Annotated in this window: 39 protein-coding genes, 2 tRNA genes and 1 pseudogene; 19 read left to right on the plus strand and 23 right to left on the minus strand. The window is 42.7% G+C overall.

Going from position 1 to position 48345, the window contains the following annotated elements; genetic code table 11:
- Positions 1 to 241 precede the first annotated feature (241 nt).
- From RM049_RS31545 to RM049_RS31575, 7 genes are all read left to right on the plus strand, one after another.
- Positions 242 to 454, plus strand: coding sequence for a hypothetical protein (locus RM049_RS31545; RefSeq protein ID WP_322706989.1), 213 nt, complete (start codon positions 242 to 244; stop codon positions 452 to 454).
- A gap of 266 nt (positions 455 to 720) precedes the next feature.
- The gene (locus tag RM049_RS31550) at positions 721 to 2520 is read left to right on the plus strand and encodes a hypothetical protein (RefSeq protein ID WP_322706990.1); all 1800 of its coding nucleotides are present in this window, start codon (positions 721 to 723) and stop codon (positions 2518 to 2520) included.
- A 211-nt stretch (positions 2521 to 2731) separates the two neighbouring features.
- Positions 2732 to 3871 (plus strand): glutamate--cysteine ligase, encoded by a 1140-nt coding sequence (gene gshA, locus RM049_RS31555; RefSeq protein ID WP_322674338.1) that lies wholly within the window; start codon positions 2732 to 2734, stop codon positions 3869 to 3871.
- A 337-nt stretch (positions 3872 to 4208) separates the two neighbouring features.
- Positions 4209 to 4670 (plus strand): tRNA (cytidine(34)-2'-O)-methyltransferase, encoded by a 462-nt coding sequence (locus RM049_RS31560; protein ID WP_322674339.1) that lies wholly within the window; start codon positions 4209 to 4211, stop codon positions 4668 to 4670.
- 793 nt (positions 4671 to 5463) lie between these two features.
- Positions 5464 to 7797 (plus strand): peptidoglycan DD-metalloendopeptidase family protein, encoded by a 2334-nt coding sequence (locus tag RM049_RS31565; protein WP_322706991.1) that lies wholly within the window; start codon positions 5464 to 5466, stop codon positions 7795 to 7797.
- Between the two features lie 165 nt (positions 7798 to 7962).
- A tRNA-Met gene (locus RM049_RS31570) sits at positions 7963 to 8036 on the plus strand.
- A 360-nt stretch (positions 8037 to 8396) separates the two neighbouring features.
- Positions 8397 to 8469: transfer RNA gene (locus RM049_RS31575), tRNA-Ala, on the plus strand.
- 123 nt (positions 8470 to 8592) lie between these two features.
- On the opposite strand, the gene RM049_RS31580 is transcribed toward RM049_RS31575, so the two are convergent.
- Complete coding sequence (locus tag RM049_RS31580) at positions 8593 to 9357, minus strand: methyltransferase domain-containing protein (RefSeq protein ID WP_322706992.1); 765 nt, start codon at positions 9355 to 9357, stop codon at positions 8593 to 8595.
- A 162-nt stretch (positions 9358 to 9519) separates the two neighbouring features.
- Between RM049_RS31580 and hisC the strand changes: the two genes are divergently transcribed.
- Positions 9520 to 10569, plus strand: coding sequence for a histidinol-phosphate transaminase (gene hisC / locus RM049_RS31585; RefSeq protein ID WP_322706993.1), 1050 nt, complete (start codon positions 9520 to 9522; stop codon positions 10567 to 10569).
- A gap of 128 nt (positions 10570 to 10697) precedes the next feature.
- Here hisC and RM049_RS31590 read toward each other — a convergent pair whose 3' ends face one another.
- The 3 genes from RM049_RS31590 to RM049_RS31600 form a co-directional block, all read right to left on the minus strand.
- On the minus strand, positions 10698 to 12809 hold the full coding sequence (locus tag RM049_RS31590; protein WP_322706994.1) for a caspase family protein: 2112 nt from the start codon (positions 12807 to 12809) through the stop codon (positions 10698 to 10700).
- Between the two features lie 176 nt (positions 12810 to 12985).
- A complete protein-coding gene (gene sat / locus RM049_RS31595; RefSeq protein ID WP_322700951.1) occupies positions 12986 to 14164 on the minus strand; it encodes a sulfate adenylyltransferase in 1179 nt (392 codons plus the stop codon).
- A gap of 491 nt (positions 14165 to 14655) precedes the next feature.
- Positions 14656 to 15927, minus strand: a complete 1272-nt coding sequence (locus tag RM049_RS31600) for an FGGY-family carbohydrate kinase (RefSeq protein WP_322706995.1) — start codon at positions 15925 to 15927, stop codon at positions 14656 to 14658.
- A 158-nt stretch (positions 15928 to 16085) separates the two neighbouring features.
- Here RM049_RS31600 and psaM point away from each other — a divergent pair, with 158 nt between their 5' ends.
- Both psaM and RM049_RS31610 read left to right on the plus strand, forming a co-directional pair.
- Entirely contained in the window at positions 16086 to 16217 is a 132-nt protein-coding gene (psaM, locus tag RM049_RS31605) for a photosystem I reaction center subunit XII (protein WP_190912801.1), read from the plus strand.
- Between the two features lie 317 nt (positions 16218 to 16534).
- On the plus strand, positions 16535 to 16945 hold the full coding sequence (locus tag RM049_RS31610; protein ID WP_322674346.1) for a hypothetical protein: 411 nt from the start codon (positions 16535 to 16537) through the stop codon (positions 16943 to 16945).
- Between the two features lie 234 nt (positions 16946 to 17179).
- Here RM049_RS31610 and RM049_RS31615 read toward each other — a convergent pair whose 3' ends face one another.
- Positions 17180 to 17899, minus strand: a complete 720-nt coding sequence (locus tag RM049_RS31615) for a tetratricopeptide repeat protein (protein ID WP_322706996.1) — start codon at positions 17897 to 17899, stop codon at positions 17180 to 17182.
- Positions 17874 to 18008 (minus strand): hypothetical protein, encoded by a 135-nt coding sequence (locus RM049_RS31620; protein WP_322686109.1) that lies wholly within the window; start codon positions 18006 to 18008, stop codon positions 17874 to 17876. The genes RM049_RS31615 and RM049_RS31620 overlap by 26 nt, the downstream gene beginning before the upstream one ends.
- A gap of 158 nt (positions 18009 to 18166) precedes the next feature.
- On the opposite strand from RM049_RS31620, the gene RM049_RS31625 reads away from it, so the two are divergent.
- The 3 genes from RM049_RS31625 to RM049_RS31635 are packed head-to-tail and all read left to right on the plus strand — an operon-like array spanning position 18167 to position 19422.
- A complete protein-coding gene (locus RM049_RS31625) occupies positions 18167 to 18382 on the plus strand; it encodes a hypothetical protein (RefSeq protein WP_322706997.1) in 216 nt (71 codons plus the stop codon).
- Positions 18383 to 18393: 11 nt separating this feature from the next.
- Positions 18394 to 18858, plus strand: coding sequence for a hypothetical protein (locus RM049_RS31630; protein ID WP_322674349.1), 465 nt, complete (start codon positions 18394 to 18396; stop codon positions 18856 to 18858).
- A 6-nt stretch (positions 18859 to 18864) separates the two neighbouring features.
- Positions 18865 to 19422 (plus strand): glutathione S-transferase family protein, encoded by a 558-nt coding sequence (locus RM049_RS31635; RefSeq protein ID WP_322706998.1) that lies wholly within the window; start codon positions 18865 to 18867, stop codon positions 19420 to 19422.
- Between the two features lie 64 nt (positions 19423 to 19486).
- Here the strand turns inward: RM049_RS31635 and RM049_RS31640 are convergent, their stop codons facing one another.
- The 5 genes from RM049_RS31640 to RM049_RS31660 form a co-directional block, all read right to left on the minus strand.
- Positions 19487 to 19978 carry a YajQ family cyclic di-GMP-binding protein gene (locus RM049_RS31640; protein WP_322674351.1) on the minus strand — a complete coding sequence of 164 codons (492 nt, stop codon included), beginning with the start codon at positions 19976 to 19978 and terminating at the stop codon, positions 19487 to 19489.
- 99 nt (positions 19979 to 20077) lie between these two features.
- Entirely contained in the window at positions 20078 to 20476 is a 399-nt protein-coding gene (locus tag RM049_RS31645) for an MAPEG family protein (RefSeq protein WP_322674352.1), read from the minus strand.
- A 150-nt stretch (positions 20477 to 20626) separates the two neighbouring features.
- Positions 20627 to 21130 (minus strand): hypothetical protein, encoded by a 504-nt coding sequence (locus RM049_RS31650; protein WP_041565591.1) that lies wholly within the window; start codon positions 21128 to 21130, stop codon positions 20627 to 20629.
- A gap of 84 nt (positions 21131 to 21214) precedes the next feature.
- Positions 21215 to 22126: a helix-turn-helix transcriptional regulator gene (locus tag RM049_RS31655; RefSeq protein ID WP_322706999.1), complete on the minus strand. Its 912-nt coding sequence runs from the start codon at positions 22124 to 22126 to the stop codon at positions 21215 to 21217.
- A 151-nt stretch (positions 22127 to 22277) separates the two neighbouring features.
- Positions 22278 to 23372, minus strand: coding sequence for a phosphotransacetylase family protein (locus RM049_RS31660; protein ID WP_322707000.1), 1095 nt, complete (start codon positions 23370 to 23372; stop codon positions 22278 to 22280).
- Positions 23373 to 23693: 321 nt separating this feature from the next.
- Between RM049_RS31660 and RM049_RS31665 the strand changes: the two are divergent.
- Positions 23694 to 24724, plus strand: a pseudogene (locus RM049_RS31665) (IS630 family transposase); the annotation flags it as partial.
- Between the two features lie 114 nt (positions 24725 to 24838).
- Positions 24839 to 25393: a pentapeptide repeat-containing protein gene (locus RM049_RS31670; RefSeq protein WP_322707001.1), complete on the plus strand. Its 555-nt coding sequence runs from the start codon at positions 24839 to 24841 to the stop codon at positions 25391 to 25393.
- A gap of 300 nt (positions 25394 to 25693) precedes the next feature.
- On the opposite strand, the gene RM049_RS31675 is transcribed toward RM049_RS31670, so the two are convergent.
- The 5 genes from RM049_RS31675 to RM049_RS31695 all read right to left on the minus strand — a co-directional run bounded on the left by RM049_RS31675 (position 25694) and on the right by RM049_RS31695 (position 33381).
- Positions 25694 to 26071, minus strand: coding sequence for a response regulator (locus RM049_RS31675; protein ID WP_322707002.1), 378 nt, complete (start codon positions 26069 to 26071; stop codon positions 25694 to 25696).
- Between the two features lie 122 nt (positions 26072 to 26193).
- Complete coding sequence (locus RM049_RS31680) at positions 26194 to 30321, minus strand: PAS domain S-box protein (RefSeq protein ID WP_322707003.1); 4128 nt, start codon at positions 30319 to 30321, stop codon at positions 26194 to 26196.
- A 13-nt stretch (positions 30322 to 30334) separates the two neighbouring features.
- Positions 30335 to 32314, minus strand: coding sequence for an ATP-binding protein (locus tag RM049_RS31685; RefSeq protein ID WP_322707004.1), 1980 nt, complete (start codon positions 32312 to 32314; stop codon positions 30335 to 30337).
- The gene (locus RM049_RS31690) at positions 32301 to 32495 is read right to left on the minus strand and encodes a hypothetical protein (RefSeq protein WP_322707005.1); all 195 of its coding nucleotides are present in this window, start codon (positions 32493 to 32495) and stop codon (positions 32301 to 32303) included. The genes RM049_RS31685 and RM049_RS31690 overlap by 14 nt, the downstream gene beginning before the upstream one ends.
- 385 nt (positions 32496 to 32880) lie before the next feature.
- On the minus strand, positions 32881 to 33381 hold the full coding sequence (locus RM049_RS31695) for a fatty acid hydroxylase (protein WP_322674359.1): 501 nt from the start codon (positions 33379 to 33381) through the stop codon (positions 32881 to 32883).
- A gap of 1024 nt (positions 33382 to 34405) precedes the next feature.
- On the opposite strand from RM049_RS31695, the gene RM049_RS31700 reads away from it, so the two are divergent.
- Positions 34406 to 34552 carry a ribbon-helix-helix protein, CopG family gene (locus RM049_RS31700; RefSeq protein WP_094348756.1) on the plus strand — a complete coding sequence of 49 codons (147 nt, stop codon included), beginning with the start codon at positions 34406 to 34408 and terminating at the stop codon, positions 34550 to 34552.
- Between the two features lie 490 nt (positions 34553 to 35042).
- Here RM049_RS31700 and RM049_RS31705 read toward each other — a convergent pair whose 3' ends face one another.
- Positions 35043 to 35222: a CopG family transcriptional regulator gene (locus tag RM049_RS31705; protein ID WP_094348394.1), complete on the minus strand. Its 180-nt coding sequence runs from the start codon at positions 35220 to 35222 to the stop codon at positions 35043 to 35045.
- A gap of 438 nt (positions 35223 to 35660) precedes the next feature.
- Between RM049_RS31705 and RM049_RS31710 the strand changes: the two genes are divergently transcribed.
- Positions 35661 to 39260 carry an NB-ARC domain-containing protein gene (locus RM049_RS31710; protein WP_322707006.1) on the plus strand — a complete coding sequence of 1200 codons (3600 nt, stop codon included), beginning with the start codon at positions 35661 to 35663 and terminating at the stop codon, positions 39258 to 39260.
- 162 nt (positions 39261 to 39422) lie between these two features.
- On the opposite strand, the gene RM049_RS31715 is transcribed toward RM049_RS31710, so the two are convergent.
- The 4 genes from RM049_RS31715 to RM049_RS31730 are packed head-to-tail and all read right to left on the minus strand — an operon-like array spanning position 39423 to position 44146.
- Positions 39423 to 40178, minus strand: a complete 756-nt coding sequence (locus RM049_RS31715) for an SDR family oxidoreductase (protein ID WP_322689983.1) — start codon at positions 40176 to 40178, stop codon at positions 39423 to 39425.
- A gap of 46 nt (positions 40179 to 40224) precedes the next feature.
- Positions 40225 to 41193: an SGNH/GDSL hydrolase family protein gene (locus RM049_RS31720; RefSeq protein WP_322707007.1), complete on the minus strand. Its 969-nt coding sequence runs from the start codon at positions 41191 to 41193 to the stop codon at positions 40225 to 40227.
- A gap of 40 nt (positions 41194 to 41233) precedes the next feature.
- Positions 41234 to 42376, minus strand: a complete 1143-nt coding sequence (locus RM049_RS31725) for a 3-oxoacyl-ACP synthase III family protein (RefSeq protein ID WP_322707008.1) — start codon at positions 42374 to 42376, stop codon at positions 41234 to 41236.
- Between the two features lie 12 nt (positions 42377 to 42388).
- Positions 42389 to 44146 carry a ScyA-related TPP-binding enzyme gene (locus tag RM049_RS31730; RefSeq protein WP_322689981.1) on the minus strand — a complete coding sequence of 586 codons (1758 nt, stop codon included), beginning with the start codon at positions 44144 to 44146 and terminating at the stop codon, positions 42389 to 42391.
- A 447-nt stretch (positions 44147 to 44593) separates the two neighbouring features.
- Here RM049_RS31730 and RM049_RS31735 point away from each other — a divergent pair, with 447 nt between their 5' ends.
- Together RM049_RS31735 and RM049_RS31740 are read left to right on the plus strand one after the other, a co-directional pair.
- The gene (locus RM049_RS31735; RefSeq protein ID WP_322707009.1) at positions 44594 to 45286 is read left to right on the plus strand and encodes a haloacid dehalogenase type II; all 693 of its coding nucleotides are present in this window, start codon (positions 44594 to 44596) and stop codon (positions 45284 to 45286) included.
- 388 nt (positions 45287 to 45674) lie between these two features.
- Complete coding sequence (locus tag RM049_RS31740) at positions 45675 to 46544, plus strand: DUF5895 domain-containing protein (RefSeq protein WP_322674367.1); 870 nt, start codon at positions 45675 to 45677, stop codon at positions 46542 to 46544.
- 78 nt (positions 46545 to 46622) lie between these two features.
- Here RM049_RS31740 and RM049_RS31745 read toward each other — a convergent pair whose 3' ends face one another.
- Entirely contained in the window at positions 46623 to 47882 is a 1260-nt protein-coding gene (locus RM049_RS31745) for a murein transglycosylase A (protein ID WP_322674385.1), read from the minus strand.
- A gap of 3 nt (positions 47883 to 47885) precedes the next feature.
- Positions 47886 to 48140: a hypothetical protein gene (locus RM049_RS31750; RefSeq protein ID WP_190728057.1), complete on the minus strand. Its 255-nt coding sequence runs from the start codon at positions 48138 to 48140 to the stop codon at positions 47886 to 47888.
- Between the last annotated feature and the right edge of the window lie 205 nt (positions 48141 to 48345).

Genomic DNA, 48345 nt, shown 5'->3' on the forward strand with positions numbered 1-48345 from the left:
TTATCTCAATGGTTTACTTGCTATTTGAGTATTTCTGCCAAAACTGGATGCTCCCTATTTTTTGGAGTTCCCTAACTAAAATTTTAACGGGAATACGGTAAAATCCAGAGGTACTTTTATTGTTACCAACGCGGGTTAAGGATGGAAGTAATATGATTACGTTTTTGGCTGGGGGTGATGTTGCTCTTTCTGTGACGCTATTGTTTGTGATGTCATAGATGTGGGCTAGGCAACTCTAGTTTTGAATATAGTTGCAATAACTTTAGGTTTTGCGATCGCTACTTTAACCGGATTAGGAGAAAAACGTGTTACAGCAATTACAGTAGAAGTAGGAATTCAAAATCGGACACTCGCGATCGCAATCGCTTCTACACCTACATTACTGAACAGTCCTACAATGACCATTCCTGGGGCAATTTATGGTCTGCTAATGTTTGTAACCGACATTCCTTGATGGTACAAGCCCCTAGATTCATCTATGGAGTTAATCTAAAATCTAAAATCTAAAATTCCCAAGCCCCTAGATTTATCTATGGGGTCAATCCAAAATCCAAAACTTGTACTGAGCGAAGTCGAAGTATCTAAAATCCAAAATTGTCTGACTGATGCTGGATTTTTGGTAGGCTAGTCGTCACCAATATTTTTTGAAAGCATAAAATTAGTTTGCCTCATAGGTTACAAGTATTTGTATAAATTGAATTATTCAATCTTGTTACGTTGATGTTTCTAGCCTCTTCTGCTAAACCCATTGATGACAATCTCAAAAATTTTGTAGACGAAATTGAAGCGCAAAGTCCTAGATTATCAGTTTTAGTAGCGCGTCAATTACGTTATAGTTTGCTTCAAACTCCGGTAGAACTGAGCATTAAAGAACCCCGCCAGTTTAACGTACTCGAAGAATTTATCATCCGTGCTGCTATTGAATTTCAACCTCCGCCAACAGAAGATGAATTAGCCTCTGTACTTGGGCTGGATTCTGTATTTATTAAAACTACTACTGCAACTCTTCGTTCCTTACAAACTCTATCACCAACATCGCCACTAACAGTTACTCCTGAAGGGCGCTCATTTTATGAAAAAGGGTCTGTACCACTGCCGCCATATCCTGTACAAATTAATGCTATTACAGACCCTTTAAGCGACAAAATAACTTTTCAATCTGAATCCTTAAATGAGACAGTAATAAATTTGCCTGATTTGGCAGATTTTATAACTATTGATAATACAATTGCTGATATTACTTCCTTACCGCTTGAGCAAATTCAAACAAACATTCAAGCTTCAGGTTTAGCACTTCATGTACCAGAAAAAGGAAAAATTGTCACTTCCTGTAAGGTGCTAGCTTCAACTCAAAAAATTTGGAGAAAGATATCGATTTTCATTATACTTGATGCTTTTGAAGATAACTTGAGTATTCAAATAAGAAATGGAACACAAATTTTAAAGTCAGCAGCCAATTGGTTAGAAGTGTTACATAATGAAGGTAAAATCTCTTTAGAAAAATTATGTAATTTGTCAATTCAAACCATCAATTGTGAACGTGAAACCATTCTTAAGCTGAAAAATACTGAAATAGAAGCTAGACTCAAAGATATTCGTACAAAGGCTCTAGAAAACTCTAAAAAGTCAGTATTAGGTCAAGCAATTCAGTTACGAAATGGACAAATTAGCCAAGCTTTTTTAGAAGTTTTAAATTCGGCGAAAAGCCAAGTTCTGATTTATTATCCTTGGGTGAATCAAGCAGTTATTAATGAAAAATTTCTGACTCTATTACAGAAATTAGCTAATCGCGGAGTATGGATTTTAATTGGACATGGAATTACGCGGCAACTAGAAAATGAGGATAAACCAATTCCACCAGAAGTGGAAAAAAACCTTCGAGCGATAAAAACACCTGATGGTTTACCATCCGTACAGGTTTTTTGTTTGGGAGATTCCCATGTCAAAGAAGTAATAGTCGATCGAAAAATCTATCTTTGCGGCTCTCATAACTGGCTATCTTATCGCGGTAATTACCTACCACTAGACGAGTCAGTTTATCAAGTGACAATTCCCCTTCAAGTCCAGGAAGCTTATGAATTTCTCGCTAATCGCTTCCAAAATCACGCTCAGAAATTATGGCAAAATGCTCTCGAAAACCGTGATTCTCAACTGGCTGTAGAGTCTTTATGTATCTGGGGTGCGCTAAGTATGGAAGAGATTGCACTAAAAGAGATACAGAAAAACAATTGGCTTGAACTTCTGCCTGTATGGTTGAATGTAGCAATACAGGGATTAAAGTCAAAAAACTTATCAAGTGATTCAACAAGTTTTAAAACTGCACTTTCTTTGCTGAGTCAAGTTTCTATCGAAGAGACTTTTATTGATTTATTGCAACAGAGATGGCGTCAAGCGATCGGCGCGATCGCAATTAACAATCCCGAAACTGCTTTAAATTTACTTAGTGATGAAGTATGGGCGCAGTTTATACGTCTCAAGATTGTTCAAGAGAGTGATTCACCCAATGATTTTATTTTGTAGCATGATATAACCTACACTAGAAGATTTTTCCTACTCCAATAGTAATAATTTCTCAAAGACAATCCAGAAATATGCCGTCTGAAATATACCGTCTTGATTTCGCGGGGATTGTCAATTAAATGATTCTTAACCTTTGATTGACTTAAAGATAGATCCAGAGATTCGTCTTGTTCGATACAATTTATAGGTAGAGAGAGCCGAGGAGAACAAGGTGGTCTTATTAAAAGGCTTTGAGATTGAGATGTACACGGGCACGCCTCAAGGTGAAATCGTCGGTCTCTCCGACAAAATTGTTGCGGCTTTGGATGGATTTATGCGCGAACCAGATAGCCGCAACGTCGAGTACATAACTCAACCATCCCATAATTACGAAAATTTATTGTGTGCCTTGCTGCGTCCCCGGCGGGAGTTGCGAAACTACCTCAATCGTTTGGGCGATTACACCTTAATACCAGGGAGTACTTTGTCTTTGGGTGGGGGCGATCGCTTTCTCCGTTCCGATCCAGCAAACCCCTATCATGATTACATTGAGAACACCTACGGCACGAAAGTAGTCACCGCTAGCGTACACATCAATGTCGGCATCAGCGACCCAGAAGTATTGATGCGGGCGTGTCGGGTAATCCGTATGGAAGCGCCCTTATTTCTCGCCCTCAGCGCTTCATCTCCGTTCTTGGATGGCAAAGCTACTGGCTATCACTCCACCCGTTGGGGCGTTTTCCCACAAACGCCCAGCCATGTGCCCTTATTTGCCAGCCACGCCGATCATATCCAGTGGGTGGAAGATCAACTCGTTGCCGGAACCATGCAAAATGTAAGGCATTTGTGGGCATCGGTGCGACCAAATGGCGACCGCCGTCCTTATGACTTGAATCGCCTAGAACTGCGAATTTGCGATTTAGTCACAGATCCTATTGCCTTATTGGCTATTACTGCCTTATTAGAAGCGCGTTTGTTGCAAATAATCGAAAACCCCAGCATCGATCCGTTAACCCAAAGCACTTTCTCTGCTGAAGAACTCGTCACCCTGACTGCTGACAACGAAGCTGCTGCTGCTGCTGGTAGTCTTGATGCTCAGTTGAGGCATTGGCAAGATGGCAGAAGTATTGTAGCCAGAGATTGGATTGCCGAAATTTACCAAGATGTTTGGGCGATCGCCAAGCAACAAGGTTTTAGCTGTTTCCTTTCGCCTTTGCACAAAATCCTCCGCGAAGGCAATGAAGCTCAACAGTGGTTGCAATTACACGCAGTCGGTTTTGACAGCCAACGCGTCATCACTCAGGCTATTATTGCCACCCAAGAGCGCGAAATCGAACTCGAAGACAAATTATGTTCGTCTCTGCTGGGTTAACTCAAAAGACATTGGGGATTGAACATTGAGAAAACACTTTGTTTTATTCCCTTATCTCTCAACTTTCGTCTTCATACAAATGGTAGATTTTTTTGCAGGCACTACCAGCCTTAAAAAACACAAGTACTTACTTTCTCTACACAAGACTTAATATTTCCCGATTGTAGCCAAATATCCTCTCAGGCATTGATCTGGGATTGTTTGTACTTCCTTTTAAAAATCTAATCGATAGAGGATGCTTGATTATTATTAACAAAACCTATGAATAGCCTCTACCTTTTGGTAGATTTAACATTGACCATAATTTTTTTTATACAATACTTAAATTATACGGATAATGCCTCAGGTAGTTTTAGTGAACCCGCAGATACCTCCTAATACAGGTAATATTGCCCGTACTTGTGCAGCTACAGGTACAGAGCTGCATTTGGTGGGGCCTTTGGGGTTTGAAATTAGCGATCGCTACCTCAAAAGAGCCGGCTTAGATTACTGGCCTTATGTGAAACTACACTATCACGAATCACTAGAAGCCTTTAAAACCGTACATCAGAGGCGTGGTGGCAGATGGTTGGGTTATACGGTTAATGGAAATTGTAATTATGTAAGCTTTCAGTTTCAACCTGATGATTGGCTACTGTTTGGTAGTGAAACCACAGGCTTACCACCAGCAATTCTGTCAGATTGCGATGCTACCGTCTATATTCCCATGAGCCAACCAGGGGTTCGCAGCTTGAACCTGTCAGTGAGTGTAGCAATAGGCTTATTTGAAACCCGTCGTCAGTTAGGCTATTTAGAATAGTTGTTTACATGACTGTTTATAAGTGTATTTACTTATAAGCTTTCCAAAAACCTATTAGACGATTTATTTGTGACTGCAAAAATTTTCTCGCTCACAGCAAAAATATGTAAAACAATATACCAAAAAATTAAATTATTCGCGAAATGTAGTGGAAGATACTTACAAGTATAGTAAGGTTATTATAAGAAATTTGTATATGAAACTTGGAATATTGCCGAATTTGAATGATAGATTTTGATGAATTTAAAACATTCTAAACTAGGAACGAAATTGCTAAAATCCAGTCATGTATTGCATTTGAGCTATTTTTGCTCGATCGAGGACAGAAATTAGCTCAAAAGTAGCCGATAGTTAATACGGTTGTTTTTTAGGGAATAATCAACGTAAAGTCTCGTGTTGATGAAGACGGATGGGGTAGAAATATCTTGAAGATATCTACAGCAGGGGGCATAACTTTTCCAGAAGTCGCCGCAATTTAATTTTCAGCAGCGACTTGGACTTGGCAAATAGTTTGTCCAGTCCCCGCGATTGACGCAAGACAAGCGCGGATAATGGTAAAGAGTAAAATCGTCCTAAGTGGTGTTAGGAGTGGTTCGGACAAGTAAACACAGCAAAATTTAAGTTTTGCAAACAGATGTGAACTTGTCTAAATCAGAGAAGCAGGTTAATCTTGCGTAAGCATCTCTGGTGAATGTGATCTCGATCTATCATTTGTTGCGATCTAAATCATTGACTAGTATCCAACTGAAAAATCGAGGTTAGTTAAGCGCTAGTGATCGTAAGGAGGTCGTCTTTGAAACGAGCATTGAAAAAGAGAGTAAAAGCTGTGTTGAACAATACCCCTAGCAGCGATGATGCCCCGGTAGAACTGCTAAATGTGATGAATCCAAAAGTGAACAGCCGGGTGCGGACAAAAGCGGCGATGATTGGCTTGGCAATCTCTATGGGAGCAACCAGCCTTTTGGTGACTCGACAAAGCGATCAAGCCCAAGCAGCGGTGCCAGTAGGTAGCCAAAAGGCAACTTCAGCGATTCCTGCTGTTCCTGACACCAACGTGAAATTCGCCTCCACAAAGCTGGAGTCCCAAGCAGTCTCATCAGCGAGCGTGCCGGAAAATCCTGTAATCGTGGAACCAACGGCAGTATCACAAGTGCCTGGGCTTGAAGCTAAATGGCAAGTCGCGGCAAGTGGAATATCTTTGCAAGTTCCTGCATCAAACAAGTTTTCTCAAACAACAGCAGGTTATAAAAATTCCACTAACCTGAAGCCCAAAATGGCACAGGGATTGAACAATACCTTAGCCGAAACTAGTTTTCCAACAGTCAATAAGCTGTCTGACTATAGTGCTGATGGTGTTGATAGTACAAATACATCACTAACTGCCCAGCCACAAACAGTGGCAACGTCAACCGCAGCTAACAGTGAAATAAATGTACAACTCAAGGCGCAACAAGAGTTCGCACTAAATCGCTTACAAGAAAAATCGAACCGTTTAAGAAAGAGTCTGGCGCAGTTGCAGTCTGGAGAGACCAAAAATTTATCACAAGCTGATATAGAATTGGCGCAGCCGACAACTGTGGTTGAGAAGACTGCATTAGCAGTCCAGTCAGACACTTCTAACGATGCAAGCCAAGCGAATTTGGTATCGAAGTTAAAACAGAAGCCACAGACAAGTGCATCTGTACCATCGGCGCCAATAGTGATTGCCTCCTCGACGCATACAGCTTATGAAGTTAAACCTGGAGATACACTAGCAGCGATCGCCAGCAGATACAACACTTCAGTATCAGAACTAGTTAAAGCAAATAACCTCAATAATCCCAATGAACTGCGAATTAGTCAAAAACTAGTTATTCCTGCGGTTCAAACTCCTGCGGTTCAAATTCCTGCGGTTCAAATTCCTGCCGTTAAAGTTGAGGCAACTGTAGCGAGTCAGCCCACTTTTGTAGAGTCTAGCAAAACTCCTAATGTTGCTACCTCCCCTTTGAATATTGGTAGTGCTAACTCATATCTACCTAGTTCACCATCACCAACTATTGCCGACAACAGTAGCGTTGCCGTTCCTGCACCGGTAACTGTACAGATTCAGGCAAATAGTGCAACCGACTTAGAAACTGCCCCCCCCACAGCTAAGTCTTATGGCGTCGGTGGTGACATTCCAGTGCCACAAGCTTTTGCCGAAATGCAACAGCCGAAGACACCAGCAAATAGGGTAGCAAGGGTAAACAATAACAATAATGACCGTTTGCGGGGCTTACAAGCGGAAATCCAGAGGTTACAGCAGAAATATCGCGCTCAACAGTCTGGTAATTTAGTTGTGCCAGCAGCAGCGATCGAAGCAAATAATGCTGCTATACTCACTCCTATTTCTACGCCCAATAATTTAAGTGTACCTAACCCTGCATCTAGACCGAATAGTGTAGCAATACCAATTCCAGTTCCGACACCGATTCGGGCTAACTATAGCGTTCAGCCTAAGTCCCAATTCCATACTACTGTACGCCCTACCGAAGTAGTAAACCCAGAATTCTTGCCTAATCTGGGTTCTGCTAGCCAGTGGACTCCCTCTCGCACTCAATCTGCCACAAGGGTGGCAACGCCTCCTGGAAAAGTAAATGCCTCTGACTCCTTAGGAAAGATGCGAGGAACCACAGTTTCTCCACAGGTATTACCACCTTTGGCAGCAGTGGATCAATATCTTCCCAGACCCATTGACGAACTTACACCTCCTCCATCTTCCTCAACCTTAGCTTACACCTGGCCAGCAAAGGGAACCCTAACTTCTGGCTATGGCTGGCGCTGGGGTAGAATGCACAAAGGAATTGACGTTGCTAACTCCACTGGCACGCCAGTTGTAGCTTCAGCTGAGGGGACGATAGAAAAAGCTGGCTGGAACAATGGTGGCTATGGCAACCTCGTCGAAATCCGCCATCCTGATGGCAGCACGACTCGCTATGCTCATAACAGCAAGATTCTGGTGCAACCTGGTCAGGCAGTACATCAGGGAGAAACAATTGCTTTAATGGGTAGCACTGGTCACAGCACTGGGCCACACACCCACTTTGAAATCCATCCATCAGGCAAGGGTGCTGTTAACCCAATAGCTATGTTACCGCAACGCCTATAATTCTTGGCTGTCTGTAACTAAATCATTGCTTTGTTAGTTGAGGGAGTCTACCTCCCTCTTCTACTTTTATTACCTCAATAAGGATGAAAGTTCTAACAAAATTGCCAAATGGACTAGTCTTGAGCAAATTTCTATGCTATATTAGTTAATGATTTTGAAAAACATGGCTCAGTAGCTCAGTTGGTTAGAGCACGGGACTCATAAGCCTGGGGTCGTTGGTTCAACTCCGACCTGAGCCATTTTAAAAGTGCAATAACAAAATAGGGGTTTCAACTCCTAGTGTACATTCACAAATTAATGTCGCAATATTAGAGACTTATCGACTGTGTACAGTGACTTGTTAAGACAAGTTCTCTTAGTTAGTAATGCTTTTGATATTCTGCAATTTCTGGCATTGTCCGTTTATCTATAAAGCCAGAACAGGAAAGGGTTTTTCACAGACAGGGCATTTTGATAACAAGCGTAACTGATGGCGATCGCATCCACATAACTTAATATAGGTGTCTTGACTTAAATTGCATAAACTTGCATAATAATAAAGCTAATACAATTTATAAAACTAATTAGTAAGCTTTTTAAGCTTATCTACTAGTAGTTTTGGGGTTATAGCGCAGTTGGTAGCGCACCTCAATGGCATTGAGGGGGTCAGCGGTTCGAATCCGCTTAGCTCCACTATTAAAACACAGCTGTTCAAAACCTGTTTTTGTGATTTAAAGGAGAAGTTGGACAACTTCTGCAACTTTATCTTCCAAATCAAGCAAGATCATGCTTGAAATCACAACTAGTTTCAGTTTCTTAAATACGCCCCCACATTAAGATGCGCTTGTAGGGAAAAAAGAACGGACGCTCATCCTCTAATAACTCGAATAGCTTCTGCTGATAGCGTTCGACAAATCTCTCATAGGTTTGGGCATCCAGTAGGGACTCATAAGCCGTTAGCAATGTCCCGCGATACCACTCCACTACGGCTTCTCGTGAGGGCAACACATGCCCATAAATTTGAAGCTTGACTTCCTGCTGGACAAACCCCAATTTATAAAGCATTCGGGCGTATGTTTCTGGAGGAAGTACCTCTAAACGCCGCACATATCCTCTTAATTCTTGACTGAATTCCTGTGCAGTCTCAACTGCTATCTGATGCACTGGCTCACTATCCATCGTTGGTATTTGTACGGCAAGCTGTCCACCAGGTCGCAGTTTTGCCCGCAATTTCTCAAATAAAACCTCATGTCCCGTCAACCACTGCAATGCTGCATTAGAAAAAATCACATCAAACTCCCCATCTATTGGGTTTTTCTCAATCCGTCCTTGCTCAAACCGTAGTCCATGGCCTTCAAACTGACGCGCCTTTTCCAGCATTTTCTCAGAAGCATCTATCCCTAAAGTCTCCTGTGCTGCTAACGTTTCATGCAGATATTTAGTTAACTTTCCGGTTCCACACCCTAAATCAAGAACTCGTAAGTTTTCTTGCCGATGTACCATGTCTACCAAGTCGTAGAATGGACGACTTCTTTCAGCTTGAAATCGTTCGTATAGTTCTGGATTCCATTTATCTGACATATTTTTATAATTCGTAATTCGTAATTTATAAAGCCGTATTTTCTGATGTAAATGACAAAAAACGATCTCGTCAGAAATTGCGGGTTGAAATTTGCTTAAGATACGTCATAAGGTGTCGCAGCTACGCCCGTCGTAGACATCCCACTCAATTTACCATGCCCTATGACCAACTATTTTCGCTCTAATGTTGATGCAATGGCTAGCTATGTTCCTGGCGAGCAGCCTCAACGTGGTACACAGATTATTAAACTTAACAGCAATGAGAATCCCTATCCTCCTTCTCCTGCGGCATTAGCTGTGTTACGAAATATTGATGGTGAGTGGTTGCGGCGGTATCCAGAACCTTTTGGGGGGGAATTTCGGCAAGCTGCAAGTAAAGTTTTAGGAGTTCCTAGTGATTGGATAATTGTCGGAAATGGCAGTGACGAATTGTTAAGTGTGGTGATTCGAGCCTGTGCTGAACCTGGGAAAAAGGTAGTTTATCCGATCCCTACTTACGTGCTATACCGGACATTGACAGAAATGCAAGCGGCGGAAATTATTGAGATTCCCTACAGCAAAGACTACAGCTTACCAAAGGACGAATTAGTTGCTGCCAATGGGGCTGTGACCTTTATTGCGTCGCCCAATAGTCCATCGGGACATGTGGTAGCAACAAATGATTTACGAAAACTAGCCAGCCAGTTATCTGGAGTTTTAGCAATCGATGAAGCATACATAGATTTTACCGAAGAGAATGCATTGGCTTTGGTTAAGGAACACGAAAACGTCATTGTGCTTCGGACGCTATCTAAGGGGTACTCGTTGGCAGGATTGCGATTGGGCTTTGGGGTGGCGAATCCTAAACTTTTGCAGGGATTGTTTAAGATTAAAGATAGCTATAACATTGATGCGATCGCTTGTGCAATTGGCACGGCTGCCATCACTGACCAAGCTTATAAAAATGCTTGTGTAGCCAAGATTAAAGCATCACGGACTAAGTTAGCAATAGACTTGAAACAATTAGGTTTTCACATCTGGGATTCCCAAGCTAACTTTTTGCTGGCGCAGCCAAGAGAAGGAAATGCAGAATATCTCTATCAAAAATTGAAGGAACGGGGAATTTTAATCCGCTACTTCAAGCAGCCTGGATTAGATGATAAATTACGCATTACTGTTGGGACAGATGAGCAAAATCAAGCTTTAGTAGAGGCACTAAGTAGGTGGGTGTAAATATTTGTCGTTAGGATAAGGCAGAGTCAGAAGTCAGAATTCATTCTGATTGTAAAAAGCAAATAGCGCAGCGTCTCGTAGAGAATGTCTTGATTCTGAATTATGCATTCTTCTTCAATCACATTAACTTATAGCACTTGAAAACTAAAGCCAAGACTTGCCCAATTATTCACATCCAAGCTATGTGAATCGGCTGCTGTAACGTTCATCTCTGTTTTGAAGGCACTAGCGTTATGTAAGTCTTGTAGCAAGGCTTGTACAACTTCTAAGGAATTTAACAATGGGCCAATTGGCCCTTGTTCGGCTGTGGAATACTTGGCAGTGTTCAAGGCGGCCAGAGTTCCGTTAAAGGGGGCAGTACTAAAAATCAGTTGGTGTTCGCACTCAGAAGCTGGCCCTGAAATCATCCATTCGGAAGCAGTATTTGTTTGGGGTAGGGTAAGGGTTTCACCTGGAGCGATGACAACTTCTTTAAGCAGAGGTTTGGTGTCTGCGGTGTTTGGTTCTTGGAGAGTTTCCCAAGAATAGAAGGCGATCGCTGTATGATTATTGTTTAATCCTAGCAAGATTAAATATACTGGGCGATCGCTCTGGTTTTCTACCCGATATTGCATTTGACTACCGATAGGGACAATCGGAGTAGGGAGTGATTTTTGAATCGAAGTTTCTGTTTTGAAAGTTCGTACTGTTTCGCGCTGCATGATAACGCGAGGCGATATGTTGTTAATTATTTCTAAGGTTGTCTTAAGAGCCAAGCGGGAAGAACCTTGATTTTCTGTCAGTCGCCATAACTTGGCTGCTAACAAGGTTGATAATTTTGGTGCTAACTTTTGCACTGTTGATTTTACTGCTTCTCCTGCTTCCCCCGTGGCATTAGAAATTAGTTCGCCACTCAGAGAAAATAAACCATAACGACTAGGTGTTTGCTGTAGTTTGGCAAATAGATAATCAGCCGGTTTTTCCCCTGCGACTACGGTGGAGACATGGGGAAATCCAGCAAAAGCACTTGTAGCGTCTACGCGCTCAATTCTTTCTAATCCAGTATCCAGAGCAATTATTAAATTAATATTTCGGGGTAAAACGCGGACTGCTTCTTGGATAAGTTGCCCGATTTGTAAAGGATTTGCACCTTCTATTTGGGAAATTTGCGCTTTTGCTGTTAACCCAGTCCGCGATCGCAATACTAATTCTTCTCTTGTTGTTCCTAAAGTAAATCGAGAATTAACTCCGTAGTATAGCAGCACTTGTGGCGGTAATCCTGCTAACCACAGCTGGACTGTTTTGCCATCTTCTTCAATGGCTGTCACTGCGCCTTCTGCACCAATAATACTGTCTGGCGGTAGAGACGTTAAATGTTGATTTTTTTGACTACTTAATAACCCTGGTTGCTGTTTACTACCCAATTTGGATAGAGAATTTTCCATATACGAGAGGGCGACTTGAATTTTGGTATTTGGGGTGAATTCCCACAAATACTGCGTCAAGGCGTAGGTAAATAACCCAGCACTAAAACCAGAAAAGAGTTCTTCCCTCGCCGACTGCTTGGGATTTGAGGTAGCTGCTAAGACAATCGGCGTGCTGGGTAACTTCTGAGTTTTAAGTTGTTGAAGAAAGTCGAGTTCTTCTGCTGCTAGCTTTGCCTCTACTGATTCTGGAAGGGCACGACTTTTTAATCCTAATACTGGGGTTGGCGCATAATAGCTAGTATCTAATACTGCTGTGACTCGTTCTGTAGGGAGCGATCGCAATAATAGCAGTAAAGTTTCTTCTAATATATAGTTGACTATTTTCTCTTCTTGTGAAGCAAAACTGGCATTAGCTGTCACCAGAGCATTTTGCATTGTCTCTGGCGATGTTTCCAATTTGACACGGCTGCCATAACCGCTAAAGTGGAAGAAGACCGTATCATCGGGTTTAGCTTGATTGCTCAAGCGATCTAAAAAAGCCGTCTCAATGAATTCCCTACTAGCTTCTTCCTCAGTTAAGGTTAGGATATCTGAGCCTTGGAAACCAAAGCGATGAATCAAAACTTCTCTTTGTAGTTCCACATCTGTCAGACAACCACTGAGGGCTGGAATTTTTGGGTATTGGTTAATACCAATTAACAATGCCAACTTGCGCGGACTGGGTTGTGCCAAAGCTTGATAATAGCGATTTCCTAAAGACAACCACTCAGCTTCAGTTATGCCCAATACCGCGAGTATTGAGCCAATTCTCTCTAAAAACGTGCGACGTTTCATAATTAGCTATCAGCCCTCAGCCATTCAGTTAGCAGCTTACAGGGCTGAACTCTGTATTGTAAAGTTACAAAAATCTGGGGAGCGGAGGGGCAGGGGAGAAATCAATTCAAAATTCAAAATTCAAAATTCAAAATTCAATCCCCATGCCCAATGCCCAATGCCCAATGCCCAATGCCCTAAGCCGTTACTTCTATACGCATTGCCCGTGCTAACTCTGCTGCTACCTCTGGACGAGAAAATTCTGGTGGAGGTAACTCACCGCGCCGCAGCATTTCCCTAACTTTTGTCCCTGATAGGTGAATGCGTTCTTCTGGCCTGCTGGGACTGGTTTTAGATGTTGCCATCTGCTTAGTGCGCGTGCAGTAAAAGGCGTGTTCAAATTTCATTGGCACAATGCCTAATTCGCTTGGCGCAAATTCATCAAAGATATACTGAGCATCATAAGTGCCATAATAGTCACCAACACCAGCATGATCCCGTCCGACGATAAAGTGAGTACAGCCGTAGTTTTTGCGGACTAAGGCATGGAAGATCGCCTCACGAGGCCCAGCATAGCGCATTGCGGCGGGATTAATTGCCAAAGTTACCCTGTCTAAGGGGTAGTAGTGTTCCAGCAAAATTTCATAGCAGCGCATCCGCACATCAGCGGCGATATCATCTTCTTTTGTCGCCCCGACTAATGGGTGCAAAAATAGACCATCAACAGTTTCTAAGGCACACTTTTGAATATATTCATGGGCGCGGTGGATGGGGTTGCGAGTTTGAAAGCCGACGATAGTTTTCCAACCCTTGTCTTGAAATAGTTGCCGTGAGGCCGCTGGATCGATTTGGTAACTGGGAAACTGGGGATGAGGTTCGCGTTGCAACAACCAAATATCACCCGCCAGATGTACGCTACCTTGGTTATAGAGTACCTGTACGCCGGGATGATTGACATCATTAGTACGGTAGACTTTTATTGCTTCGCGGATTTTGTCGTAATGATATTTTTGCGTAAGTTGCAAAACTCCGATAAATTCGCCTTTGGAGTTATCCAGACGGATTAAGCCGCCTTCTTGCAACGGGGAAGCTACTTCTTCGCTTACCGATAGTGTAATCGGAATTGACCACACAAGACCGTTAGCTAATCGCATTTCTGTCACAGTGCGATCGTAGTCTTCTTGGTTCATAAAACCCGTCAGCGGACTAAAAGCACCGATCGCAATCATTTCTAAATCGGAAACGGCGCGATCGTCAAGTTGCACTCGTGGCAAAAAGTCAGCTTTTGAGAGAAACTCTGCTCTTTGTTCTGATGTGGCGATACGGTTAACCAACTGTCCACCGTGGGGGGCTATGGCATCTGGATTGTGACTCAACTTAATCCCCTCTCTGCTTTTACTGTTATTGTTTCAGATTATGTACTAACTTATCAAATGCTGGTACGTAGAGAAAAATAGTTTAGGCATTGGGTACAAGAGGCAGAGGAGCAGCACTTCTCTACGAGACGCTGCGCGAACGACTACGCTCAGTGACCGAGGGGTATGGGGCAAACTAAATATTAAAAGCGATCGAATCCGAGTCCTTAGCCTTACCTTTTCCCTAGATGATAATCTCGATCGCGCAGATCAAACCTTCTTCAAAAACCTTTCGATTTTCTCCTAATCCCTCATAATTTATACCAGTAATTAGTAAAGGGGATCGATGACATTCGCTTGCTGCGAAGCACCCATCCCCGAATAGCTGCCCAGATAATGAACCTGGAATCTATAGTCCGGTATCTAATCATCCCAGTATCGGCCGAGATATGTCGATTGTCACTGGGATAGATACTGATTTAGAAGATATCTACAAAAATATAGGTACACAATTACTCTTTTTCAAAGCTTCTTCCATTCCCCATCGCCAACAGTGCTGTCCCGTAAGCTGCTTCTGTGTACGCTGACGCTACTACAGGAACCTGCAAATGACGTGCCCTAATCGCAGTCCAAGTATCATTAGCCGCACCACCACCAGCGGTATAAACACGGCTCAATTTATCTGCTCCCATTTGTTGTAATAATTCATACCCTTGGCTTTCTATGCGGGCAATGCTTTCTAACAACCCATGCAAAAATTCTACTGGGTTATCTGGGCGTGGTGACAAACGTGGGGATAGATTGGGATCGTTAATCGGAAAGCGATCGCCTACCTTCAACAACGGATAATAATCTAACTTGCTGGCAATTGAAGCATCAATCTCCCGACTAAGGCTTGCTAACTCAGGGTTGGTGAAAAATTGCTTTAGTACTGCACCCCCAGTATTAGAAGCACCCCCAGTCAGCCACAAATCACCCAACCGATGGCTGTAAATTCCATATCTGGCATCTTCTTGACGGGTACGACTTAACAACTTTAGTACCAACGTTGAACCAAGGGAAGTCACGGCTTCACCAGGTAATTTTGCCCCACTGGCAAGAAAAGCGGCAATACTATCGGTTGTACCAGCACACACCAGACAATTACGACTTAAACCAAACTTGTCCGCAATTTCAGAACGCAATTCGGCAATGGGAGTCCCAGGAGTTAAAACTTTGGGTAGCTGAATCGGTATTTCTAGCTTTTGTAGCCATTCTGGGTATTTCAACTTTTCTACGTCATAACCCAGCTTTAAAGCATTATGGTAATCGCTAATACCCAACTGTCCATGCAGCAGAAACGCCAGCCAATCTGCTTGATGCAGGAAATATCTAGCTTCATTAAAAGAAGGTAATTGTCTCATCCACAAAAGTTTGGCTAGGCTAGAGGTGGCACTCAACACAGTATGATTGGGGGGTGCAATACTCCTCAAATGCTCTAGTACTAACGATCCCCGCGCATCGTTATATAGCAATGGTGCATCTACAGGGTTGCCAGCAGCATCGACCAGCAAGACGGTAGAGGAAGTACCATTAATTGCGATCGCTTTAATTTCTCGCCGCAATTGATCGGGTATTTGTTCCACCAACGCAAACAAAGCCTCCTGCCAAATTTTTGGCGTAACGGCATTTGGTGAGCCATCGAAGGGATATCGCACCTCTCTCTGAATACAAGAGGCTTCCTCGTCAATCACCACACCGCGTCCGCCAGATGTGCCGAAGTCGATACCCAGATATAAATTCATAATTTTTATAAATTTTTTTAATGGAGAATAAATAAGAACTATCGATCAATAACTGCTTTTGTTGCATCTTGTAACAAGATATTCCACAATTCTGGCAAAACAAGGAAAAGTAGTAAACGAACTGTTCAAAATCAATTCAGGTTAGGAGGTTTTCAGCCATGCCTATCTTAGATACTCTGTACATCGCTCAAGTGTCTTCCATCTCAGATACTCAAGTCTACATCGCTCTAGTTGTAGCCTTGATCCCAGGAGTTCTGGCTTGGCGATTAGCCACAGAACTTTACAAATAACGCTCCGATGTGACACAGTTAAAAAGCTAATAATCCTGGCAGTACGGGGTGCAATTTCCAGACTTTATGGCTTTATGTCACAAGTACCTAGAAACCTTGCACTTACGTAAGCCAGGTTATTTTTTCACTAGTGCGACACTTGTAGCTATTTCAAAAAAATGAAGTAATATGACAGCTAAATCAAGCATTCAGGAGTGCTGGCATCTGAGTGCTAAGTGCTGAGTGCTGAGTTGGAAATCTCACTAAGCACTCATAACTCATAACTCAGCACTCTTGATAGTACTTCCCTTCACTAAGCGAGGTTATCTTTTAGCATCATGAACGCGATTCAACCCTCCAGACCCCCGTTACAACCTATACAAAAACGCCGGGTCATTTCTCGACCAAAGCGGCATCTTCGTCAACGTTCTTACAAGGTGATGGCACTAGAAAGCACAGCCAAAATAGCGGTCAATCTTGTGATTACAGCCGTTGCAGCATCTGCATTAACACAACTCTTGCCTTATCATTGGTTGCAGCAAGAAAAATTGCGAGAAATGAGTACTGAAGTCAAGCTGATGGAAGGACACGTCAATGGTTTACAGGCGGAATTTAGCCGTAACTTTGATCCCCAAGAAGCTAAAATTATCAGACAAAGACAAGGATACCGATTCGATCCCAGCCAGCGTCAGATCGTGTTGATGAATCAAGATCGCCGAGAAGATGAGCAAACAGACTCGTCACCCTAAGACAAATGGCGAATTTGGGATTATTTAGGTTTATTGTGATTTAGGCTACGTCTAAACCGGGTGTTAATTTATATTATTGCTAATAAATAATGGTTAAAATGGTTAATAGCTAATTTTTGAATAGCTATATAGTTATCATCTATTAGTTATTAGCGATACAGCGTCACTAAACTCTAGTTCAAAATTAATCAATTATTTTGAATTTTAAATCCCCCAGAAGAACTAATCTACCAATTAGGACGCTGATTGAGATAGTAACTCGTCTAACCAATTTTCGAGTTGTAAACGCAAGCGACAACCAGTAATATCCTTATCATTGTCGAGAGAGGGTAGTTGAGTGAGGGCGCGACGATAATCAGCGATCGCACAATTCCAGTCGCCCCAAAGATGGTAAGTCCTGCCGCGTTCAGCCCAGATATGACCTTCTAGTTGACCTAAAAGCAGTGCTAGCTCAAAATTCTCAATTGCCACCTCGTATTGCCCCAAATCGCGCCAGGTAATGCCTCGATTAATCCACGCCCGAACATGGTGAGGTTTCAAATCAATCGCTCGATCGTAGTCGGCAATAGCTACTGCTAATTCTCCACAAGCTGCGTAGTAATTTGCGCGGTTATTATAAGCACTAGCCAAATAAGGATTGAGTTTAAGGGCAGTGTTATAGTCGTAAAGCGCTTTTTCCCTTTCGCCACTTTGGAAATAAATTAACCCTCGGTTGTTGTAATCAACGGCATTGTCGGGATGGCGGAAAATTAGTTGGCTTAAAAGTGCGATCGCTTCGGTATAATCTTTTTGTTGAGCCAACCTCAAAGCACAAGAGCGCAAGTCGCTATCCCCAAAAATAGATTCGCTGCGATCGCTTTTCCTTTGCTCTTGAAGTTTGCTTGTAGTATTTAGAACATACTTGTATTGGTTACTTCGCTGGTCATCGTCAGCTAAAAATGAGTAAATATTCATCTTTCCCTGCTTGAAATCCCTGCTTTTTTAAATAAAAATCTAATTTTTTAAGGCTGGTGGTTTTACCACCATCTTTATTTTCAAGGTACTTATGGTTACTTGAAGCCATCTGAAGACTGAGATTTAAACTACTCACACCAGTAGAAATCTACCCCTTAAATAAACAATTGCTCCTCAAAGCTATTCATAGATACTCGATCCCGAAGATGAATTCCAGAAATAGCAGACGTTAATCTTAAAGACTAGTCAAGTAGTGAGAGCAGCAAATTGGTAGAATGCCAACAAGCCGTTCATTTAGAGATGAGAACAGAGGAGACGGTGACTGGTGGCAAGGAAAATCAGGGAGATGAGAGAGACAAGGGAAATAATAATCCCCAATGCCCCATGCCCCATGCCCAATGCCCCATGCCCAATGCCCAATGCCCAATGCCTCATGCCCAATGCCCAATGCCCCATTCCCTAAATTCAATTTTTAAATTTTGAGAAATTTCCCGATGACAACTGCAATTTCCTATCCCAATGCCCCTGATTTAGCAACCGATGATTACATTGCAATCGGCTTGGCAACCTGCTTCGTCAAAGAAGATGGAGAAGTTTATCAAATCGAAGTTATAGAACCGATTCCCTCTGCGGCTTTGGAAGCGCTTTTAAAGGGCATTCCTACCTCTTATAAGCTGGCTCATGCCACAACTTTGGGATCTGTACTGGATGGCGATTCACCACTGTTACCAGATGGCTTTCCAGAGTCGGCTCAGTTTGGAGAAGAATTTGTACCACGGGTATTTGCAGCAGCTCGTACCTATAAGCGTCGTGAATCTGCAAAATCTCTGATTCCCTTGGGTACAAACTACACTGAATTTAAATATTCAATTGAGCGGAAACGGGTTTTAAATGCTGCCAGAGTTGTCACCAAAGAAGACAATATTAAACAGCATTCTCACACTCATAAAGTGCTTTAAGTCATTATGCTAAAACTTTACGGTGGCGCTCGTAGTCGAGCGTCAATTGTCCACTGGTATTTAGAGGAATTAGGAATTCCCTACGAATTCGTTAAGCTTGATATGCAGGCGGGTGAACACCTCCAGCCTGCATATTTAGCAATCAACCCATTTGGTAAAGTCCCAGCAATTGTTGATGGAGATTTTCAGCTTTGGGAATCTGGGGCAATTTTGCTATATCTTGCCGATAAGCACAGTAAAACTCCACTTTCTCCAGAGCAACGTGCTGTATTTTCCCAATGGGTGTTGTTTGCCAATGCTACCCTTGGCCCAGGGATTTTTGTAGAAGCAAATCGGGAGCGGGAAATGCCCCGCTTGTTGACTCCCTTAAATGAAATTTTCAGTAAGCAACCTTTTTTACTTGGCAATGATTTCACTGTCGCTGATGTAGCAGTGGGGTCTATTTTGAATTACATTCCCATGATACTAAAGCTAGACCTCAGCCCCTATCCAGCGGTGTTGAACTATATGAAGCAGTTATCTGAGCGTCCGGCATTTCAAAGAAGTATTGGCGGACGGACTTAAAATAATTCGTAATTCGTAATTCGTAATTCGTAATTGAATTAATTAACTACGAATTACGAATCTTTTAACGATAATTTGTAAATTGTAAAGCAACTGGGTAGTCTTCTTGTTTTAAACGCTGCATGACTACTTGTAAGTCATCTTTAGATTTGGCAGAAACCCGCACAGCATCCCCTTGAATTGAAGCTTGTACCTTTTTAAATTCGTCCCGAATCAATTTGGAAATTTGTTTGGCGATTTCCTGACTGATGCCTTTTTTGAGTTTGATTTCTTGACGTACGCGATTGCCACTGGCTGATTCAACCTTGCCAAAATCAAAGATTTTTTGGGAGAGGTTACGCTTGGCAGCTTTTTCTCGCAGAATGGTGTGTACAGAATCTAAGGTAAACTCGCTGTCAGTACTAACGTTAATGCTTTCTTCAACTAAATCGACAGTAGTTTCAGTGTCTTTGAGGTCGTAACGACCTTTGATGTCTCGTATAACTTGATCGACAGCGTTAACCAACTCTTGTCGGTCAAAGTCGCTCACAATGTCAAAAGAAAAAGTAGAAGCCATAAAACATTTTGGATTTTAGATTTTGGACTTCGACTTCGCTCAGTCGAACGATTTTGGATTGGGAAAACTCTTCCCCAGTCCCCAGTTTCCATGCCCCAATTAACTAGTAGCTTGGACGATACTCAAGAAAAAGAGAGTGGCACAGCCAAGTATGCCAATAGCAAACATGAGCGATCGCAAAAGGGGTATATTCAAAATATAAAAAATCGAGTATAGGAAACGAGCCACCACAAAAGCGATCGCCGCTACTTGGGCTGTAAAAGAATTTACACCAGTTACATAAGCCATCAATGCGGCTGCGGAAAATATCATAAAGGCTTCAAAGGTGTTCTGATGTGCCCAAGTAGCCCGTTGGGCATAAGGTGGCAATTTATCAAACATGGCGCGAGGAGTAGAAAACATTTCATAACCAATACGCGCACGGGCATAAGCTACTAGCAAAAATGGCACATAAATGAGAAATGCAGCAGCAGCGATCGAGTACAAAAAAATTATCATTACTTATTAGTCGTTGGTTATTAGTCATCACTGAGCCAGCGCGGTCTTGGGGGTTTCCCCCATGAGTGACTGGCGAACCCGTAAGGGTCATCAGTCATCGGTCATTAGTCAAATACAAAGGACAAATGACAACAGACGAATGACAAATGACTAATCAAAGTAGAAAAGCGTCACCACTTTTCTTTGTTCTTCTGCATCTTGACAGGTTTGCAACAGGGTGCGACTGTCATGAAACGCAAAGCAGATAAGTTGCTGGCAACGAGAAACAATTTCCTTGTTGCATAAGTAACTAGCTTCAGCAAGAGACAAATTATCATTACTGGGATTTTCGACTAGATGCATTACCTGTTCTAGTTGCTGGCGTGATTCCAAAGGCTGGCGTTCCAGACTTTGGGGTAGAATCACCGTCAACAAATTTGCATCAGCCCGTGTTGCTCCCTTGATGGCAGCTGAATTTGTACCTGTAGCACCAGAAGTAATGATTCGATTACCCGATAAAACTAGGGCATAAGTCATCATTTCAATAAGATTCTGATGCGTAATCGGGACATGACGAGAACCGAGCAAGGCAATTCTTTTAGAACCCGTTTGCTGGATTGTCGCCAGTTCTTGCGCTAATGTATCGAGGTTAATAAGGTCTGTTGATTGGCTCAAAGATGGGGATAATCAGATTAAACGACCCAGATATTTTACCAAACAGCGTGTAGATGCGAGGAAAACTTGAGTTAAACATTGCTACTAATTTTCGGTTGTTTGCTTCAGTAACTCCATTACTTGGTTACACCAGGCTAGCCAATGTGTTTCGTAACTAATGCCATTTAGGAGAGTAAAATACTGAAATTTGGCTGTTTCTGGCAGTTCTTGCGGATTCTGAAAGTAACGCTGTTCTAAATTCTTGTACGTAGACAATTTTTTTATATGGGCTTGTTGGTGATGTTCTAGCTCTGCCAAGATGGTTTGGTTAGGAACAATATGACCAGCAAAAATTTTTACCAGTAAATCATCTTTAATCGGTGTGGGTTCACAAGGTTGAGCAATCCACTCTTTGAGGTGCTGTTCTCCCAAACCTGTAACGCTGTAGAGCCTTTTATCTGGCCGCCCTGCTTGAAGAATCGACTTGGAACTGATCCAGCCTTGATCTTCTAGCTTCGCCAACTCCCGATAAATCTGCTGGTGACTTGCTGACCAGAAAAAGCCTACAGAGCCATCGAATCGTTTTGCTAAATCATACCCACTACAGGGTGCGTCAACCAGAGCCGCTAAGATTGCGTGCACTAATTTGCTACCTTGTATTTTTATCGGGCTTGTACTTTGGTTGGCTTTGTGAAGATAAGAAAAAAGTGTATTGCTTGATGGCAGTTGTTCGTTTAGCTTTGGCTTGAGTGCATAAATCAACTTGGCTTCAAGAGTTTTCAGAATGGAAGGATCTACGCATTGTAGCCAAGCTAACTTGACATTTCCCAAATCAATGAGTTCTTTAAATCTATGATGTGATATCCAACGACGTGCAAGATCAGCAGTTCTGCCTATGTAGAGAATTTCCCCAGAACCAGAAATCGCGAAATAGATGGCTGGACAGTCAGGGAGATCAGCTTTTTTCTCCAATGGAAGCGAGGGTAGTTTCAGGGGATCAATTGCCGTTAAATCCATTTTTTCCTAGTTCCAGTGACTTCTATAGCCATCACTAATAAGACTCCACTGAATTCCTTACTTCAGTAGCTTCAAATCATCCGGGATTCGATCCCGGATGATTTACTCCTTCTGTCTCCTGCCTCCTGCCTCCTTCAATACACTTATGAATCTAAGACAATGCCGCTGCGGGAGTTAAACCTAGTTTGGATAACAAGCGGTCAATGTCAAAATGCTGGGACATCAACTGGCGAATATACTGAACCTTAATCGGCTCGTGGACGCGGACTTGACCAAAAGTGCGATCGACAATTCCTACAGTAGTGAGGGTATCTAAGTCAACAGACAAAATGGGGATTTCTAGTTCTTCAGCGCGACTGAGAATGAACGGTGGGGGTGGTAGTTGCCCGGTGAGAATTAAACATTGGGTAGAAGTTTCTAAAGCCGCTTGCTGAATTTCCACCCGATCGCCTCCTGTCACCACTGCCATATTCCGGCGTTTGCGGAAATATTTTACAGCTGAATTGACATTCATCGCTCCAATTGCTAAACTTTCCACCAACAAATCCATGCGATCGTTGCGACAGAGAACGTCAGCCTTTAACTGCTTCACTAGTTCGCCAACACTCACACTGCGAAGCAAATCGCTGTTTGGCAGCATTGCTAGCACTGGAATACCCTGCTGTTCCAAAAATGGTAGTATGAGGGTTTCAACCGCTTCTAGTTGGGTGACAGGGATATCATTGATCGCAACTCCAATCAAGCGATCGCCCAGACCCTGTTTTGCAGTCAATAGCGCCTCAACCGAAAGCAAGGATTTATAGCGGCTTACTAACAGCACACCAGCATCCAATACTTCAGCCATTTGCAGCAAAGACAAGTCAAACAAATTGCCTTCGGACAAATTACCAGGCCCCTCCAGTAAAACTAAATCTCCTTGAGACTTATGTAAATATTGCTGTATTAGGGACTCTTGATAATCGGTTTTGTCTTCCCCCCGCAAGCGCTTTTGCACATTTGGTTCATCTAAAGCCAGCATTGTAGGTGCAACGCGGTTTTCCGGCAAATTGAGGCTAAGAGCGATGAACTGGACATCTTCCTCAATTACGGTTCCACTAGACGAATTGAAAGACGTACCGAGTGGTTTACCGTAGCTAATATCCAGACCTTTTTGCTGTAGCTGATGAGACAAACCCAGAACAGTTGCAGATTTACCGCTGTAATTCTCGGTCGATCCAATCAGCAAATATTTAGGGGATTTTGGCACACATGCACTCCTAATTTCAAAAGTCAGAAGAACCCAGCTAGGTGTTTCCTAATTCTAGTTCCTTCTGGCAAAAGCCTCCCGCTCTCACAAATTAAGCTTTCCCAGAATTACCTTCTGATTGAACAAGCAAGAGGCAAGGGTAAGGTTTTCTTTCCTTATGTCGGCTCTGCTAACCTGTACACCTACTCTTGAAGATTTGTCATTACCTAACAAATACCAAACTAAATATAGGACTCCGATTTGATTTCTGAAAAAGAATACGAGAAAATACGGAGGGTTACATCTGTCTAACAGCGAACAATGACTAATCAGCATCAGCAAAAAGCGATCGCCGAGCTACAGGAGTTTATAGCTCTAGGTTCAAATGTCCGTGAGGTAAGGAAAGCTCTTGCAGTCAAGCTGATTTACCAAGGCTACCGATATGAAGAAATTCAAACAATTTTAGATGTATCTTTGGGTTCGATAACAGCTTGGAAGCAAGCCTATGAGAGTAATGGAATAGAAGGATTGCTTTTAAATCACAAGGGAAGGAACAGTTACTTGAGCAAGGAACAAACAGAGGAAGTATTGACTTGGCTACAAACGAAGAATTGCTGGGAGTTTGGAGAACTAGAGTATAAACTAGCATTTGATTATGACGTAGTTTATGAGTCAAAACAAAGTTACTATGATTTGTTTGATGCAGCCGGAATTAGTTGGAAGAAAACAACAAAACTGAATCCAAAATCAGACCCAGAGGCTGTTGCAGAAAAAAAGAAATTGAAACATTGTTGGCTAGCCACAGAGAAGAAATAGAAACAGGTCTACTCAGGGTATTGTTAATTGACGAGTGTCATTTAATGTGGGGAGACTTGAATGGCTATATATGGGGAAGGACTGATGAAGAAGTTGTTGTCCCAGTTGTTAACAAGCGTCAAAAACAAACATATTACGGTGCAGTTGACTATCTCAAAGGAGAATTACTATTAAAAGCTTACGAAGCAGGCAACTCTGAAAATACCATTAATTATCTACGACATCTAATGGTTCAATCCCCCCAACAACGATTATTAATTCTTTGGGATGGCGCTACTTATCACCGTTCTAAGGAGATTAAAGCTTTTTTAGATGAGGTAAATCAAGGCTTACCAACTGAACAATGGAAAATACACTGTGTCCGCTTTGCCCCCAACTGTCCAGAACAAAATCCGATTGAAGATATCTGGCTACAAGCTAAAACTTGGGTGAGGCGTTTTTGTGCATTGGTTCCTTCATTCTCTCATTTAAAGTGGATGTTTGAATGGTTTATTGGACACACGACCTTTAATTTTGACACTCTTCAGATGTACGGAGTTTTTTCAGAAATCAAATAGGAATCCTATATCTAAGAGCTTCGTTGCTATGGAAGGGTTGGTAGGGTCAAATAAAGTGTTCCACAGATTAAGTGGGTTATCTTTATACGTGTTAGTTGATGCAAGAGGTAAGTTATGGAAGTTGAAGAATTGCTGGAAAGGTATGCTGCTGGAGAGAGAGATTTTAGGAACGTTGATTTGAGTAGCAGCGATTTGATTGGTATTAATCTTAGTGGCGCCGACTTGAGTGAGGGTGATTTTACTGGCACTGATTTCACCGATGCTAATCTCAGTGGAGTTAACTTCAGTAAGAGTATGATGATTTCCGCTACCTTTGAAGGTGCCGACTTGAGTTATGCCAACTTGAGTGGTTCCGATTTGACTGAGTGTATCTTCAACGAAGCTAACTTGGTTGGGGCTAATTTTAGTGGTTCCGAAATGTTCACCGCCGTTTTGAGTAGAGCCAACCTGAGTGGAGCCAATCTCAAGAATGTGGGTTTGAATGTTGCCGATTTGGTTGGTGCTAATCTCACCAACGCTGATTTGAGCGGAGCTTCTCTCAACAGTGCTAACATCACTGATGCTAATTTGACTGGTGTTAAAAATGCCAACATTAGCGGAGCTATTATGTACACAACTACTACTAACTCAGATGGTAGTGTTGTTCATAATCGCCAAATTTGTGAATGAAGAGTAAGTATTCTCTGTTGAAGACTCTTGATTAATCTTCGTCTCTATAGTTTTCTCACTTATCAAAGGTGCGGATAGCTTTGAAATAGCCGATCAAAAGTAGATGCGATCGCTGCTACTTTTAATAAGTTTAAAAAGTATTTAATTCTCTCTAAAAATAACTGGTGATTACAAATCAAAATAGCCTAGTTGCAGAAGCGAGCTACGCCCATTACGGATGAATTATCGCAACAAACAAAGTACTGCGATCGCTACAGGGGACTGGAAGCGATCGCTGATGAAAATCATTCATAATTTTCCTCACAAACCCAACACCTGCATTGATTTTTCAAGTACTTCTTTGGGGCGGAATGGTTTAGTTAGATACAAGTCTGCACCAACCTCAATTCCTTTTTGCTTATCAAATTCCTGTCCTTTAGCTGTCAAAATTATAATGTAGATATCAGTCATTTGCAGGTCGTGTTTTACAATATGGCAGACTTGCAGACCATTCATTTTCGGCATCATCACATCAAGAAAAACTAGATTTGGTTTTTCAGTTTTAATAGTTTCGAGAGCTTCTTCGCCATTTCTAGCAGTTAAAATTTCAACACCCTCGTCTTCTAATGCTTCTAGGGCTTGTTCCATCAAAATCAAGATATTGGGTTCATCGTCAACAATTAGAATTTTCTGGTTCATAAGAATTGGGAATTGGAAATTGGGAATTGGGAATTGGGAATTGAAAAGAGGCAGAGGGGAAAACTCTTCTCCCTTGCTCCCTGCTCCCTTGCTTCTTTCCCATTCTCTAGTTATAGTGATTACTATTCTGACAGCATAATAAAAAATACATTTTCTAACTCCTTCTCAAAGCGTAGGGTTTTCACCAAATCGGCTTCTTGAGAGAAGATAGAATCGATGATGATCATGTCAGGTTTGGCTGACAGGGCTTTATTGATGCATTCTTGCGGATTAGAGGCTTCAATTACGCTGTATCCCTGAGCTTGTAATACATCGGATAAAGTTTTTAAGGCTGATGCATTTTTATCTACAACCAATACCTTTTTACTAGAAGTGCCTTGATAAAGCAGTGAGCCAATTTCGTTGAGAAGTTTTCCTGTATCAATGGGCTTGGTGAGATAGCGATCGATGCCAATATGGTAGCCCCGTTCTTTGTTTTCAATAATCGACAGAATAATGATCGGAATGTCTGCGGTCTGAGGATCGTTTTTGAGAACAGCTGCCACATCGAAGCCGTTGATTTGGGGCATCATCACATCCAAAAGAATTAAATCGGGACGGGATATTTTGATTTGATGAATTGCATCCATGCCGTCTTTTCCTTCTCGAACGTTGTAGCCTTCGTTTTCCAATTGTTGACGCAGGAGTTCTCGAATGTTAGCGTCATCATCTACAACCAAAATGGTTTTACGGTTTTGGTTCAACACAGCGCTTTTAGTGATGACGTGTTCTTTGAGTTGTTTGACAAGCATATCCAAATTCAGATTAGCAGTGGTTTGTCGATCGCAGGCGTAGGTGGGAATGATGAATGAGAATATGCTGCCTTTACCTGGTTCACTCTCAACCCAGATTCTACCGCCGTGATGATCGACAATTTGTTTACAGATGGGCAGTCCTAACCCAGTCCCTTTGGGTTTGTCGGTGAGGGTGTCACCAACTTGGCGGAATTTCTCGAACACTTTCGGCTGGTCTTCAGGTGCAATCCCAATGCCTGTGTCGATGACGCTAATGCAAACACCGTCGTCTCCTTGCTTAACGCGGCAGGTGACACAACCAGATTCGGTAAATTTAACGGCATTAGAAATCAGATTGATTAAAACTTGCAGTAGACGATTGCGATCGCCTACTATCTGAGGCAGCCCAGGTTCAATTTCGCTGACCAATTGTAAGCCGTTGGTTTCAAACAACCCGGCAGTAGAATTGGTTGCCCAATCCAGTAATTCGCTGGGATCGATCGGCTGCATTTGCCATTCCACCTTACCTGCTTCCATCTTGGCAATGTCTAGGACATCGTTAATCAAAGACGTGAGCCGTTCTGCTTCCGACACAATAATGTTGAGATTGTCAGCCACCCGCTTAATCGTTTTTTGAAGCTTGCGGTCTTCGGTAGAAATCATTGGGAACACATCGGTTTCCAACTTTTCTTGAATGATGGACGCAAAACCAAGGACAGAAGTCAGTGGCGTTCGCAGCTCATGGGAAACTGTTGAGATGAAATCGGTCTTCATCTGGTCGATTTCCTTTTCTGCCGTCACATCCCGAATCAGCAGCGCCGAACCGAAGCAGGCAGCGGGTTCTGAATTTGCCGTCTTTTTAAAAATGGCGGTTGCTACTGCCTGACCAATGCGTTCTTTGGTCAGTGCAACTTCGGCAGAGAACACCTCACCGGGATGGGATTGAGTTCGTGCAACCAGTTCTGGTAAACCAGATATGGGTAATTCTCGGTAGTGACCGTTGACGGCGTTAGCTGTCAATTCATACATAGCTAGAAAGGCAGGATTGAAGTGGGTAATTTGTCCGGTGATATCTGTCACCAACAAACCATCTGCTAAATTATCTAAAATGGCATTTAACCCCTGCGCTTCTGATAGGGTATTTTGCAAGGCAGCCGTCCGCTCTATAACTCTGGTTTCCAGTTCTTGATTCAGTTGCCGCAGAGCGATTTCTGCTTGTTTGCGAACAGAAATATCGGTATTAATTTCTAGCATGGCGCAGGGTTGACCGGATAAATCTCGTTGCAAAGTCCAGCGGCTTTGAACAGTGATAGGTTTGCCATCGCGTGTGATGTGTTCCAGTTCTCCTTCCCAAGTACCCTGGCGGAAAAACTCCGATCGAATTTCTTCTAAAAGTTTTGGAAAGGTTGATTTCAGAAATGCGTGAATGTATTGGTCTTTCACTTCCTCACGCGTCCAACCGTAGAGCCTTTCGGCACCCTGATTCCAGTAAGAGATTTTGTCGCTCATATCGCGGACAATGATGGCATCGCTGGAATGATTCAACATATCCAATAAACGTTGATTTTCAGCTTCTGCTAGCTTGCGATCGTGAATATCGCTGCAAGCGCCAATCCATTCCCGAATGCTGCCGTCTTCTTCTAGTACGGGGGCACCACAGACAGAGAAGTAGCGGTATGTGCCATCCTTGCCACACAGCCGATATTCGGTTTGGTAGATACCTCGGTTTGCCACAGCAGCATTCCAAACTTTTGTAGAACTGGTACGGTCATCTGGGTGAATCGGATCGAGCCAGCCCCAACCTTCAACTTCAGCTTCGCTCTGCCCCGTATACTCAATCCAGGTGAGCATTTCCTTGCTGATTCCCAGTCCTTCTGGGGTAGCTCCCCAGACAATCTGTGAAGTAGCAGTTACTAAAGAGCGATATCGTTCTTGAAGACGCTGATTTTCGGCTTCTGCCTGTTTGCGATCGTGGATATCGGTGCAGGTGCCAATCCATTCTCGGACGCTGCCATCAGCTTCTAGGATGGGGGTGCCACAGACAAAGAAGTAGCGGTGTGTGCCATCCTTACCACGCAACCGATATTCGGTTTGAAAGAGACTCTGATTTGCCACAGCAGCACTCCAGGCTAGGGCGGTGCAGCTACGGTCATCGGGGTAAATCGGATCGAGCCAGCCCAAACCCTGGATTTCATCTGCACTCTGACCTGTGTACGCTAACCAAGTAGACATTTCACTGCTCACCGCCTTTCCTTCAGGGGTAGTCACCCAGACAATTTGCGAACTGGCAGTTACCAAAGAGCGAAACCGTTCTTCGCTCTGTTGCAAAGTTTGTTCTGCTAGCCTGCGATCGTGAATATCAGTACAAGTACCTACCCACTCCCGGATGCTACCGTCTTCCTCTAACAGAGGAACACCACAGACCCAAAAGTAGCGATAAGTGCCATCTTTGGCACGAACCCGATATTCAACTTCATATAGGCTGCGATTGTTCACAGCGGCACTCCAAACTTCGGCAGTGTGGAGGCGGTCATCTGGATGAACGGCATCAATCCAGCCCCAACCATCGGCTTCGGCTACACTCTGACCTGTATAGGCTCTCCAGTTCGACATATCTGCCTTTTGCATTCCTTCAGGAGTGGTAATCCAAACCATTTGGGAAGTAGCTGTCACCAGAGAGCGATAACGTTTTTCCAGATACTGATTTTCGGTTTCTGCTAGTTTGCGATCGTGAATATCGGTGCAGGTGCCAATCCACTCCCGGACGCTGCCATCTTCTTCTATAACGGGCGCACCCCAGACCCAAAAGTAGCGATAGTTGCCATCCTTGCCACGAATTCGGTATTCAATTTGATACATACTCAGGTTTGCCACGGCAGCACTCCAGACTTCTCCGGTATAGGCGCGATCGTCGGGATGAACGGCATCAATCCAGCCCCCATTTTCCGCTTCAGCTAGACTTTGGCCTGTATAGGCTATCCAGCTTGCCAGTTCAAAGCAAATTCCCTCTGGTGTGCTTATCCAGACAATTTGTGTATTAGCTGTTACCAAAGAACGGTATCGGGCTTCACTCTGTTTCAGTGTTTGTTCGGTATCTTGGCGTTCCTGCTGAATGCGTCGAAGGTCGCTAATATTTTCTACACTACACCAGATCAGTTGCTCTCCATCTTTCTCAATCATCTGCCCAGAAATCCTCACCGGAACCAGATGCCCGTTTTTGTGGATGTACTCCTTCTCATAAGGCCCATAGCAACCAGTTCGTTCCAAATCTTCTAGGCAAGATTGCTCTGTAGCAGCATATTTTTCTGGGGTAATCTGCCAGTAGGTGAGATTCAGAGTTTCTGGAACAGTACGCCCCAAAATGGCAGCATAGGCAAAATTGATGCTAATTAACGTCCCATCTTTTCGGCATAGTGCTAGCGCAACAGGACATTGTTCAAATAGCTGACTATTGTATTCATCAAGTTGGTTAAACATGATTGAGGTTTCTTTAGTGGCGTATTTGGGTAGGGTTAGAACAACAGAACCAAGACAACAAAGTGGCGTAAAGCTTTAACGAAATTGGGTGGTGTTGAAACATCTGATAAAGTTGATCGGGTGATGCACTTTCCACATCTGGACTGTGCTGTGAAAGCCGCTGGATCAGTTGAGTATGGCGGATCAGCAGATCCGTCGGTTTGAGGATTGGAGCTGTTGATGGAATGAAGCCGTCGGTATCGGGAGTAGGGGATGATTCCGTTGTGGGAGTTGGCAAGGCAGAGGTGCTATTTTGTTCTTCAATAGCGTCTGCCAATGCACAATTTATTGGAATCTGAATCCAGAATTCTGTGCCTTCACTCGGTTGAGAACGACACTTAAGCATTCCCCCATGTTTGTCTACAATAATTTGGTAGCTGATTGCCATGCCTAACCCAGTTCCCTTACCAATATCTTTCGTGGTGAAGAAGGGATCGTAAATGCGGCGAATTACCTCCTCCTTCATTCCTGGGCCGTTGTCGGCAATGCGAATTACAACCCACTGGTGGTCAATGGGTATGGTACGAATAGTAATTTGGAGATTGGGAGCTGGAGATTGAGGATTATTTTTGAGTCTCCAATTTTCCATGCTTTCTTCCAAAGCATCAATGGCATTTGCCAAGATGTTCATAAATACCTGATTCAACTGTCCGGGATAGCATTCAATCAGAGGAAGTGTTGCATAGTCTTTAACGATTTCAATTGCCGGACGATGAACATCTGCTTTCAGGCGATGGTGAAGAATCATTAAGGTTCCATCGATGCCATCGTGGATGTTCACGGCTTTCATTTCAGCTTCATCATGGCGGGAGAAGTTTTTCAGGGATTGGACAATTTCGACGATGCGACCTGTGCCCAGTTTCATCGAATCTAGCAGTTTGGGAAAATCCTGGATGATAAATTCCAGGTCTATATTGTCTAACTCTGATTCCAGTTCTGGAGGAGCAACAGGTAGAAATTTCTGATACTTTTCCAACAGGTGTAACAAGTCTTTAGTGTATTCGGCAACATACTTTAAATTGCCGCAAATAAAATTAACTGGGTTGTTGATTTCGTGGGCAACTCCAGCAATAAGTTGTCCGAGACTGGACATTTTTTCGCTTTGGATTAACTGAGTTTGAGCTAATTGCAACTCATGGAGAGCTTGCTGAAGCTTCTGTGTTTGGGCTTTTGCCTGGAGAGCTACTTGAGTGCTTTGCTCGTAAAGCACAGCTTTGTCAATAGCGATCGCTGTTTGAGAGGCAAAGATACTCACCAGTTTCAGGTGTTCAGCCTTGTATGAGTCAGTTTTGACCGTTCCGATGGCGATCGCTCCCAGTACCCGCTCTTTGGCTCGTAACGGTACACAAATCATTGCACTAACGTTTTTTTGCCCCTCTAATCGCGGATCGGCTTGCACATCATTAACGAGTTCGGCCCGGTTGGATTGCACAATGCTGCCGATAATTCCCTTACCAGGTTCTGGCTGACTGTGGTCAAAAAACACTCCAAATTCGGCAATGATTTCAAACGCAGTTGCATCTCGATTCAAAAGCAAAATCATCCCCGCAGATGATTCAATTAATTGACTCAATTCTTGAAGCACAAGTTGGGCAATCTGTCGCGTATCTAAACTTGTTGTCAGTTGAGTCGAGATATCGTCAAACAAATCAATTTCCTGATATCGCTCTAACAATTCTTTGGCGAGTACTTTCTTCTCAGCTTCCTCCTTTGCCAGAAATGAGAGCAAATTTGCAAGTATAGTTGCCTGTTCTTCTCCAACAACCCAACCGATGATTTCTCCTGAAACCTCGATTGGATAACGGTTTTCTACTGTTTGCTCTCCAATACTAATTAGTTTCGTGCCGTCTACTAGTTCAACATCAATTGCGATGTTGAACTGATAGACTAAGTTATGAATAAGAGATGGCAACTCTTTTTTGTTGAACATCTTTCTAAGGCTAAGTGCGGGCATGAAACACCTCATCTAGAGCAGGTTGCAAATTTCTCACAATCAGTGTTGGTTCGTTGGCGTAGTTTCTCATCGAGAAAAATACAGTGTATTGCAACCTCCTGCCACTTTCAACGTCGCTATCCATACTCCTTTGCATAAGCAAGCTAGAGCTACCATCTCCCAAGAAGAGAGGAATTTTCATACAAATCTAGGGATATAACAGTTTAGTAATTAAGGCTAGTTTTCCCAAAAACCTTAGCGATATAACAGCGAAGTCGAACGGTAGCAAATACCTTTAAACTCTTTACCAGAGGCATTCTTCTGTTCTTATAACTCGCTTAATATTTGATAGGTTCTAAAATAACTATAAATAAAAACTTATTAATTATATAAAACCATAGATTTTTATCTATGGTAAACTCATGTCTCTTGTTACTACTCCTGATAAATTGGGAATCAGCTTTTTTGAGTATAAAAGTTAGCGTATTTATGAGAGTAGAATAATCGCCTTTAGTGTACCAAAAGAAGCTGCGATCGCAGCTTCTTTTGGTGATTTTAAAAAGTATTTAGGTAGGTGCTAGTTTTAGTTAGATCCGAGAGTAGCGAAAACGAAGTCTGAGTAGCCGTAGCCAGCGTAACCACATTTGTGCAGGTTGTTCAAAGAAAGTAAAAATATCACCGAAACCCAAATTAGTTTTGTGATGATGTAACCAGTGTCTTTCAGGAGTAGTAATAAATAGAATTTGGCATAAAATATTTACAGGCTTTGAAGTTTGCCAACCCAGTACACTTATATGTCTCCACCATACGTGTAATTGACCAAGCAGTAATCCAGAAATCACGCCAATAGGAGAAAAAGACCACAGGACTACTGCTATAAGTACATAAGGCAAAGCTCCCAAGATACCATCTAAAAGAACCTGGGGATTAAAAGTCAAAATAGCGTAGTGGCGGAAGTCTTTTTTCCAGGAGTGGTGCGTTTTTAAATGAAGGCTACCAAAAACGTGCTCGGGTACGTGGTAAAAGAATGTAGATAGAAAATCGCCAACAAACAGTAACAACCAAGCAACAGCGATAGCCTCAAGCATTTGTACTCCTCAAGAATAATTAAGAAAACTCCACAGAAAATATGCAAATGTCATGCTGTAGGCGTAGACACCTGTTTTGCGCTATGCAAGTAGCACCTGTGTGTCTTATGAGTCTACCCTCCAGTTAATTTGGCTCAGAGTATATGTAATTGGATCAGTTGCAGTTTCATGAATCTCCGATCCTTAATGCAGTCAACAGCAACTTGTAAGAACCTCCAATTTGACTTCTAGCTCTGGGTTAATGGTATTAATACCTCTAAAACCCGATGTAAATACAGTACTTTACCATAGTTACTACACAATCTTCTTACTAAGGCATACAGCGTAAGCAAAGGTTGAGTTAAGCTTGGTAAAAATTTAGGTTAAGGATTTCTGCAATATTGTTAATTCTAAATTTATTGCAATTAAGCTTGAACAATGACTCAATTTAGAACGATATAAATAGATATTATGCCAATATCAATTGAGTTTTTGAAGTGAATCAAGTAGGTTTATAAATTAACTGAATATATGTAAAATTTGCAGCATCTAGAATTAATTATATGCCATAGATATTTTCTATAAATCGAGTAATAATATCGCTTTGAATTTACATTTTCAATGATAAACAAACATTAAAAAGATAGGGAAAATTTGATAATTTATCTTTATTTGCCAAGTGCGTTTGGATTTCCTTACTCTAGACCATTCGTTCGCTCAAGTTGTAGACACTGGCAACTTTATATGTCACCCTTGTTTTGTAGTTACTGCTGCGTATAGCTTGCTACGCACAGCGAACGGGGTATGCATTAGACTACAGCCTAAGCTAAGAGATATAAAAAATTAAATGATAGAGTACCAAAGATTGATTCTTCCTTTATCATTTATAGACAAGTTAGTAAATCAGTAAAGCACACCTGCAATATTTATTTACAATGTGTCCGATTAAAAGGGTGCCTCAATATATCCAAAATTTAGGTTACTTTCCAGTTGGAAGGTAAAATCAGGATTTGAAGTTATGATTACACGATTTATCTATTTCAGTATGAACAAAAAATGGGCGGTCAAACGAATCACTATAAACCTGGCCTCAAATGAAGCCAAAAACCTTGAAAAATATTGTGAACAGACAGGCAGACCAGCAACAGATGTCATCAGAGAACTTATTCGAGCCTTGCCACTGACAAAATAAAAGTAGATTTGCGAACTATTTCACCCTGGTTGATTTTCAAGATATAACTATTAAAATTTTGGTTGAATTGGAGGTCTTAAAGTAAGAGGTAGTAATTTTTTGTGATGATTGAGAAGAACGTAAAAATTTAATTTCTGGCACGCTGCGCTCATTACTGCGAGCGCAGCGTGCCAAAAAGAAGATAACACGAGCGCTATTATTGAGTTGCACAATGAGGAGTGAGAGAATATTTTTTTTGGTTCGGTGACTATATTGTGTCGTCATCTTCGTCAGAAAATAATCTCTAACCCATATTGTTTAAAATTTTCGCCACAAACAATAGCATTGAGGTAGCAAATATACAGCCGTGAGGATCTAATATATGATTACTGCTCCTGCAATTACTCACATCAGAGTAAAATTGGAAACCTTTGTCCAAATCTGCACTTCTACTTTAGCTATAACTCTTCTGGAATACCGCTTTTCAGACTTGGCGTCAACGTTGGGCAGCTCAAGGCAAAGCTTGAATGAGTTCTCGAATCACGTCTATTGCTAGTTTGCCTGTCTGTTCACAATACTTTTCAAGGTTTTGAGCTTCATCGGATGTCAAATTGATAGTGATTCGCTTAAGCGCTCTTTTTTGACTGGAGGTGGTCAAACGGGGAAATTTAAGTGCAGCAGTTTTATTCATTGATTGATAAGCTAGATATATAGAAACTTTCCTTATCAAGATTGCCAATTTTTAGCTGTATTTACCAGTGAAAATCGGGATTTTGAGATTGAACTTAAGCTTTACTCCCAAAAATATTACTGAGAATACTAGGTATTAAATTACTAATACCATACGTAATAAATCTACCATCACCAAATGTAAGAAGCTTTCGGCTAAAAAGATGATGTTAGCAATGTCCTACAGTCCAGATAGTCTGTTGAGCAAGCAGCGTTGAATTACTGAGATAAATGGATATTCAAGGTAGTTTTTATTGCCAAGTATTTTTGGTATATGCCTATTTTAAATCTTCTGCAACATAAGATTATTCGTTTGTTATGGCTATTACCCTATATCTATAACAACCTAGTAGATAATTCCTTTTAATAAAAAGTGATTAAACGAACAGTGAGTTAATACATGACTTTACAGAATTGGAGACGTAAGCGTGGCGTTGTACTTACTACCAAGGGTTTACAAAAAATTAAAGAAGCAAAGCATCAGTTAGAAGCAAAAGAAAATTTTGGAAATCGGTATACTCTTGAAGAAATGAGTGTACGTTCTGGTTTATATTCCGCTACTATCTCGAAAGTATTGAATCGGGAGGGAGGAGTTGACAAACAGACTATTGAGAAGCTTTTTTCCGTTTTTAACTTAAAAATAGATAAAAGTGACTATTCAAGCTCAAATACTCGTCTAGATTGGGGAGAGGCTATCTTTAACTCCGCTTTTTATGGGCGTGTAGAAGAACTTATTACATTAGAGCAATGGATTCTTAATGAGAACTGCCAATTGGTTGCACTCTTGGGAATAGGAGGTATTGGAAAAACAGCACTGTCTGTAAAGTTTGCTCAAAAAATTCAGGACAACTTTGAGTATGTGATTTGGCGATCGCTACGAGAAGCGCCACCTGTTAAAATTATTCTAGGTAACTTAATTCAATTTTTATCTGACGAACAGGAAACAGAAAGTAACTTACCAGAAAGTTTTAGCGATCGGGTATCGCGACTACTCTATTATTTACAAAATTATCGCTGTTTAGTATTCCTTGATAATGCAGAATCAATTCTCCGCAGTGGTAGCCGCGCCGGACTTTATCGAGAAGGATATGAGGAATATGGTGAGCTTTTAAGACGGGTGGGAGAAGCAAATCACCAAAGCTGCTTAGTGCTGACTAGTCGTGAAAAACCCAGAGAAATAGCATTGTTGGAAGGACAAGCACTACCTGTTCGTTCATTGCCACTGAGTGGATTGAAGGTGGCGGAAGGGCAGGAAATTTTAAAACTCAAGGGACTATCGGCGGCAGAGGATGAATGGAAATTAATGATTGAACGTTACGCAGGCAATCCATTAGCTTTAAAGATAGTTGCCACAACCATTCAAGATATCTTTGATGGTAATATGAGTGACTTTTTGCAACAAGACACGGCTGTTTTTGGAGACATTCGCGATATCTTAGAGCAGCAGTTTGAGCGCTTGTCAGATTTAGAAAAGGAAATAATGTATTGGCTAGCGATTAATCGTGAGCCAATGGCACTTCCAGAATTGCGAAATGATATTATATCACCAGTAGCACCAGCAAAATTACTAGAGGCTGTAGAATCTTTAGGAAGGCGATCGCTAATTGAGAAGGCTTCTCTACGAGACCCTGCGCGTAGCTTGCTTCCCCGTAGGGGTACGCTAATGCCAACGCCTACGTTGATTGAAAAAAGTAAAGCACTATTTACACTTCAGCCTGTAGTCATGGAGTATATGACTAGTAGATTGATAGAAGAAGTCTGTGAAGAAATTGTTACTCAGAATATTGATTTGTTTAGGCGTCATGCTTTGATAAAGGCGACTGGTAAAGACTATGTTAAAGATATTCAGGTTCGCCTTATCCTTAAACCAGTCATAGATGGGTTGCTTTACGACTTAAGAAGCAAAAAAAATATTGAAAGTCAGTTAACTCAAATTCTTGCAACACTGCGAGAAGAATCTCCGCTAGAACCAGGGTATACGGCTGGCAATATTCTCAATCTGCTTTGTTATTTAGAGACGGATCTAAGTGGCTATGATTTTTCTTATCTGACTGTTTGGCAAGCAGACCTACGCAACGTAAATTTACACAATGTAAATTTTGCTCATGCCAATCTAAGTAAATGTGTTTTTGCTGAAACCATAGGGGGGATTCACTCAGTGGCATTCAGCCCTGATGGAAAATTTTTAGCGACAGGAGATACTAATAATGAGATTCGCCTGTATCAGGTTGTGGATGGAAAACAACTGCTTACCTGCAAGGGGCACAAGGGTTGGATTTGGCCAGTTACCTTTAGTCCCGATGGTTGTGTTCTCGCTAGTGGCAGTGACGATCAAACAGTGAAGCTGTGGGATACTAGCAGTGGGCAATGCCTCGCAACCTTAGAAGGTCATAGCGGTGGAATATGGTCTGTTTCCTTCAGTTCGGATGGTAAAATGCTGGCAAGTGGCAGTGAAGACACAACGGTGAGGTTGTGGGATGTCGGCAGCGGTCAATGCATTAAGATTCTACAGGTATCCAGTCGGGTGTGGGCAGTCGCATTTAGTCCTGATAGTACAATACTTGCAAGTGGAAATGACGATCACACGGTGAAACTATGGGATATCAGCGTTGGTCAATGTATCAAAACCTTGCTGGGACACACCCATAGGGTGCAGTCTGTTGCCTTTAGCTTGGATGGTTCGCTAGCTAGTGGTTGTCATGACCAAACATTAAGGGTGTGGAATATCAGCAGTGGTCAATGTCTTCAAATTCTGCAAGGTCATACTGACTTAATAAATTCAGTTGCTTTTAGTTTAGATGGTCGTAAGTTGGCAAGTGGGAGTGATGACCAAACAGTTAAGCTATGGGATGTGAGTACAGGTGGATGCATCAAGACTTTGAAAGGACATGGTAGCAAGGTGTGGTCAGTTGCCTTTAATCCTAATGGTACAACGCTAGCGAGTGGTAGTGATGACCAAACGGTTAAGCTGTGGGATTTGAGTACAGGTGGATGCCTCAAGACCTTTCAAGGTTACTGTAATGGCATATGGTCAGTTACCTTCAATCCCCAAGGCACCATGCTGGCTAGTGGTAGTAGTGACCAAACGGTGAGGTTATGGGATGCCAGCACTGGTCAATGCCTTAAAACATTGCGGGGGCATAGTAATCGAGTTACATCAGTTTCTCTTAACCCAGACGGTAGCATCCTTGCTAGTGGTAGTGAGGATCTAACGGTGAAACTATGGGATATTAACACCAGTAAATGTCTTAAAACTTTGCACGGACATAGTAATAGAATATTATCAGTCGCTTTTAGTCCTAATGGCACGATGCTGGCCAGTGGTAGTGAAGACCAAACAATAAGACTGTGGGATGTTAGCACTGGGCAATGTTTGCGGATTCTGGAGGGACAAACTCATCGGGTATGGTCAGTTGCTTTCAGCCCAGACAGTCATACATTAGTCTGCGGTTGTCACGATCAAACAGTAAGGCTGTGGGATGTTATTACTGGGCAATGTTTGCGGATTCTGCAAGGTCATACTGACTGGATCTGGTCAGTTGCTTTTAGTCCTGATGGTACAACATTGGTAAGTAGCAGCGGTGACCAAACAGTAAAACTATGGAATGTTAGCACCGGATTGTGTCTTAAAACTTTGTATGGGCATACTAATTGCGTATATTCCGCTGCTTTTAGTATGGATGGTTGTACATTAGCAAGTGGTAGCGGTGACCAAACTGTGAAGCTGTGGGATGTCAGCACAAGCAACTGCGAGAAAACTTTATCAGCACACACTAAGTTAACCTGGTCAGTTGCTTTTAATCCTAAAGGTAATACTTTAGCTAGTAGTAGTGAAGATGGAACAATTAAGCTTTGGGATATATTGACAGGTGAATGCCTGAAAATTCTTTTTAGCTCTAGACCTTATGAAGCCATGAACGTTACTGCTATTACAGGTGTAACTTTGGCGACTATTACCACTCTAAAAGCTTTAGGAGCGGTTGAGCATCAAGATAGATAGTATTTTAGTACTACTACAGTGATTGTTCATTTGTTCTTCATTCAATATCTTGATTCAATCTCTTGAGATGCACTCAAATTATACACTTTTTGTTGATAAGATAGATGTTTCTGAAGCAAGTAAAATTGCGAACTTGCTACCTTCACCTTCATCTACCCTGCCTTACTGTGCAGTATATCCTCCATCAATCATCATATTATGACCCGTGATGAAGGAAGTCGCATCTGAGCACAACCAAACCACCGTTTTTGCAATCTCTTCAGGCTTGCCAATACGCCCTATTGGATGCGCTGTTGGAAGTTGAGCAATTAAATCTACGGGAAGACTAGCTAGCATATCAGTTTCCGTAGCACCTGGACTCACGACATTGACTCGGATACCAGATTTAGCATATTCTATTGCTGCGGTTCTAGTTAGGGTAATGACTGCGCCCTTTGTGGCTGAGTAGATGGCATAACCAGGTACACCAACGACAGCACCGACAGAAGCCACATTTACGATCGCCCCGCTGTTCTGTTTGAGCATCGCCCTGATTTCGTACTTGAGGCAGAGCCACGTTCCTTTAAGATTTACGTTAACCAGACGATCCCAGTCTTCTTCTGAGATATCATCAGTGATTAAGCCGGGATTGCCTCCAATCCCAGCATTATTGCAAGCGCAGTCTAGACGACCATAAGTTTTTACAGTTTTATCGACCAGTGCCTCTACTTCAGCAGCATTTGAAACGTCGGTCTTAACAAAAATAGCTTCACCTCCGATCTCTTTTATCAGGCGCACAGTCTCCTCACTTTCGACGAGCCGACGACTAGCAACCACAACTTTTGCTCCAGCACTGGCAAATGCGATCGCACTCGCCCGACCAATACCTGATGAGGCCCCTGTAACCAGCGCGACTTTCCCATCTAATAGACCTGTCATACGTGTGTTCCTTCCCTTTTGATTGCTTTGTTTTGCACCAACTGAACTATTTGCGTTTCTGTAGCGATACTGCACCTACACTAAAAACTAAAACTCCTAACACAGCAGAAGGTTCAGGGACAGGCACTGGCTCAAGGGCGGAAAACGCTAATTTTCCGATTAGCTGATGAGTGGCAGTCGTAGGATGGACTTCATCCCAGAACAAAAACTTGTCTGGGATACACATAACTGGCTGTGTGGTAATTTCAATAGATACCACTGGTGAATCTCCGATGCACGAGTCAGTTCCATTTGTAAGATTGAATTCCTCCGGCTTTGCAATAATCCGATTAAAAAGAGAATTAACATCAAGAGAAATAATGTTGACATTAGGGTTTAGTTCCTGACTCAAAAGTTTGAGGTTTGTAGTCAAGCTGGAATTATGTTTACTGGTAAAAGTGCTAAGTAAGCTAGAAATTTGACTATTGCCACTTGTAACTGGAAACTTTCCTAAATCTGGCAGATTCAACACCATAATATCTCTAGCTCCGATAGCAGCAAGCGATTTTACCGCCGTTGATAAATTTGTCACACTCTGGGTAGGGTTGGGAGTGCCTTGGAAAAAGTAATCTAAATAATCATTAACACCCGCCCACAAAATGTAAAGGGAGTTTGGATCGGCAGACGGATTTGCTGTTGTAAAGCTGTTGATTTGTTGTTGTAATCCTGGTAGAGTGCTGATTCCGATATTCTTCAATCCTGTAGTTGCGCCACCAAAGGCAAAGTTGGTCTTCGGATTGAAAGTTATCCCTAGATCGGAGGCGAGATATTCCACCCAAACCGAACCATTGGAAAAACGTTCATTAAAGTAAGGTGGATTTGGGGGAACGATTTTGTTAGTTGCATTAAATACATTACCCGTATCGGAAAAGCTATCTCCAAAAACATAAATCTCGTCATAATCTTTTGCCGAGACTTTGAGCGGAAATATCAAAAATAACAGGTAAAAGCCCGCCGCCAAAATTTGTTTTTGCACGATCGACTACTGGATATGCTTTAAATCTTGATAGATAACTTTAACAAAAAGTGAAGCTACGATCTAAAGAACTTTTCAGTGCTGATTCAGATTCGCCCTGATGTGGAACAAGACCTAGCGCCACGTTACCCCAACGCATTACACTTGCAGAGGCGACTCCTGCTGCACCAAAGCCATAAATGAGAACCAAATCATTTTCACGAATTTTACCCATCTGTGCAGCGTGATAAAGATTGGCTACAGTAAGTACCGGCCCAATATTAGCGTACAGAGGGTAGAGATTAAGGGTACGCTCTGAGTCAATACCAAGTACACGTACACAGAAGCTTGAAAACCAAGCTGTGGCTGTATTGAAAAGGAAAAAGTCAATTCGATCGAGAGTTAAATCGGCTGCCGAGATAGCACCTTCGCAACAGGTACGTAAAAGCTGAGTCGATTCTTCACTGAGCGCATTTTTTGCGTCCTTGTTCAACTGCATCCGAATTCGTGGATTGCCTTGCTTGTTTTCTCTAATATTTAAAGTTAATAAGTCACATAAACAACTTGTATTCACAGTTTTTGTACTGAGTATTCCTTGGTTAGGTTTGACTGAACCGACAACGAAGGCTCCAGCACCATCACCGAGAAACCAGGAAACAGTATCTTCCTCATCGACAAAGCGAGAGTAAGTGCAGGAAATTACTACCAGTACATTGCGGTACTCACCTGCTTGTACCAGAGCACAAGCAGTTTGCAATGCTACCGGGGTAACACCACACGCTCCATCAAGATTCCATGCAGCGCCTTGCAGTCCCAGTTTTTGGGCAAGGAAGGCGGCATTACCAAATCCGATTTGTTCGGGCCAAATCGAGGCTACGAGCATGAGATCGACTTCTTCAGGATTAAGCTTCGCTGCTTTGAGAGCATCACGAGCTGCACGCTCTTCTAGCATCAGCGATGATTCACCTGGAGCAAGTACCCGCTGTTCGACAGTACCACGAAAAGGATCTGACAGATATGGCAACATCTCCAAATCAAACTCGTTGCTGGGGGTAGAGCCAGCAAGCGAAAACAGCCTTCCCAAGCTTTTTTCCTCGACTTGAGCAACTATATCTGGGTATTTCTCTCTGTAATAATCTTTTGTACGTCTGATGCTGGGAAAACTAACTGCGATCGCGCGAATACCTACTGAATGATGCACCATGAAAATCTCCTCTTAGTAATTCGTAGCACCTTGTGCAATCAGATTGTCAACATGACTCCTAATTGGTGCAAGCCGGGTTGGGTCAATTACTACGTCAACAACATACGGACAGGTCGAGGCGATCGCTTTCTCCAAAGCTGCCTGGATTTCAGGTTCTGTTTCAACGCGGATGCCGTCAGCTCCCATTCCACAAGCTATCTTGACAAAATCCGCCTGCGGAATCTCTACATCTACACCTTGGAAGCCTAGCAAAGTCATCCCCTGGTCGCACATACTATAGCGCCCATCGTTTAGTACAATCCAAACGGCAGCGATCTGGTATCTTACAGCCGTGCTTATCTCATTGTTCATTAGCATGGCACCGTCTCCAACTATGGCGACGGTCTTACCATTGCGTGCCAGTGAAGCACCCACGACGCCTGTGACGAAATGACCCATAGATGCAAACCTGGTACTGACTCGGAAACGACCTGGTTTGGCAAATCGCAGTAAGTTAATTGCCCAAGCTAGCGAGTTTCCTCCTTCAGCCATGACAACCGCATCGCTTCCTTCAACTATTTGCCGTTGAATTGCATCCATGAGTACTTCCGGTCGCACTGGGCCCTCTGCGCGTGGATTAAGTATTACAGGCTTAGAACAAGGCAGCAACATTTCTGTTAACTGATTTGGGTGTTGTGGAAAGTTCTTTAGCAGTGCCTTTACAAACATTCCCACATCGGACTGAATGGCAAAGGTTTCGGCAGATGGATATGCAGTTCCTGGAACCTCTGGGTCGATATCGATATGCACGAAGCCTCGTTTTGGAATCATTGCAAAATTCCAGAACGAAGTCCATTCACTGAGGCGCGTTCCTAGCACCAACACTCGTAAAGGTCGTTGTTCTTGCATATACGTTAAAACTGACGTATCTCCGGCAAAACCTGTAACACCAACAAATTGAGGATGGTTTTCGGGAAAAATGCCTTTGCCCCGAGGCGAACACATTACCGCCGCTCCCGTTGCTTCTGCAAGCTGACGAATTTCTGCTGCTGCACCCCGCGCACCAAAGCCGACCCAAATGGCAAATGGTCCTTCTGAAAGCAACCGCGTACATTCTGCAATAGTTTCCTCATTTACGGCTGCGGGAGCAAAAGAGAAAGCCACTTGTGGCAATGATGTCTTAACTGAACTAGTTTGGATATTAGTCGAGATATTTAAGTGTGCGACAAAACCATCTGGTCGGGCTATACCAAGTGCCAACCGTCGATGAACTTTTGACAGTTCATCGCTGCATTCGAGAGTCGTCGCATAATGAAACAGTGGTTCTGATGTGAACAGTCCCTCACTAGGCATGGTGTAAGTGCTGGTTTCTTGGAATGCCCACCTTCCACGCTGCGATGCCGATGTGGAAGGCGACAGAAGAATAACTTTAGCACCTTCCCAACGTGCAGCAAACAAGCCAGTTAATGCATTGGTAATCCCTGGACCAGTTGTAGTGAATACCACAACTGGGCGATCGCTAGCAAAATACGCCTCAATGGCTGCAAAAGCGGCTCCAGCTTCATGGCGAAAGTGCAACACCTGGATAGAACTTTGATGTAGTGCAGCCCACACTGGCGCGATCGCACCTCCCGAAACACCAAAGGCATACTGCACCCCCATATCTTCCAGGATTTTTACCACTGCCTCCGCTACCGAAAAAGTTTCGGATGGCTTGCTATTAGATGGCTGTTTACTTGAGTTTAATTGTTTAGTGGTATTTGCTTGTGTATCCTGAAATTTCACATCCATACAAATTATACTTAGGAATAATTTCCTTTTTGGAATAACTATTATCCCACACCTAAACTTAGTAATCTTGTATTATCAATGTAATATAAATTTGTTTGGATAACGCCCATACAACTTCGGTGAGTACTGCTTTTAACGCAGGTATAACTGTAAAACGATCTTGGCGGTTCACTTTGTCAATCTTTGAGCAACCTATAAGTTCCGCGTTGCCCTGATATAGAAAAAATGTTCAGAGACTTCAAGAACAGTGGATGTGGCGATGTTTGTGGTGGTCACTGAGCGGCTTGCCCCGAGCAAAGGCGTAAAGCCTGCGGCATAGCTACGCTTCGGGCGCAGCCTCTCGTAGAGAAGGAATCGAAGTGCGGGCTGTGCCAACACGGATGACTTCACCCGTCTTTTGGTTTGTGAAAACTGAACGCTATCAATCAAGCTTTGGAGTATAAAAAAGTGATTGAATTAAATCAGTATAAGGCTTTAACTTTCGATTGTTACGGAACCCTAATTGATTGGGAAAATGGCATCTTAGGGGTGCTAAAACCATTTCTGCTGGCACATAACACTAATTTGGATGACGAGCAAATTCTTGATATTTTTGCTGAATTTGAAGCAGAACTCGAAATTGGAGAATATATCAAATATCGAGAAGTTTTGCAAAGAGTAGTTCAGAAATTTGGTGAACGATTTGGCTTTGAGCCAACTGCTGACGAACTAAATTCACTTGCCGATTCGATTCAGCATTGGCTGCCTTTCCCCGATACAGTTGAGGCACTTAGAACTTTAAAGCAAAAGTTTAAGCTGGTAATTATCTCAAATGTAGATGACGATCTCTTTGCTTTCTCGGCAAAGCACTTGGAGGTGGAATTTGACGAGGTAATCACAGCAGAACAGGCAAAAAGCTACAAACCTGCCTTCAACAACTTCAGACTGGCGATTGAGAGAATTGATTTGCCGCTAGAGCAGATATTACACGTTGCTGCTAGTGTATATCATGATATCGTCACAGCCAAATCTCTAGGATTATCAACAGTCTGGGTAAATCGTCGAGCAGAACAAGGGGTTAGTGCGACTTTACCAGCAGTCACCCAACCTGATTTAGAAGTGCCTGATTTTAAGACTCTCGCGGCTTTAAGTTTACAGTAATTTGCTGATTTGAATTTAACCACGAGAGGAACAAAAAGTAGATCGCATTTAGATAGACAGATGCCAAAGAACGAATTTGTTGTTATAGCACAAGCTTTGGTGGTTAGGACATCAACAGACGATAAAACTTAGACACAAAAAGGCTTTTCACCCAGTCCCCAGTCCCCATTACCCCTTATCCCCAGAGGGGGCCCCATCATCCCCAGTCCCTTGCTATAAAAAACTAAACAGGGATTGCAACATAGATTGATTCTGTCTTACTCTAGAAAAAATACTACGTCAGTTTAATGTTCTTAAACTTTGGGAACCACAGCATATAACTGGCTTTTTTTTCCTGTGCGCCCTGCCGATCGCCTTGTTCAATAAAACACTTTGATAGCCTAAAACGATGAAAGCATCTGCTAATTTTGACTTTGAAGACGAAAAATTCAATGCACCGCCTTCGCAAGTCCTTCCCTGGTGTCAGATGATTAATCCTCGGTATGGCACAGATGGTATACAATCTCACGGTTTGGCGATTAAGCTGGATAATGCCAATGCTGTCGGCTTTGTACCAGATGATAATTGGCAGCAAGTTGAGCATGAATTTAGCTCTGGAGTAGAAACAGTCTTTATTAGCGCTACTCCACGCTTGGTCATAGTGCGCCGGGGGCCATTGTCTGTTAAAGACCGGGAAAGTGGACTAAAACTGGGTACGCTCAAAGATAATTATGATGCTTTTTTAGCCGACAAACTTAAATTTAAAACCTTTACTCGCTATCTAATTTTTCTAGTGGGTGAGAATAAAAAGTTTTTACATGAATCACCACTACAACTAACTCTCAATGGTGCAGCCGGAGCGAGTTTCAGCAAAACCTACTGCGAATATCAACAAGGCAGAGTAGTAGGTGGATTCGTGGCTGAACTAGAAAAAGCTTATGCTATCTACCGCAAGCAACCTTTGACACCAAAAGGGCCTTTGTTCCACGCTCACGGGATTTTTTGTCCGATCGTTGAGTGTGAAGAAAGAGGAATTGAACCAAATACAGTTTTGGTAGCTTCAACTGTGGACTATAAACATCCCACTGTAGGGACTTTAACGCAATATTTAATTGCTTCCGATGCTCTGGAGTCTGCAATGATTTGTAAGACTTTTGAAGAATACAAAGATTTTGGCAAGGAACCTGTAAAATCAGAAACCCCTAAATTGGCAATGGCAGGAGTTTCCAACTCTTACGTTTATGCTGATGAAGATGATTTTGCTTATCCGCCGTATTAAGGAGAGTGAGGAGTTAGGAGTGATGAGTTTTGAATTAATAACTCCTAACTCCTAACTTCTAACTTCTAACTTCTAACTTTATTCTTTGAGCAGCAAATAATATAATGAACCATTACCGCCTGTGACACCAGCGCGATCGCCCGCTAGTTTACCAGACCCCATGAAATAATCCACCCGGCCCGGCCCTTTGATGGCGCTTCCTGTATCCTGGTCAAGCACAAAGCGGCTGACAGTACGCCTCTGGAGTTTGCCACCACTGGCAGGATAGGGAAATGAGTTGTAAATCAGGGCTAACGCTCCCGGTGGCATGAGAGACTTATCTGTAGCAATAGAACGTTCTGCTGTCACTGGCACATGAATACTACCAGTAGCACCTCTACCGCTTGTTTCTTGGAAGAAAATAAATCGTTCCCAGCGCGGTAGATAATTGTTCAATTCTTGGGGCTTTTGTCGGAAATAAGCAATCAAACGTGGCATTGTTAATCCTTCCAGGGGAAGTTTGCCATCTTTGGCTAATTCTTTGCCGATACTAGTCCAAGGGTAATCAGTGCCGCCGGCATAGCCAATTGATGTTGTCTTGCCATTAGTTAATTTAATTTGGGCAGAACCTTGGATATGTACCATGTATGCATCTAGGCGATCGCGAAACCAAAGCAATTCTAAACCGCGTAATTTGCTCTTATTCCCTTTTAAACCATCCTTCCCTTCCAAATCAATTCGTTTTGGGTGAGGTTTCGGCCATTGGCTGAAATCAGGTGGTAGCCGATAAAGAGGATACTTATAGATTGCAGTTCTGACACGGCTAGCGGTGTAAACAGGTTCGTAGTAAGCAGTGAACTTAACAGTACCCTTGCCATCATTGCCCACGGACTGGTAGAAAACAAACTCACGACTGACAGCAGCTTGTAATTGTGCTGCTGACTTAGAACTGACAACCAGTTGGCGGAAACGCAGCAAACTCCGGCGGACGCGATCGAGAGTGATTTCCTTGATCGGATAGTTTTGATATGCTGCGATCGCATCACCCTTTGTTAGGTAAAGCAAACTGTTATCAATGGAAGCTAATAACGCTTTGCGATCGCCTATTTTACCTCTTTGACCCCAAATTTGCTCATCCCAACCCAAGCAAGTCGGCCGGAGTGTACAATCGCTTCCGATAGTGATTGGTTTTAGCGGCGGCGCGATCTCAGGAGCGATTGGTATTGGTATAGGTGGAAGATCGGGAGTCGTCGGTAGTGGCAAAGGCAGTAAGTTAGGAACCTGAGCAACAGCCGACCAGAGCGGGTTTACGAGGGCAATTCCTAGACTCAAGGAAAGCAAAGCAAGGGTTTTTCTCATCATTTAGTTGAATCTTTCAACACTAGAACTAAAAATAGGTTCTACCCGGATTGCCACAATCCGAGAAGGGCGTACTACCATATATTCCCCTTGAATATTTTTGATCGGTACGCTAATAAAGTCATTAGAAGCAGATTTTGGCACAAGTTCGCCGCTATACCATTTCTGAAACTCTTGAATAGTAGGAAAACGTACTTCTTCTCGGTGGCCGCTTTCCAGTAGGAGGTATACGGCATATTCATTTGCGGTTCTAGCCATAAAGTTGAATCATTTAAAAAACATTCAACCCATTGTTAACCACGTAACCCCCGAATGAAAAGGGTAAGCATACGGGAGGTTGGGAGCAGGGGGGCAGGGGAGCAGGGGGCAGGGGAGCAGGGGAGCAGGGGAGCAGGGGAGTAGGGGAGTAGGGGAGCAGGGGAGACAAGGGGACAAGGGGACAAGGGGACAAGGGGGAATTATT

Origin of the sequence: Nostoc sp. DedQUE04 (genome assembly GCF_034530995.1) — a bacterium.
Lineage (GTDB): Bacteria > Cyanobacteriota > Cyanobacteriia > Cyanobacteriales > Nostocaceae > Nostoc.

Excerpts from the sequence above, each read along its gene's own strand:
- RM049_RS31655 (WP_322706999.1), bottom strand. The coding sequence starts at position 22,126 with ATGGATTTAACGGCAATTGATCCCCTGAAACTACCCTCGCTTCCATTG.
- RM049_RS31560 (WP_322674339.1), top strand. The coding sequence starts at position 4,209 with ATGCCTCAGGTAGTTTTAGTGAACCCGCAGATACCTCCTAATACAGGT.
- hisC (WP_322706993.1), top strand. The coding sequence starts at position 9,520 with ATGACCAACTATTTTCGCTCTAATGTTGATGCAATGGCTAGCTATGTT.
- RM049_RS31730 (WP_322689981.1), bottom strand. The coding sequence starts at position 44,146 with ATGGATGTGAAATTTCAGGATACACAAGCAAATACCACTAAACAATTA.
- RM049_RS31615 (WP_322706996.1), bottom strand. The coding sequence starts at position 17,899 with ATGAATATTTACTCATTTTTAGCTGACGATGACCAGCGAAGTAACCAA.
- RM049_RS31635 (WP_322706998.1), top strand. The coding sequence starts at position 18,865 with ATGCTAAAACTTTACGGTGGCGCTCGTAGTCGAGCGTCAATTGTCCAC.
- RM049_RS31620 (WP_322686109.1), bottom strand. The coding sequence starts at position 18,008 with ATGGCTTCAAGTAACCATAAGTACCTTGAAAATAAAGATGGTGGTAAA.
- RM049_RS31680 (WP_322707003.1), bottom strand. The coding sequence starts at position 30,321 with ATGTTTAACCAACTTGATGAATACAATAGTCAGCTATTTGAACAATGT.
- RM049_RS31745 (WP_322674385.1), bottom strand. The coding sequence starts at position 47,882 with ATGAGAAAAACCCTTGCTTTGCTTTCCTTGAGTCTAGGAATTGCCCTC.
- RM049_RS31550 (WP_322706990.1), top strand. The coding sequence starts at position 721 with ATGTTTCTAGCCTCTTCTGCTAAACCCATTGATGACAATCTCAAAAAT.
- RM049_RS31700 (WP_094348756.1), top strand. The coding sequence starts at position 34,406 with ATGAACAAAAAATGGGCGGTCAAACGAATCACTATAAACCTGGCCTCA.
- RM049_RS31705 (WP_094348394.1), bottom strand. The coding sequence starts at position 35,222 with ATGAATAAAACTGCTGCACTTAAATTTCCCCGTTTGACCACCTCCAGT.
- RM049_RS31685 (WP_322707004.1), bottom strand. The coding sequence starts at position 32,314 with ATGCCCGCACTTAGCCTTAGAAAGATGTTCAACAAAAAAGAGTTGCCA.
- RM049_RS31640 (WP_322674351.1), bottom strand. The coding sequence starts at position 19,978 with ATGGCTTCTACTTTTTCTTTTGACATTGTGAGCGACTTTGACCGACAA.
- RM049_RS31710 (WP_322707006.1), top strand. The coding sequence starts at position 35,661 with ATGACTTTACAGAATTGGAGACGTAAGCGTGGCGTTGTACTTACTACC.
- RM049_RS31715 (WP_322689983.1), bottom strand. The coding sequence starts at position 40,178 with ATGACAGGTCTATTAGATGGGAAAGTCGCGCTGGTTACAGGGGCCTCA.
- RM049_RS31690 (WP_322707005.1), bottom strand. The coding sequence starts at position 32,495 with ATGAAAATTCCTCTCTTCTTGGGAGATGGTAGCTCTAGCTTGCTTATG.
- RM049_RS31750 (WP_190728057.1), bottom strand. The coding sequence starts at position 48,140 with ATGGCTAGAACCGCAAATGAATATGCCGTATACCTCCTACTGGAAAGC.
- RM049_RS31600 (WP_322706995.1), bottom strand. The coding sequence starts at position 15,927 with ATGAATTTATATCTGGGTATCGACTTCGGCACATCTGGCGGACGCGGT.
- RM049_RS31675 (WP_322707002.1), bottom strand. The coding sequence starts at position 26,071 with ATGAACCAGAAAATTCTAATTGTTGACGATGAACCCAATATCTTGATT.
- psaM (WP_190912801.1), top strand. The coding sequence starts at position 16,086 with ATGCCTATCTTAGATACTCTGTACATCGCTCAAGTGTCTTCCATCTCA.
- RM049_RS31630 (WP_322674349.1), top strand. The coding sequence starts at position 18,394 with ATGACAACTGCAATTTCCTATCCCAATGCCCCTGATTTAGCAACCGAT.
- RM049_RS31645 (WP_322674352.1), bottom strand. The coding sequence starts at position 20,476 with ATGATAATTTTTTTGTACTCGATCGCTGCTGCTGCATTTCTCATTTAT.
- RM049_RS31725 (WP_322707008.1), bottom strand. The coding sequence starts at position 42,376 with ATGGTGCATCATTCAGTAGGTATTCGCGCGATCGCAGTTAGTTTTCCC.
- RM049_RS31580 (WP_322706992.1), bottom strand. The coding sequence starts at position 9,357 with ATGTCAGATAAATGGAATCCAGAACTATACGAACGATTTCAAGCTGAA.
- RM049_RS31590 (WP_322706994.1), bottom strand. The coding sequence starts at position 12,809 with ATGAAACGTCGCACGTTTTTAGAGAGAATTGGCTCAATACTCGCGGTA.
- RM049_RS31695 (WP_322674359.1), bottom strand. The coding sequence starts at position 33,381 with ATGCTTGAGGCTATCGCTGTTGCTTGGTTGTTACTGTTTGTTGGCGAT.
- RM049_RS31610 (WP_322674346.1), top strand. The coding sequence starts at position 16,535 with ATGAACGCGATTCAACCCTCCAGACCCCCGTTACAACCTATACAAAAA.
- RM049_RS31670 (WP_322707001.1), top strand. The coding sequence starts at position 24,839 with ATGGAAGTTGAAGAATTGCTGGAAAGGTATGCTGCTGGAGAGAGAGAT.
- RM049_RS31740 (WP_322674367.1), top strand. The coding sequence starts at position 45,675 with ATGAAAGCATCTGCTAATTTTGACTTTGAAGACGAAAAATTCAATGCA.